The following is a 57,671-nucleotide window of genomic DNA, read 5'->3' as shown; positions in this document are numbered from 1 at the left end:
ATGGCCTCTTCCTCCCGCCCGGGGAGATGCCGGAACGCGCAGGCCATGTATTTGTTCCACTCGGCCTTGTCCCAGCCCTCTTTCCAGACCGCATCCAGCAGGCAGACAGCCACCGTCAGCGCGGTTTTGCGCTCGCCGGGCAAGACGTCTTTGCCCGGCTCGCCCAGAACGGCGTAGTTTTCCAGCGCCCGCGCCATTGCGCAGGCCCAGCGGCAGTCCCGCAGCTCTTCGGGCACCACGTCCAGTGCCCGGATACAACGGCTGTATTCAGTCTCGCGGTCCCAGCGGCCGATCTGCCGGTAGAAGGCCTCGGCGTTCTCCGGGGTGCAGGGGACCTCCTCCGCGGCATCGTCTTCCGCCTCCCCGGCCTCAAAGGCGTCCTGTTCCCGCTTGAGCCATACGTTGGCGGCGTCCCGGCGGAACACATGGAAGCCGGCCCAGGGCAGGTCGGTGCCGTCAAAGAATTCCTTCGCGGTGCGCAGGGCGGCGTCCAGGTCCCAGGCGATGAAGTCCACATAGCCGCAGTAAAGGCCGGTGGCGCCGCCGGTGAGGGTGAGCGCCTCCGGGCCGTCATCGTCGGTCAGCGCCTCTTCCAGCCGGTCGCGGAACCCGAAGATCTGCCGGCTGCGGTCCTTGCCGGTGAACCCTTCCAGCGGATAGCACAAAAAGCCCGCCGCCACGCCGTCGGCGTGCAGGTCGTCCATATAGCTGTCGTCCCCGTTCAGATAACCGTTCAGCACCGGCACGCAGCAGGTGGTGCCCGCCATCACGTCCATCCTCCAGCCTGCGTCCGGGTCCTTGTCGGCGGTCGCCGTATAGCCGGTGTAGTTTTCAAGGCAGAGTTCAGGGTCAGTGGAAAGGCCTGCCCCCAGCTCTTTCAGCCGGTCCGGCAGCTGGGAGAGAAGGATGGGTTCCTCCGCTTTGGGCGCTTTCAGCGCCTCGAACCTGTCGATGAGGCGGATGTGAGCCATCTCGCCCAGCGTCTGGTCGGTGAGGGTGGTGAGCATCCACCACGCCCGGCCCTCGTCCTCGTTTAGCAGAGGCAGCAGCTTTTCGCAGAAGACCGACAGGCCGAAGCTGCGCTCGTCCAGCTGTTCCGGCCAGACCTGCACGTCCTCCCCGGTGATCTCCCAGCCGTCGCCGGTGCGCAGGCCGATGCCCTGCACAGGCTGGCGGCCCACCAGGATGTTCCAGTGCTCCAGCACCGCCCCGGGCGCGTGCTTCTTAAAATAGACCAGCTCAAACAGCCGAACGACGTTGCCCTCGGGGGTGAGGATGAGCTCGTGCTTTTGGCCGTTGTAGCCCATCTCAAAGGAGATCTCTTCAAAAGCGATGTGAAGGATGCTTTCGCACTTCTCCACCAGTTCGTCGCCGCGGGTGTGGTCCTTGTCCTCGTCCATGATGCGGCGCAGGTCCGCCTCCTGCCGGGCAAAAGCCTTCCAGGCCGCGGCCGTGCGCTTTCGGAAGCTGCGCGGGAAATGGGGCAGGGAGACCTGCCGCAGGCATTCGTCGATGAACTCCTGGGTGGCCTCGTCGCCGGGGCGGGCCTTCAGCGCTTCGCGGAAACAGGGGAGGGCGCGGCCCTCCTGGTCCAGATAGAACCAGGCGTAACCCAGGCGGAAATTCCAGCAGTGGTCCCCCTCAAAGTACTCCTCATGGCGAAGCAGCAGTTCAACGGCCCGCCGCAGCATGGCGGCGCCTTCCGGCTGGTCCGGGTCCGCCAGATTGTTGTAGGCCCGGGCCAGTTCGCTGTCCATCTCCGGGGTGCGCTCTTCGTCGGGGATGGCTTCCAGCGCGTCCACGATGGCCTGGTATTTGCCGGCCTCGTTCCATCTGCTGCACTGTTCCAAAAGCTCCATGCTCTGTTCCTTCCTGCCGCGCGGCGGCACAGCCTCATTCAACCTCCCGCAGCCCCGTGTTCCCTCGCGGCGGCCGCGGCTTTTCTTCATTATAACGCGTTCACAGTCCCATAAATCGCCCTGCTGCGCGTCATGCGCGCGGCGTGGGCCGCTGGTTTCATAATTATATCATAAAACACAGTTTTTTTGCACGACGGGCGCGTATTTAACGCGGCGTTCACAAAGAAGAAGCGGCAAAGTGAAACAAATCCCACCGCCCGGAACGTAGTATAAACAGAAACGATGCGTCGAAAAGAGAGTGATGAAAATGAAAAAGAGAGGGTGGGCCGCGGCGGCCTGCGCGCTTTCGCTGCTTTTGACCTGCTGCGCCGCGCCGGCGCCCTCCGGGGCGGAGAGCGCGCCGGAGGCACAAGCGACGCCTGAGCCCCAGCGGCAGGCGTTCGACCTCCCCTTTGAGATGGTGTCCTCCCCGGACCTGACCAGCTACGGCAGCGGCACGGCGGAGGGCTTTTACTCGGTTTTTTCGAATGAGGACGGCTCCCGCAGCCTTCTTTATGTGGACTATGCCTCCGCCTCCCAGGTGTATCTCTGCGCCCAGCCCAACTGCGAGCACAACAGCGAAAGCTGCCCGGCATGGATCGCCCCCTTCAGCGGCACGGTGACTGTGGCGGCCGGCGAAAAGGAGCTGTTTCTGCTCTGCAACGGCTATGGCGGCGGGGTGCGCATCGAGCGCGCGGACCTGAACGGCGAAAACCGGCGGGAGCTGCTCTCACTGCCCGGCGGGATGATGGCGGAGAACGCTGTGGCTTCGAACGGCGGGTTTTTGGTGATCTCGGTGCAGGAGAACGTGCAGAACGATGATTCCGTTTTGCAGGAGCATCGCCTTTTGGCCGTGGATGTGAACAGCGGCGAGACCCGCTCCATCTTTTCCCTGCGGGAGCATCTGCCCGGGGAAGAACCGGAGGCCTGCTCAATGAAGTTCCTGGGCGTCACCCACGAGGGCTTTCTGGTGCAGGCCTCGGTCCAGGAAAAATACGACACCACCGGCACCGAAGAAGAAGTGTTTCAGAAGATGGACGACGCGTTCCGTACCGTCATCTGGCAGGTTCCCTTTGACGGCGCACCCCCGGCGGAACTGTTCACCTGGGGCGCGGAGGAAGGCAAGGGCATCGCCTGCGAAAACGCCTTTTTCTTTGTGGAGCTCCAGCAGGACGGCAGCTATGCGCTGAAAAAGCTGGACCGGGGCAAAGAGAGTACGCTGTGCCTCGACCTGCGCGCCCTTGCCCCCGAGCGGGACCCCGAGACTTTCCGGCTGGCGGACATGGTGCTGCGGGGCGGCGTGGAGAACAAGCTGCTGCTCAACCTGCTCACAGAGGCATACACGGCGGAAAACGGCAACATCGAGGCGGTCTACGGCGGCTTTGCGGTGGACATGGACACCGGCGAGACCGCACCGCTTTCCCTGACGAATCATTATTCCGCCACCACGGTGCCGGTGCAGGTGCTGGACGCCCACGGCCCGAAGCTGCTGGTCTTTGCGGAGATCTCCGAAACGGTGGACAAGGCGGCGAACGCGCTGGTCCACCGGCGCAGGATGGGCCTCATCGACCCGCAGGACTACCTGAACGGCCGGGTGGAGTATCAGATGATCGACAGCCTGCGGGATTTCTGAGGAAAGGAGGCGGCCTGCCGTGAAGCATAAACGGGTCTTGGCCGGCTCTGTCTGCCTTGCGGTGCTGCTGTGCGCCTGCGCCGGGCGGGAGAAAGCGCCCGCGCCGCCTGCGGGCAGCCCGGCCCCGGCGGCCACCGCCGCCCCGCTGGAACTTGTGCCGCTGCAAGACGCGGAGGGCACGGTCTACGGCGCCGCCGGGCCGGACGGGTATTACAGCGTGGTGAGCACCGCCCGGGCCGACGGTTCCCTCAACATCCGATACACCGACTATGCCTCCATGCAGACGGTGTATCTCTGCGCCCAGCCGAACTGCGCCCACGATTCCGAAAGCTGCACCAGCTATCAGCCCGGCGGCAGCGGGGTCTCCTTGATGATGGCGGGCGGGCAGCTCGTTCTTGTGTCGCCCGGCACGGGCCCCTGGGGCGAACAGCCATCGCCGCCCCGCGTTTGCGTCTGCGGCCCGGACGGTTCCCGGCGGCGGCAGGCGGCCTCTTTTGAGGCGAACCAGCAGCTGGACGGCCCTTATCTCACCGACGGCAAAAATCTTTACGCCGCTCTGCGGACCGTCCAGGCCCAAACGGCCACGGAGGAACTGGTCTGCATCGACCTTGGCTCCGGGGCGGTGTCCACCGTCCTCCCGCTGGATACCGCGCGGTCAGAGCGCGTGCGCAGTGCGGCGGGGGAGCACGTTCTGCTCATGTCTCTGGACGAGTATGACCAGAACAGCCTGGAAACCGGGCGCTCCTGTGCCTATGAGCGGGTGAACGTGAACACGCTGGAGCGGGAGACCGTGCTTGAATATTCCTCCGGCGAGGGCCGCGCGGTGGCGTTCGGCGACGCGCTCGTCTTTTATGACGCGGAGCAGAACAGTATCCTGAGCATCGACTGGCGCACCGGCCGGCGGCAGCTTCTGGCCCGGGAGGTGCTGCCTGCGGGCGCGGATATGCTGACGCTGAACCTCTGCTTTTATGACGAGGGCCGGGTCCTCTATTCCTTCGAGACGCCCGGCAGCGAAACGTACCCCGGCGGGCGGGTGTTCTTCGCCGCCGGCCTGGAGGAGACGCAAAAAACGGAATTCAGCCTTACCTATCCGGACATGGAGCGCCCGCTGCCCGTTAACCCCATTGCGAAGACGGGCGGCAGCTACTTCGTGATCGCGGGCGAGACCCTGCAGCCCCGGGAGGACCGGCGGGAGGACGGCACCCTCTTCACCGCGAACATCCCCGAGCCGGTGTATGGCAGGATACGCTGTGAGGATTTCTGGGCAGGGAGCGGCCCCATCGAAACAGCGCGGTGAACGGTCCCCGGCAAAATTTGCAGTTTGGATACAACTTGCAGATGACCCCGCGCCCCCGGCGGCGGTATCCTTGCGGCAAAGCCCGCTGATGCGGGCGGATTTCTGCGGGGCCCGTTTCCCGGGCCCGACGCGAAGGGAGCTGCTGCCATGAGAACGAACACCCCAGCAAAACGCCTTTTTGCCGCCGCCTTTGCCGCCTGCCTGCTGCTTGCGGGCTGCGCCGCATCGGGCTCCGAAGCCGAAGCCCCGGCCGCGGAAGGGGACGCCATCCGCTATTTGAGTTCCAACCTGCCTTACGGCTCGGGGAATGGAGCGGGGTATTACTACTTTGCCAAAGACGAAAACGGAAACAGCCTGCTGCGGGTCGTGGACTATGCCACGTTGCAGGACGTGCCCCTGTGCAGCCAGCCCAACTGCGCCCACGGCGGCGAGACCTGCCCCGCGTGGTTTGCCTGGGGCGGCACTGAACCGAGCGTCCTTGCCTCCGATGACGCGCTTTACATCCTGTTCCCCGGCGCCCCGTGGGACGGCTGGGCCTTCGAGACCTACGGCGAAAAAGCCCTGCCCCGCATCCTGAAGTGCAACACGGACGGCTCGGACCGGCAGGAGCTGGCCCGCTTCGGCGCGTCGGAGGCCTTCGCCTCCATGCCCGCCGCCGACGGGCAAAACCTTTACATCATCCTCACTGATTACAGTTCCGCCAGCGGACCGGTGGAAAAGATCGTGACCATCGGCCTTGCCTCCGGCGCGGTGAGCGCCGATGAGTCAGTGCAGCGGGCGGAACTGCGCATCGTGGGAGCATGGGGCCGAGAACTCATTTTGCAATCCGGTTTGGGCCGCAATTACTACGCCGCCTACAATGTGGACACAAAAGAACTCCGCGATCTGGCTTCCACCGACAGCACGGCCGTCGTGTTCGAGGGCTCGCTGTGCTTCTTGGACGAGGCCACCGGGGCCATCCGCACTGTCTCGGTGGAGGACGGCGGCGTGACCGAACTGGCCAGCGACCTGACGGAGCAAGCCTCGCCCCAATGGGCCATGCTGGCCGGCGTGACCGAACAGGGCTATGTGGTGCAGGCATCTGGAGAGGACGGATACCACAACTGGCTCGTCGACTTTGAGGGCAGGGCCGTCCGCCAGGAGCTGCAGGCGGAGAGCACCGAAGAAAGAGACCATATGCGGATGCTGGAGATCTTCGCCCGGCAGGGAGAGGCCTATCTTGTTTCGCCCAGCCGCTCCTTCCACACCGTGCTCACGCCCGGCCCGAACGGCGTCACCTACGGCGAGGACGTGGTGAACTACGCCTTTGCCCTCATCAGCGCGAAGGATTTCTGGTCGGGCACACCAAACTACCGCGCCGTGACCCGGGTGGGCTGAGCCCCGCCGCCCGGGAACAGTGCTTTCGGCAGGCAGCGAAAGCACTGCGGCGCATGGAGGGGCCGGACCTGGGAGGGATGCAGCATGAAAAAATTGCTTTCCATCTGTTTGTGCGCAGCGCTTCTGGCCGCCTGTGCCGCGGCCCCCGCATCGGGCACGTCCGCCCCGCCATCGCAAAGCCCTCAGCCGCCCGCCGCCCAAGAAGAGGCGGCGGGCGGCAGCCTGCGCTTTTCCAAAGGGGTGAGCATCCACGGCGATGAAAAGGGAACCTATTTTCCGCTGCTCACCGCGTGGGACAAGGCCGCCGTCTGCTATGCCGACTATGACACCCGTCAGGTGGTGGCCCTGTGCGCCGACCCCAACTGTGCCCACGACAGCGAGGCGTGCACCGCCTTTGTGGAGTGCCCGTCCAACAAGCCGGAAGTGGTGCCGGTGGGCGGGCAGCTGCTCTTTTTGTACCGCGGCAGCCCCGGCGTGGCCGACCATTACGGCAAGGCCGCCCTGCCCCGGCTGGAACTGCGCGGCCCCACCGGCCAGTTCATCCGCCAGCTGGCGGTGTTTGACGAGGGCTCCAGCTTTGCGGAAGAATACGCCGTGGATGACGAGGCGGTGTATCTGCTGCTGGAACAGGTGTCCGGCGAGCCCCTTTTTGTCACCAGGACCCTGGTGCGGGTGAGCCTTGCCGACGGCAGCCGCAGCGAGATCGCCTCCTTCACGCTGGAAAACTGGGTGAACTACTTTTTGGTGGGCGTCAGCGGCGGGCGGTTCGTCATGAAACGCATCACGGCGGACACCAGTGCGCCGGACCCCGTCAAGACCCAGCGGCACGAACTGTTCCTGGTGGACAGGCAGGGCCGCGTGGAGCCGCCCTTCAAAAGCTGGACGCAGGGCGCGGGCATGCAGTCCGGTGTGGACGGCCGGCTTTTCTATCTGGAACAGGGCACGCTGACCTGCCTTGGCCCGGAGCTGGAAAAGGCGCTCGTCGTCCAAAACGACGCCTTCCAGCCCGATATGGTGAGTTTTCTGGCCTGCCCGGAACCCTGGCTGCTGCTGAACTCCCTGGCGCACCGCAGCGCGGCCTACGACGCGCCCATCCATTACGCCGTGGACCTGGAAACAGGGGAGGTGCGGGAGCTGGCGGCCGTCACCGCTCTCGGGCAGGACAGCCAGTTCGTGTTCCTGGGTGCAAGCAGCGAAGCGCTGTTCGGCAGCTATTTCGACGAGCAGGGCACGCAGCAGTTCGCCTCCATCTCCCGGCAGGACCTGTGGGAGGGCAGCGCAAACTGGCAGGTGTTCACCCAGTCCGTGGGCTGAGCGCCCCGGCGGAATTTACAGTTTCGATACGCAAAGCATACACCCCCATGGTAGAGACCCCTCTCGGCTCCGTGCTATACTGAACCCGCAAAAGGGGAAAAGGAACGCTTTCCTGCGCCCGCGCCCCGAAAAAGGAGGTCTTTGCACCATGAAAAAACACATTCTGCCCCTGGGCCTTGCGGCCTGCCTGCTGCTGGCCGCCTGCGGCCAAACGGCGCCTTCCGCGCCGTCCGTGCCTGCCGCCTCAAGCGCCCAAAGCGCCTCGGCCGGTGTTGAGACACAGGCCGGGGAGCTGGAGTACCTCTCCGCCTCGCCGGACAACATCGGCTACGGCGCCGAGGGAGACCAGGGCTTTTATTACATCCAGGACAGCATCGACCGCGCCAACCTGCACTTCATCGACGCGGCAAGCGGCCAGGACATCGTGCTCTGCTCAAACCCCAGCTGCACCCACGATTCGGACGCCTGCCCGGCGTGTTTTACCGGCAGTCCTTATCTGGCCTTCACCGGCGGCAAGCTGTTTTTGCTGTTTGATGTCAGCGGTTCCGGCGAAGAGCCCGGCCACGTGGACGTGGTGGAGCCGGACGGTTCCGGCCGGCGCACGGTCTACACCTTCGCGCTGAACCAGTCCCTTGGCGGCAGCGTTGCCGGCGACGGCAAAAATCTCTACTTCCTGCTTGCCACCTATGAGGGCGATTCCCCCGCCATGTCGCTGGTCCGGCTGGATCTTGCCGAGGGCAGCCTGACCGAGCTGTGCAAGGTGGACAACAGCACCTTTTTGATGGGTGTGGCCTGCGGCAAGCTGATGCTCAAGACCATCGGCGGCGAGAGCGGCACCGGCGGCTCCCCGGACGATTTCTACACCCAGCGCCACACCCTGAAAGCGGTGGACCCCGCCACCGGCGAGGTGACCCCCGTGCTGGAGTGGACGCAGGATGAATACTGGGAGCTGGTGGCCGACGATTCCCTCTATCTGCTCAGCGCCCCGGAGGGCAAACTCCATCTGACGGTGCGGGACCTGGCCACGGGCAGCGACACCGACTATGACCTGCCGCTGGAAACAAAAGAGGACGGTTATGCCATGTCCCTCTCTGCGCGCAACGGGGTCTTCATGTTCAGCCTCTTCAACCCCGGCGAGAGCAGCGGCAGCGGCATTCAGCGCTGGGCCTGCACCCTGGAAACGGGCGAGACGCAGGAGCTGAAACTCTACGACCCGGTGCGCGGCTATCCCTTCCAGGTGATGGGCGAGGCGGGCGACAAGCTGGTGGTGCAGGTGCCCCGATACAGCGGAGACGATATTTACAGCTTCCAGCAATACGATTATGTGGTGTGCAGCTGGCAGGACTATCTGAACTCTCAGCTGCCCGAATAAGCGGCTTTTCAAAAACAAGGAGGTGCGCTGTGAAACACCGTGCATTTGCCGCCGCTCTTGCGGCCTGCCTGCTTCTGGCGGGCTGCGGCGGAGAGCATTCTTCCGCCCCGGCGGGCTCTGACGGGCCTGCCGCCCTGGAAACGGTGGACGACCGGCTGACCTATGTCTCCCGCAGCCCGATCAGCATCGGCTTCGGGGCCGAAGGGGACGCAGGCTTCTATTACACCGACATGTCCGAAGACTATTCCCATGGCAACATCCATTTTATCGACAAGGAAAGCCATCAGGACGTGATTTTGTGTTCCAACCCCGGCTGCGCCCACGACACCGACGCCTGCCCCGCATATCTGGGCAACAGGCGGCCTGAGCTTGCCTGGACGGGCGGCAAGGTGGTGCTGTTCTATCAGGGAATGGATACCGACGAGACCAAGGTGCTCCCTCACATCGACGTGATGAACCCCGACGGCTCGGACCGGCACAAGGTCTGCGACCTTGAAGCAAACCAGGAGTACAACGGCGGCGTTGCCGCCAGCGGCGACAGCCTCTATTTCCTTCTCAGCACCTATGAGGCCAACGGTTACAGCACGGAACTTGTGCGTCTGAATCTGACCAGCGGAAGCCTTGTCACCGTCTGCAAGGTGGAAAAAACCACATTCCTGATGGGTGTGGCCTGCGGTCAGCTGATCGTCAAACACTTCGGAATGCCGGAAGGGGAAAGCCAGCTTTCCGACATCAGCGAACAGCGCCACATCCTCACGGCCATCGACCCCACCACCGGCGCGAAAAGCACCGTGGCGGAATGGAAACAGGACGAAGGCTGGGAAGTGATCGCCGACGACAAGCTGTTTTTGTTCAGCATGCCAAACGATGTGCTCCACCTGACGGTGCGGGACCTCGCCACCGGCGAGGAGAACGAATACGACCTGGGCATCGAAGTGGAAGAACCGAAGAATATCGTGAATCAGACATACCATAACGGCACCCTGCTGTTTGACCTGCTCTCCGGTTATACGGAAGAGGATGAACTCATCAGCAAGTATCTGGCCTTCACCCCCGAGACCCAGGACCTGCGGGAGATAAAACTCTGCGACCCGGTGCGGGGCTACCCCATCCTCATCGAAGGAGAACTGGGGGACGGGGTCATTCTTCAGGTGCCCCAGTACAGCGGCACGGACATTTCCAGCTTTGAACGCGATCGGCTCGTGTATTGCAGTTGGGAGGATTATCTGAATTCCCGGCTGCCCGAATAAACAAAACACAGGAGGCCCGCCATGGAAACGAACGCCCCGGCTTTGCAGGTGAAGGAACTGAAAAAGAGCTATGCGCTGCCGGGGCGGTTCGGCCGCCCGGCGGGCAAAAAGCAGGCGCTGGCCGGGGTGAGCTTCACCCTCGGGCCCGGGCTTTACGGCCTGCTGGGCCCCAACGGGGCGGGCAAATCCACCCTCATCAACATCATCACCGGCGGCCTCGCGCAGGATGGCGGTTCGGTGCTCTGGTGCGGCAAAAGCGCCCGTGCGCTGGACGTCAGCTTCCGCCGCGCGCTGGGCTTCATGCCCCAGCAGCAGGGCCTTTACGACAGCTACACCGGCCGCCGCTTTCTGGCCTATCTCTGCGCTTTGAAAGAAATACCGGCCAAAGAGACGGCCGCCCAGGTGGAGCGGGTGGCGGAATGGGTGAACCTTTCAAACGAGCTGGATAAGCGCCTCGCCGCCTACTCCGGCGGCATGAAGCAGCGGCTCCTTTTGGCCAGCGCCCTGCTGGGCGAGCCGAAGCTGCTCATCCTGGACGAGCCCACCGCCGGCCTTGACCCCAAGGAGCGGGTGCGCCTGCGCCAGCTTTTGGCCAAACTTGCCCAGGACCGCATCATCCTGGTGGCCACCCATGTGGTCAGCGATGTGGAAACGGTGGCAAAGGAAATTCTTCTGCTGAAAGACGGCCGGCTGGTGGCCCAGGCCCCGGTGGCTTCGCTGGTGGAGCAATACGCCCCCGGCGGCAGCCTGGAGGACGTGTATCTCCATGTCTTTGGGGAGGAGGGCGGCGCATGAGGCTCCTTCTTGCGGAACTGCGCAAGGTCTGGGGCCGGCGGGTCACGGCCCTCTGCCTTGCGGTGCTGGCGGGTGCGAACCTGTTTTTGCTCTACACCGGCACCAAACCCGGCGCGAACGCCGTCCCCGCCTCGGCCTGGCGGGCCGTGGGGCGGGACCTGCGGGGCCTTTCCACCGCCCAGCAGCAGGCCCTCATCAACGAAAAGCTGGACACCGCCAAGGGCGTCTATCAGGTGGGGCAGCTGCTCTATGACTATGCCCTGAACGCCCAGTACGGCTATATGTCCGACCCGCACACCCAGTTCCCCGAACTCTTTGAACAATACGAGCAGATTTACCAGGACAAGAGTTACACCCTCTACACCGAGAACCTGAGCCAGGAGGTGAACTTTCTCACCTCCGTCAAGGCGGAGCTGGACACAGTGGCCGGCTACCCGCAGTTTCTGGAGGATGTACAGGCCAAGGCAAAGCAGCTTTCCGGCATCTCTATCTTTCAGAACTCCCAGAGCGGCTACGACCTGGAAAACATCGGCAAGACCGCCGCGGTCTACGCCGGCATGGGCGATGTTCAGATAAACTACGCGCCCCAAAAGGGCCTTTACACCGCCCTGGACTATCCCTTCACCGACCTCATCCTGCTGGCGGCCATGCTGCTGCTGGCAAGTCTTTTGGTGCGCGCCGAACGGGACAGTGGCATGCTGGCCTTCGTGCGCACCACCCCCGGCGGACGGTTGAAAACGGCGACGGCAAAGCTGGCGGCATTGGCGCTCAGCCTGCTGGCGGTACTGGTGCTGCTCTACGGGGTGAACCTGGCCTATTGCCAGCTCACCTTCGGCCTGGGTCCCCTTGACCGCAACATCCAAAGTGTGCCCGCCCTCATGCGCTGCACCATGCGCATCACCGTGGGGCAGTATCTGGGGCTGTTTTTGCTGGCCAAGTGGGCGGGGGCCTTTGTGATGGGCCTTTGGGTCATGCTGGCCGCGCTGGTCTGCCGCCGGGCGGCTACGGGCTGGTGCGCCGGGCTGGCGCTGCCCGCGGCCCAGTGGCTCATCCGCCAAGCTATACCCGCCACCAGCCGTCTGAACGTGGTGAAATACGCGAACCTGGCAAGCCTGTTGCGCACCAATGAACTTTTGGGCAATTACCGGAACCTTTATTGGTTCGACCATCCCGTCCCACTGCCGCTGGTGGAGTGGACCGCTGCGGCGCTGTGGTGCGCCGCGCTGCTGGCCGCTTTCTGCCTTGTGTTCTGCCGGGCGGCGCTGCTGCCCGCCCCCGCCTTCGCGGGCCTGCGGCTGGGCAGACCCCGCACCCGCCCCACCACCGTCTGGCGGCAGGAGGCGCGCAAGCTGGCCCTCGGCTGCGGCGCGCTGGCGGTGCTGGCCGTCTTTGCCGGGTATCAGGCATGGCAGACCGCCGAGGCCCAGAGTTTCATCGACGCGGATGAGATCTATTATCAGTACTACATGACCCACATCTCCGGCCCCTACGATCAGGAGGCCTACCAATGGCTGCAGGCGCAGAACGAAGAGTTCGAACCCATCCGGCGGCTGGAGCGGGCGCTGCAGGCAGGGGAGATAACGTCGGAAGAGTACCAGATGCAGATGGGCGCCTACTACGGCCTCAACCAGAAAAAACAGGTGTTCGACCGCATCGTTTACGGCAATCTGCCCTATCTCAAAGAGAACCCCGGCGCCCAGCTGGTGTATGAGAGCGGCTGGGAAGAACTGTTCTGCTTCACAGGCGACGACGACCTGCGGGACGCCCTCGTGGCCGGCCTTCTGGCCAGCGTCTGCTTTGCGGGTCTGTTCGCCTTCGAGCACCGTGGCGGCATGAAGCGGGTGGTGATGGCCACCCCTCTGGGCCGCCGCAAAACGGTGGACGCAAAGCTGCTGGCCTCCGGCTGTGCGGCGGCGCTGCTGTGGGCGCTGGTGGGCCTGCCGCGGCTCATCGTGGTCCTGCGGGACTACGGCCTGCCTGCCCCCTTCGCCCCGGCCATGAGCCTTTCCGATTATCTCCATCTGCCCGGCTGGCTGCCTCTTGCCGGGGTGCTGGCGCTGGCCGGGCTTGCCCGCCTTGCGGCGGTGCTGTGCATGGCGGCGGTCACCCTCTGGCTCTCGGAAGTTTTGGGCAGCGCCCTCAGCGCCATGTTCCTCTCGGCCCTTGTCTTCTGCCTGCCGCCCATGCTGGCTTTGAGCGGCCTGTGGCCTCTGCGCTGGGTGGGGGCGTACCCGCTGTTCCATCTGGCAGAACTGCTGCGCCGCCCCGGCGACGGCGCGGCGGGCCTCATCCTTCTCGGCCTGGCCGCGGCGGTCTGCTGGCTGTGTGTGGACCGGCTGCGGGCCCGGTGGGAATGAAAAACCACGAAACGCGCGCTTGCGGCGGCTGTCTGCGCGCGGCCCCGAAAAGACCTGAAAACCTTGTTTTGAAAAAGGAATACAGCTTACAATGAAAAAAAGAATGACGCCCGCGCTGGCGGGCCTTGCCCTTTCGCTCCTCCTCCTCTTTTCCGCCTGCGGCGGGCAGGATGCGCCCGCGCAGAGCGGCCTGCAGCCCGAGCCCCAAAGCCAGCCTCAGGCCTCTGCACCGGCGGCGTCGCCCATCCGCTTCCTCGGCAAGCGGGACGATGCGGCGGCAGGCGCCCAGGGCGTGTACTACCTGGGCAGCAGTTCGCCCAACGTGGTGCATTACTACGAAGAGGCCAGCGGCCAGTCGGTGCCGCTGTGCGCCCGGCCCGAGTGCCCCCACACCGACGACAGCTGCACCGCCTGGGCCCCGGGCATGCTCTATCTGCTGCTGGACGAGCAGAACCCGGCGCAGCCCCTTTATCTCTATTCCTCCACCGAGGACCCGTCGGGCAAGCAGTACCCCGTCGTGCGGCTCTACCGCATGAGCCCCAGCGGCGCGGACCGCACCCTCTGCATGGAGTACCAAAACGGTTTGGTGGACTTGCAGATGGCGGCCAGCGATGAATTCGTCTACTTCCTCAGTTCCGAGGTGGACCCCGCCACCCAAAGCAGCGTGAAGTGCCTGTATCAGGCGCGCCTTTCGGACGGAACGCTGGAAAAGCTGAAACAGTACGACCAGCCCACCATCCTGCTGGGGGCCTACGACCAAAAATTGGTGCTGGAGCACAACAACGACTCCTACCTCAGCGCGGTGGCGGATGTTTTTGAGGTGGACGTGACCACCGGCCAGGAGACTCAGCTGTTCCACTATGAGGCCAGCGGCGAGATGGCGGATGAATACAACCCCGCGCCCCACGCCGTCGCCTTCTCCCACCAGCAGTATCTCTATATCCTGGAGCCCGCGGGCGGGCGCACCGCACAGCTGAGCCGCCGCGACCTGCGCACCGGCGAGGAACAGACGGTGGCAGAAAGCGTGCCCTATTACGGCAGCCAAGTGGCGGAGGACGGCTGTTTTCTGGACGGCAAACTCCTGCTCACCTGCTCCGAAAACACGGGCGACGGAATGAAAGGCAGCACCTTCGCCATCGACCTGGAAAGCGGCAGCTGCCAGGAGGTCACCTTGTGCAACGGCTACGGCGTGCCCTACGAGGTGGCCGGCGAGACGGAGCAGCACTTCATCATTCCCCTGGGCGAGAGCCTGCGCACCGCCAAGGTGACAGGCCCCACCGGGGTGGAGGAGACCAGCTCCTACTACGCCACCGACTTCTACCTTTTGAAAAAGGCGGATTACTACGCCAGCGCCGACAATCGCACGCCCCTGCAGTGAAGCCGTTGCAACCGTGCGCCGCCCGTGATAAGATGAAGAAAAGAAAACGCAGAATCGTTTCGCCCAAAGGCGCCGCGTGTGCGGCGTCTTTGTGTGCTTTTTTGAAAGGAGGCACGCTCATGATCACGCAGAGACCCACCGAAGAGATGATCGCCCAATGGAAGGCGGTCTGGCGGGAGAACAAGGACCGGCTTTCCCCCAACCGAAAGACCGGCGCGCAGGTGCTGGAATACCTGCAAAAACACTATCCGCTCACCGAACTGTCCGACCCCGAAGCGTTAAAGGCCATCGCCTGCGACGTGACCATGAACGAGTATTGGGCCGAAAAGCTGCCCGCAGGCGCGGCCCCCGAGCCCCGGGCCTTTTATCTTGAAAACGAAGGGGCGGGCAGGCGGTTCTATCTGCCCGAAAACCGGGACGACCCCGAACTCTGGGGCGGCAGTGTGGAGCGTATCTTTGTGGGGGTAGACCTTGCCAGCGGCTTTTACATGGTGGAGGGCAGCACCCTGCTTTGGGATGAACTGCGCGCTTTTCAGGGCCTGGACGAAAAGGACCTGCAGAACTTCGTCATGGTGGTACAGTACCTCGAAGCGCAAGAGAGAATGAACAGGACGGGGGGCAGCCCTCTGACCTGAAAGCAAAAATGAGGAGGCGGGAGGATGCGGCCCCGGAAACTTCTCTGCCAAATGAGCCCGGCGGGCTATTGGCTCTCCCTTCGCAAGGAGTACCTGCTTCGGGACGCAAAGACCCTGTTCAGCGGCCAGCGGTACGCCCGGCGGCGGGACCCCGAGCCCCTGCCCTGCATCGTGAAAGGGCACACCTCGCCCTTGCTGCGGCGGCTGCACGGGGTGGATATGGAACTGCAAAAGGGCAAGGTGCAAAACCTTGCCCTGGCGGCAGCGCGGCTGAACGGCGTCATCATCCGGCCGGGGGAGACCTTCTCCTTCTGGGGCCTCATCGGCCATCCCACCCGCAAACAGGGCTACACCGACGGCCTTGTCATCGCGGGCACCCGGATGAAGCCGGGCCTTGCGGGCGGGCTCTGCCAGCTGGCGAACATGACCCACTGGCTGGTGCTCAACAGCCCCCTCACGGTCACCGAGCTGCACCATCACTCCGACGCGCTGTTCCCCGACGACCGGCGGACCGTGCCCTTCGGCACCGGCACCTCGGTGTTTTACAAAAACGTGGACTATCAGTTCAAAAACACCACTGACCGGCCGGTGCAGCTGCTCTTCTGGCTCACCGACACCGACCTGTGCGGCGAGTTGCGCACCACCGAGCCATTCCCGCACCGCTACCGCATCCTGGAGCGGGACAGCCACTTTCGCAAGGAGGCGGACGGGTGGTACCGGGTGAGCCGGGTCTACCGGCGGGTCATCGACCGCCAAACCGGGCAGCTTCTGGCCGAAGAGTTGGTGCTGGACAACCACTCCCGCGTGATGTACGACCCGGCCCTCATCCCGCCGGACCAGATCCGGCAGGACCTTTGAGGGGAGGGGAAAAACATGCTTTTGGACGCCATTGCCCGGCACGCTTCGCAAACGCCCGAACGCCCTGCCTATCAAAACCGCACCCAGACCCTCACCTACGGCCAGCTTTGGCGCGCCGCCCGCGCCCTGGCCGTCCGCCTGCGGGCGGGAACGGGGCCTGTTCTCGTCTGCGGCGAAAAAGAGGCGGGCATGCCCGTCTGCTTCCTCGGCTGCCTGATGGCGGGCAGGCCCTGGCTGCCCGTGGACCCGCAGCAGCCGGCGGAGCGTCTTTTGAAGATACGCCGCCTGTCCGGGGCCGCCGACGTTCTCTGCTGCGGCAGCCACCCGGCGGCAGCGGCGCTGGGGGCGGTGCAGGCCGAACCGCTGTTCGGTGCGGAGAAACTGCTGGACCCCGCGCAGTTCGCTGTAAATCCCGCCCGGGACGCCTACTGGATGTTCACCTCCGGCAGCACCGGCGCGCCCAAGGGGGTGCGCATCCCTCTCTCGGCGCTGGAAAACTTTGTGGAGTGGATGCTCGGTCTCCCGGCGGTGGCGGCGTGCGGGGCAGGGGTGAACGTCAATCAGGCGCGCTTTTCCTTCGACCTCTCGGTGGCGGATCTCTGGCCCACCTTCGCCGCGGGCGGCACGGTCCGGGCGCTGGAAGGGGCGGAACAGGGGGACCTGCCTGCCCTGTACGAAGCACTGGGGCGCAGCGGCGCGCGGCGGCTGGTCTGCACGCCCTCCTTCGCACGGCTGTGCCTGTGCGACGCGGCCTTCTGCAAAGACCTTCTGCCGCACCTTGAGACCGTTTTTTTCTGCGGCGAGACCCTTGCGCCCCGCACCGTCAGGACCCTGGAAAAGCGCTTTGAGGGCCTGCGCATCCTCAACGCCTACGGCCCCACCGAGGCGGCCTGCGCCGTCACGGCGGTGGAGGTGCAGGGCAGGGAAGGGACGCTGCCGGTAGGCCGGGTGGCCGATGCGGCCAGCCGCCTTTTGATTTTGGACGAACAGGGCAGGCCGCGGCCCGAGGGCCTGCCCGGCGAGATCGCCATTGCCGGGCCCAGCGTGGGCAGCGGCTACATCGGCGGCGAAGCGGGCGGCTTCGGCACGCTCGCCGGGCAAAAAGTTTACCGCACCGGGGACGAAGGCGTCATCCGGGACGGCCTTTTGTGGCACCTTGGCCGGCGGGACCGCCAGATCAAATACAAGGGCTACCGCATCGAGCCGGGGGAGGTGGAGGCCGCCATCCTCGCCTGGGACGAGGTGCGGGCGGCGGCGGTGCTGCCCCTTCGGTCGGGCGGCGAAGTGCGGGGCCTTGCCGCGGCGGTGGAGTGGGAAAAGAACCCCCCGGACCCCGCGGAATGTTCGGCCCGCCTGCGCCACACCCTGCCGGAGTATATGCTGCCCCGGCGCTGGCGCGCGGTGGAGCGCATGCCGGTGAACGAGCGGGGCAAATGCGATTTTGCCGCGCTGGAAAGGATGTTGGAAGATGAATGAAACGCAGTTTGAAAACCAGGTGCGCCGCCTGCTGGCCGAGGCCTGCGGCAGTGCCGCCGCGCTGCGGGAGGGCGTTGACCTGCTGGAGAGCGGCCTGCTGGACAGTCTGGCCTTCATCACCCTGCTGGACGGCCTGGAGGACATGGGCGTGGAGATTCAGCCCACCCAGGTGGAGCGGGAGTCCTTTCGCACGGCGGCCGGCATTGTGGAATTGTGCAAAACCTTTGCGCGAGAGGCGGGCGTTGTGGTATAATGAGCCGCGGGCGGCCGGGCTGCTCAAGAGAAGAAAAGAGGAGTGAGAGCCGTGAACGCCGCTTCGGGAACAAAAGTGAAAAACCTTGCCCTTGCGGGCCTGTGCACCGCCTTCATGGCGGTGGTGGCCCCCTTGAGCATCCCCATCGGGCCCATCAGCCTGACGCTGAGCGTGCTGGGGGTGTTTTTCGCCGGGGCGATGCTCACCCCCGGCTGGGCGGCGGCCTCCATCCTTGCCTATATCTGCATCGGCGCGGTGGGCCTGCCGGTGTTCGCCAACATGGCCGCCGGCGTGCAGGTGCTCACCGGCATGACCGCCGGTTTTCTCTGGGCCTACCCGCTGATGGCGGCGCTGCTGGCCGCCGTCTGCCGCCGCACACAGCGCATGGCCCTGCGCCTTGCGGGGGTGCTGACAGGCCAGCTGGTCTGCTACGCCCTGGGTACCCTCTGGTTCATGTTCGTCAGCGGCATGGGCCTCTGGGCCAGCCTGACGGTGTGCGTGCTGCCTTTCATCCTCCCGGACTTTTTGAAGGGCCTAGGCGCGCTGGCGCTGGCCGGCGCTATCCGCCGCAGGCTGAAACTGTGAAACAGGCATAAAGAGGGCCGCCCCCGCGGGGGCGGCCCTCTTTTGTTCAAAACATGTAAGGATAAAGCGGGCTGTGGAACTCGTCCACCCGCCAGCCGTTTTCGGTGTTCACAAGGCGGATGGTGAACTCCCGGGTGCTGTCGAAGCCGCCGTCCGCCCGCCGGGTGAGAAACTCGGTGTCCGTTTCCTCCGTGCCCTGCTCGATGTAGTGCCCGATGAGGGTGAAGGTCACTGCGTCGTCCCCGGCGCTTTCAAGGCGGTAGGCATCGGGGCATTCGGCGTAGTCGATGGCGCCGCCCATGCCGCCCGCCAGGGCCGCCAGCTTGCCGTCCACCGGGCGAAAGCGCTGGTCAAAATCCAGCTGTTCCAGACAGCTCTCGGTGAAGACGCCCAGCATCCGGGCGCGGAAGTCCTCGTAGTTTTCGTCCTCCCCGGTGATGAGCAGGTAGCTCTGGCCCCCCAGCTGCACTTCACCGCCCGCGGCGTTTCCCTCCCGGTTCATCAGGTTGGAGGGGTCCGCCAGCCAGGTCACCGTCTCCTGCGCACGGGCAAAGACGTTTTGCTGCTCTTCGCTCAAAAAGAAAAGGTCGGCTGCCGGCTCGGCAGGAACGGATGAAGCGCTTTCCGGCCGGCCCTGGATGGGGGCCACGTCCCCGTAGGCCTGGGACGAGGCGCCGCCCTCCATCTCCGGCAGCTCCACCGTTGCCAGCGAATAGAGAAAAAACGCCGCCGCGGCCAGCACCGCAACCGTCAGAACGAGAAGAAATCTTTTCATCGTGCCATCGCTCCCTTTCAAAGGGCGGCGCTCTGCGCCCCTGCCCCAGGCAAGTATACCATGGGCGGGGCCCCCTTTCACTCATGGGGCGGCAAACAAGTTGTATAAAAACTGTAAACAGGGCGGGCCTTACGGGCCCGCCCTGCATCGCTTTTGATTCAAATGCCGCTGTCGCCGTAGTTCGCCAGCACCCGGGCGCTGGGGTCGTCCACTTTGCAGCCCTCCCAGTCGGGGTTGGGCATCCAGAACCCGGGGATCATCCGCGCCCTGCCGGGATAAAACCGCTCGAACAGTTCCCGATAGAGCAGGCTCTCCTTGGTGAAGGGCGGGCAGTAGTCGTATTTTGCCCGACGCGCCCGGAACTCCTCGTCGGTGTAAAGCGCCTCGGCGTATTCTTTCAGATCGTCCACCATGCTGTGGCCCACCGCGTCGCTGAAGGCGGCTTTCTCTCGCCAGAGGATGTGCTCCGGCAGAAGGCCCTCGCCCTCAAAGGCCTTACGCAGGAGGTACTTGCCCTTGCCGTAGGTGTTCAGCTTGCGGGCCGGGTCGATGGACATCACATAGCGCACGAAGTCCAGATCGCCAAAGGGCACCCGTGCCTCCAGGCTGTTGGCGGCAAGGCAGCGGTCCGCCCGCAGCACGTCGTAGCAGAAAAGCTCCCGGATGCGCTTGGCCGCCTCCTTCTGGAACTCGGCGGCGCTGGGGGCAAAGTCGGTGTATTTGTAGCCGAACAGTTCGTCGGAAATTTCGCCCGTCAAAAGCACCTTGATGTCGGTGCTTTCATGGATGGTCTTGCAGACGAGGTACATGCCCACGCTGGCGCGGATGGTGGTGATGTCCCAGGTGGCCAGCGCCTGCACCACCTGGGGCAGGGCCTCCAGCACCTGCTCTTTTGTCATGATGACCTCGGTGTGGTCCGCGCCGATGAAATCCGCCACGTCCCGGGCGTACTTCAAATCGATGGCGTCGCCCTCCATGCCGATGGCGAAGGTGCGGATGGGCTTCTGCAGCTTTTTGACCGCGATGGCGCACACCAGGCTGGAATCCAGCCCGCCGGAGAGCAGAAAGCCCAGGGGCGCGTCGGCGTCCAGCCGCTTTTCCACCCCGGCCACCAGCTTCTCGCGAATGTTGCGGCACACCTCTTCCAGCGGCGCGTGGACGTAGCCGTGCACGGCGGCAATGTCCTCATACTGCACAAAACGGCCGTCCTTGTAATAGTGGCCGGGCGGGAAGGGGCGCACCGCATCCACCCAGCCCTCCAGTTCGGCGGCCTCGCTGGCAAAGGCGATGGTCCCGCCGCCCACGGGATAGCCGTAGAACAGCGGCCGGATGCCGATGGGGTCCCGGGCAGCGATGAGGCTGCCGCTGGCCCCGTCGTAGAGCACGCAGGCGAACTCCGCGTCCAGATGGGCAAACATCTCACAGCCGTATTCCCGCCACAGGGGCAGCAGCACCTCGCAGTCGGACCCGCTCTTGAAGGTGTAGCCGCGCTGTGCCAGTTCTTCTTTCAGACGGCGGAACCCGTACACCTCGCCGTTGCACACCACCCAGCTGCCCTCCTGCTCAAAGGGCTGCATCCCCTCGGGCGAAAGCCCCATGATGGCAAGGCGGGCAAAGCCCAGATACCCGAAGGGCGTCTCCACCACTTTATAGTCGTCCGGCCCGCGCCGCCGGCTGCGCAAAAGATATTCCTGCAAGCGATTGGGGCCGATGTCGTGGCCCGCGTAGCACAGGATGGTACACATTCCTTTCTCCCCCTCGTTCCAAAATTCGCGCCGCCCTCACAGATTGCTGTAACCCATCAGGGAGGCGTCCGCCGCCCGGGCCGCGCCCATGCCCTCGGCGATGGCCCACACCACCAGCGAGGGCCCGCGGCGGATATCCCCCGCGGCAAACACCCGGGGCATGCTTGTGGCATAGCCTTCGCCTTCCGCGGCCACAACGCCGCGCCCGGTGAGCGCCGCGCCGAAGCCGGCGGGCAGATATTCCTCACAGCCAACAAAGCCCGCGGCGATGAGCACCAGCTCGGCAGGCAGCACCTCTTCGCTGCCCGCAATCGGCACCATCATCGTGCGGCCGTTTTCGCCCGGGCGCGCCTCCAGCTTCTGCACCACCGCGCCGCACACCCGGCCGCGCTTGTCGGCCTTGAAGGCGGACACGGTGGTCTGATAGCGCCGGGGGTCGGCCCCGAACAGGGCGATGGCCTCCTGCTGGCCGTAGTCGGTCTTGCGCACCTTCGGCCACTGGGGCCAGGGATTGTCCGCCGTGCGCGCAAGGGGCGGCTCGGGCATCATTTCCAGCTGGGTCACGCTCTTCGCGCCCAGGCGCAGGGCGGTGGCCACGCAGTCGTTGCCGGTGTCGCCGCCGCCCACCACCAGCACGTTTTTGCCCTCGGCCAGTTTGTGGGGCGGCTTTTGAAAATCCGAGTCCAGCAGCGCCTTGGTCACCTGGCCGAGAAAATCCACCGCGAAGAGGATGCCCTTTGCCTCCCGGCCGGGCACCGCCAGGTCCCGGGGCCTGCCCGCGCCGCCCGCCAGCACCACCCGGTCAAACTTTGCCAGCAGTTCTTCGCCGGTCACGTCCCGGCCCACGTCGGTGCTGCAGACGAAGGCCACGCCCGCCTCTTCCATCAGGCGGATGCGCCGGTCCAGCACGGCCTTGTCCAGCTTCATGTTGGGGATGCCATAGCGCAGAAGGCCGCCGGGGCGGTCCGCCTTTTCGAACACCGTGACGCTGTGGCCGCGGCGGTTCAGCTGCCATGCGGCGGCAAGGCCCGCGGGCCCGCTGCCCACCACCGCCACCGTTTTGCCGGTGCGCACGGCGGGGGGCGCGGCGTTCACAAGCCCGTGGGAAAAGGCGTACTCCGCCACCTGAAGCTCGTTTTCGTGGGTGCACACCGCCCCTTCCTGCCGCGCGCAGGTGCAGGCCGCCTCACACAGGGCGGGGCACACCCGGCCGGTGAACTCCGGCAGGCAGTTGGTGCGCTCCAGCCGCCGCCAGGCCTGCTCCCAGTTGCCGTGAAAAACAAGGTCGTTCATCTCGGGGATGAGGTTGTGCAGCGGGCAGCCGGCGGTCATGCCCGCCAGGGTCACGCCCGCCTGGCAGAAGGGCACGCCGCAGTCCATGCAGCGGGCCGCCTGCTGTGCCTGGGCGGCGGGGGAGAGGGGGCGGTGAAACTCCCGAAAATTGCCCAGCCGCTCCAGCGGCGGCACAACGGGCCCCTCCTGCCGCGGATATTCCAAAAAACCGGTGGTTTTGCCCATGACCGATCCTCCTTTTATTTCTCGGCCAGACTGGCGTAGAACGCCTCGATCTGGGCCTGCTCGGGGGTCACGCCCTGCTCCTCGAACTGGGAGGCGAGCTGGACCAGCCGCTTGTAGTCGTTGGGAATGATCTTTTTGAACCGGGGCAGATACTCGCTGAAGGCGGCCAGGATGCGCCGGCCCTTGGGCGAGCCGGTGTGCTGCACATGGGCGTCGATGAGGCGGTAAAGCTCCTCCCGGTCGAACTTGCTCTCCACCTTTTCCATGCTCACCATGGCCTTGTTCAGGTTGCGGTAGAGGGTACTCTCCTCGTCCAGCACATAGGCCACGCCGCCGCTCATGCCGGCGGCGAAGTTCTTGCCGACGGGGCCCAGCACCACCACCCGGCCGCCGGTCATATACTCGCAGCCGTGTTCGCCCACGCCCTCCACCACGGCCGCCGCGCCGGAGTTGCGCACGCAAAAGCGCTCGCCCGCCATGCCGTTGATGTAGGCCTGGCCGGAGGTGGCGCCATAGAGCGCCACATTGCCCACGATGACGTTCTCCTCGGCGGCGTAGCGGGCTTTTTCATCCGGCCGCAGCACCAGCTTGCCGCCGGAAAGCCCTTTGCCGAAGTAGTCGTTGCCCTCGCCGGTGAGGGCCAGGGTGAGGCCCTTGGGCAAAAACGCCCCAAAGCTCTGGCCGCCCGCGCCGGCGCAGTCCAGGATGAGGGCGTCCTCCGCCCAGCCATCGGGGCTGTGGCGGGTGATCTCGGCTCCCAGCAGCGCGCCGAAGGCCCGGTCGGTGTTCTTCACCTCCACGCTCATGCGGCAGGGCACGCCTTCCGCCAGGGCGCGGCGCACCGGCTCCTTTGCCATGAGGGCCCGGTCCAGCGTCTTTTCAAGGCCGAAGTCATAGACCTCGGCGGGGTCGAACACGGCGCGGCCGCTCTCTGCGCCGCCCTGTGCCAGCACCCGGCTCAGGTCCACGTTTGCCCCGCGGCCTGCCCCGTGCGTCTGGCGCAGCAGATCGGTGCGGCCCACCATCTCGTTCACGGTGCGCACGCCCAGCCTTGCCATATACTCCCGCAGCTGCCGGGCGATGAAGCGCATGAAGTTCTCCACGTATTCCGGCTTGCCGCAAAAGCGTTTTCGCAGTTCGGGGTTCTGGGTGGCGATGCCCATGGGGCAGGTGTCCAGATTGAACACCCGCATCATGGTGCAGCCCAGGGTCACCAACGGGGCGGTGGCAAAGCCGAATTCCTCCGCGCCCAGCAGCGCCGCGATGGCCACGTCCCGCCCGGTCATCAGCTTGCCGTCGGTCTCCAGCCGCACCCGGCCCCGCAGCCCCGAGCGCAGCAGGGTCTGGTGGGTCTCGGCAAGGCCCAGCTCCCAGGGCAGGCCCGCGTTGTGGATGGAACTGATGGGCGCCGCGCCGGTGCCGCCGTCGCAGCCGGAGATGAGGATGACCTGGGCCCCGGCCTTGGCCACGCCGGCGGCCACGGTGCCCACGCCCGCCTCGCTCACCAGCTTCACCGAGATGCAGGCCCGGTCGTTGGCGCTCTTCAGGTCATAGATGAGCTGGGCCAGGTCCTCGATGGAGTAGATGTCGTGGTGGGGCGGGGGACTGATGAGGCTCACGCCCGGGGTGGAGTGACGGGTCTTTGCCACCCAGGGGTAGACCTTGGCGGCGGGCAGATGCCCGCCCTCGCCGGGCTTTGCGCCCTGGGCCATCTTGATTTGAATTTCCTTTGCGCTCACAAGATAGCGGCTGGTCACGCCGAAGCGCCCGCTGGCCACCTGCTTGATGGCGCTGGAGCGGTCGTCGGCAGTGCCGGCGCTGGCAAGGCGCTCGTCGCTCTCGCCGCCCTCGCCGCTGTTGGACTTGCCCCCCAGCCGGTTCATGGCCAGCGCCAGAGCCTCGTGGGCCTCCTGGGAGATGGAGCCGTAGGACATGGCCCCGGTCTTGAAGCGGCGCAGGATGGCCTCCTCGCTCTCCACTTCCTCCAAAGGCACCCCTTCGGCGGGCCAGTTGAAGTCCAGCAGGCTGCGCACAAGGCCGCTGCGCTCGGCATCCGCGGCTTCGGTGTAGCGCTGGAACAGCGCATAGTCGCCGGTGCGGGCGGCCTGCTGCAAAAGGTGGATGACCTGGGGGGAATAGCGGTGCACCTCGCCCTGGCTGCGCAGCTTGTGCCGCCCCAGGGAGGGCAGGCTCAGGTCGGTGGCAAGGCCCAGCGGGTCGAACGCCCGGGAGTGCTGGGCGTCGGTCTGGGCGGCGATGTCTGCCAGGGTGATGCCGCCGATGCGGCTCACGGTGCCGGTGAAATAGGCGTCGATGACCTCCTGGCTGATGCCCATGGCCTCAAAGATCTGGCTGCCCTGATAGCTTTGCAGGGTGGAAATGCCCATCTTGGAGGCAATTTTCACGATGCCCTGCAGCACCGCGTTGTCGTAGTCGGCCACGGCGGCGTAGTAGTCCTTGTTCAAAAGGCCGTCCTGCACCAGCTGGGCCAGCGAGGCGTGGGCCAGATAGGGGTTCACCGCGCAGGCGCCGTAGCCCAGCAGGGTGGCGAAGTGGTGCACCTCACGGGGCTCACCAGATTCCAGAATGAGGGACAGCGCCGTGCACTTCTTGGTCTTGACCAGATGCTTGTGCACAGCGGACACCGCCAGCAGCGAGGGGATGGCCACATGGTTCTCGTCCACGCCCCGGTCGGTGAGGATGAGGATGTTGGCTCCCTCCCGGTAGGCCTTGTCCACCGCCACGAACAGGTGCTCCAGCACCCGGTCCATGGGGGTGGATTTGTAGAACAGGATGGGCACCACCGCCACCTTGAAGCCGGGGCGGTCCATGGCCTTTATCTTCAAAAGGTCCAGGTCGCTGAGGATGGGGTTCTCGATCTTCAGCACGTGGCAGTTGTCGGCGCTCTCCTGCAAAAGATTGCCGTTCTTGCCCGCGTACACCGCGGTGGAGGTGACGATTTTTTCCCGCAGCGCGTCGATGGGGGGATTGGTCACCTGGGCGAACATCTGCCGGAAATAGTTGAACAGCGGCTGATACTGCCCCGAGAGCACCGCCAGCGGCGTGTCCGCGCCCATGGCGCCGATGGGCTCGGTGCCGTTCAGGGCCATGGAGCACACCGAATCCCGGTATTCCTCCCAGGTGTAGCCGAAGGCCTTTTGCAGCCGGGCGCATTCCTCGCCGCTGAGGGCGGGCACCTTCTGATTGGGCACGTGCAGGTCGCTCAGGTGCAGAAGGTTCGAGTCCAGCCACTCGCCGTAGGGCTCTCTTCCGGCGTAGCGCTCCTTCACCTCGTCGTCGCTGAGCACCGCGCCTTTGGCAAGGTCCACCAGCAGCATCTTGCCCGGATGCAGCCGCTCCTTTTTGAGAATGTGCTCCTCGTCCAGCTCCAGCACGCCCACCTCGGAGGAAAGGATGAGCCGCCCGTCGTCGGTGATGACATAGCGGCTGGGGCGCAGGCCGTTGCGGTCCAGCACCGCGCCCATCACGTCGCCGTCGCTGAACAGGATGGAGGCCGGGCCGTCCCAGGGCTCCATCATGGTGGCGTAGTACTGGTAAAAATCCCGCCGCCGCTGGCTGATGGTGTCGTTGTGGCTCCAGGGCTCGGGGATGGCCACCATCACCGCCAGCGGCAGGTCCATGCCGCTCATCACCAGGAATTCCAGGGTATTGTCCAGCATGGCGGAGTCGGAGCCGGTGGTGTCCACCACCGGCAGCACCCGGGTGATGTCGTCGGCGCTGAAGGCGGGGGCGCTCATGGTCTCCTCCCGGGCCAGCATCTTGTCGGCGTTGCCCCGGATGGTGTTGATCTCGCCGTTGTGCACGATGAAGCGGTTGGGGTGGGCCCGCTCCCAGCTGGGGTCGGTGTTGGTGGAAAAGCGGGAGTGCACGATGGCGATGGCGGACGCATAGTCCTCGTCCCGCAGATCGTCAAAGAAGGTGCGCAGCTGCCCCACCAGGAACATGCCTTTGTAGACGATGGTCCGGCTGGAAAGGCTCACCACATAGCTGCCCTCGTTGCTCTGCTCAAAGACCCGCCGCACGATGTAGAGCCTGCGGTCAAAGGCAAGGCCCGCGGGCACGTCCTCCGGCTTTTTCACAAAGCCCTGGCAGATCACCGGCATGCAGTCCCGCGCCCGGTGGCCCAGCACCGAGGGCCGCACCGGTACCATCCGCCAGCCCAGAAATTCCAGGCCTTCTTTTTCCACGATGACCTCGAACATCTTCTGAGCCTGACGGCGGGCCAGCTCGTTCTGGGGCAGAAAGAACATGCCCACGCCGTATTCCCGCTCGCCGCCGATGGAGATGCCCAGCCCGGCGCACACCTTGCAGAAGAATTTGTGGGGCACCTGGGTGAGGATGCCCACGCCGTCGCCGGTCTTGCCCTCGGCGTCCTTGCCCGCGCGGTGCTCCAGATGTTCCACGATGGTCAGCGCGTCGGCCACCGTCTGGTGGCTCTTGCGGCCGTGAATGTCCACAACGGCGCCGATGCCGCAGTTGTCGTGCTCGAATTGCGGGCAGTAAAGGCCCTGGCTGCCGGGTGTTTTCATGGCGGTACCTCCCGATTTGCGAAATAAAAAAAGACAAAGGCGTCAAAACCCCCTTTTGCAGGGAGCTTTGACGCCTTTGTCGTGTTTTATGATACGCCCGGGGCCCCGGGTTTGTAAAGCGGTTTTGCAAGAATCGGCGTTTTGTGAAAAATTCCGGGCGCAAAAGCCGGGCTGTTTTAGCGATTTGCCGCACTAAAGCGGTAAAAAATACATTAAAGCCGGGCTAAAGGCGGCACGGCGGGCAGGGGTGAAGGCTCTGCGGGCGGCAAAAAAAGGTGTTGACAAGGCGGAAAAAACGAGTACAATTGCAGCCATGGAAAGCAACGGCGCTTTCGGATGAGGCTTCATCCGGGAGCGCCGCTTTTTTTGTGCCGCCAAGGCGCAAAAGGGGAAAGGAGAGCTGTTATATGACGAAGAATGTGCCTGAACTGTACGGCAGTCTGGTGTTTGGCGACCGCGTCATGCGGGAAAAGCTGCCCAAGGACGTTTACAAAGCCCTGCGCAGGACCATCGACGAGAATCTGCCGCTGGAGCGCAGCGTGGCCAACGCGGTGGCGGTGGCCATGAAGGAGTGGGCCGTGGAGCACGGCGCCACCCATTTCACCCACTGGTTCCAGCCCATGACCGGCTTCACCGCCGAAAAGCATGACAGCTTCATCTCCCCGGTGGGGAACGGCGAGGTCATCATGGATTTTTCCGGCAAGGAGCTCATCAAGGGCGAGCCGGATGCGTCCAGCTTCCCCTCCGGCGGCCTGCGCGCCACCTTCGAGGCCCGGGGCTACACCGCCTGGGACCCCACAAGCCCCGCCTTCATCAAGGACGGCACCCTTTACATCCCCACCGCCTTCTGCTCTTACAGCGGCGAGGCGCTGGACAAAAAGACCCCCCTCCTGCGCTCGATGGAGACCTTGAGCCATGAGGCGGTGCGCATCCTGCACCTGCTGGGGGACGAGGCGGTGACCAGCGTGTCCACCACCATCGGCCCGGAGCAGGAGTATTTCCTGGTGGACAAGGCCCTCTTTGAAAAGCGCAAAGACCTTGTGTTCACGGGCCGCACCCTGCTGGGCGCGTCCGCGCCGAAGGGGCAGGAGATGGAGGACCACTACTTCGGCGCGCTGCGCCCCCGCGTGGCGGCCTTCATGCACGACCTGGACGAGGAATTGTGGAAGCTGGGGGTGCCCGCCAAGACCAAGCACAACGAGGTGGCCCCCGCCCAGCACGAGCTGGCCCCGGTGTACGACACCGCCAACATCGCCGTGGACCACAACCAGCTGACCATGGAGATGATGAAGCTGGTGGCCGACCGTCACGGCCTGGCCTGCCTGCTCCACGAAAAGCCGTTCGAGGGCATCAACGGCTCCGGCAAGCACAACAACTGGTCCCTCATCACCAACACCGGCGCGAACCTGCTCTATCCCGGCCGCACCCCCGCCGAGAACACCAAGTTCCTGGTGTTCCTGATGGCGGTCATCAAGGCGGTGGACGAGTACGCCGACCTTCTGCGGGTGTCGGTGGCCACCGCCGGCAACGACCACCGCCTGGGCGCCAACGAAGCGCCGCCGGCCATCGTGTCGGTGTTCCTGGGCGACGAGCTCACCGCCGTGCTGAAATCCATCGAGAACGATGAGTATTTCGGCAAGCAGGAGAAGGTGGCCATGCAGATGGGCACGTCGGTCATCCCCCAGTTCTTCAAGGACACCACCGACCGCAACCGCACCAGCCCCTTCGCCTTCACCGGCAACAAGTTCGAGTTCCGCATGCCCGGCTCGTCTTTGTCGGTGTCCGGCCCCAACGTGGTGCTGAACACCGCCGTGGCCCAGGCCCTGCGGGAGTTCTACGACGAGCTGAAGGACGCCGCCCCCGACGGGATGGACGCCGCCGTGCACGAGCTGGTCAAGCGCGCCATCAAAAAGCACAAGAAGGTCATCTTCAACGGCAACGGCTACACCGACGAGTGGGTGGCCGAGGCGGAAAGAAGAGGGCTTTACAACCTGCGCTCCACCCCGGAGGCTCTGCCCTGCATGGTGGCGGAAAAGAACATCCGCCTGTTCACCGCCCACCACATCTTCACCGAGGGCGAGGTGCGCTCCCGCTACGCCATCCTGCTGGAGAACTACTGCAAGACCCTGCACGTGGAGGCAAAGACCATGGGCATGATGGTGCGCGGCCAGTTCCTGCCCGCAGTGCTGGATTCCATGGACCACCTTGCCGCCTCCATCAACGGCTGCAAGGCGGCGGCTCCCGCCGCCTCCTGCGCGGCGCTGCAAACCCGGCTGGAACAGCTGGCCGCATGCTACGGCAAGATCGACGCCGCCCAGAGCAAGCTGGAAGAGGCGCTGACCAAAGCCGAGGCCCTGGGCGACGGGCAGGAGGCCGCCTGGTTCTATCACGATGAGGTGCTGCCCGCTATGGACGATGTGCGCAGCCTGGCGGACGCCGCCGAAGTCTATCTGCCCGCCGGTGCGCTGCCCTATCCCGATTACAGCGAACTGCTGTTCTCCGTGTGATTTCCCGTTGACAAACCCCCGCGCCGGGCTTATAATGACTCTTCGTTAGGACAAGGGCGTCCATCGCTCCGTCGTTTTCGGCGGGGTGATGGACGCCCTCTCTTTTTTTGCAAAAGCGCAGGGAGCAGAGGTGGAATTTTCTATGGCAAAGCATATTTTCGTCACCGGCGGCGTGGTGTCCGGCCTGGGCAAGGGCATCAGCGCGGCCAGCCTGGGCCGGCTGCTGAAACAGCGGGGCCTCAAGGTGGCCGCCCAGAAGCTGGACCCCTACATCAACGTTGACCCCGGCGCCATGAGCCCGTATCAGCACGGTGAGGTGTTCGTCACCGAGGACGGCGTGGAGACCGACCTGGACCTGGGCCACTATGAGCGGTTCATCGATGAGGACCTGAACAAGCTGTCCAATCTCACCAGCGGCCGGGTCTACTGGAACGTGCTGCACAAGGAGCGGGCGGGGGAGTATCTGGGCCGCACGGTGCAGACCATCCCCCACATCACCGGGGAGATCAAGCAGTTCGTCTACGGCCTGGGCGACTACACCGGCGCGGATGTGGTCATCACCGAGATCGGCGGCACCATCGGCGACATCGAGAGCCAGCCCTTTTTGGAGGCTCTGCGCCAGATCAGCCGGGAAAAAGGGCGGGAGAACTGCATGTTCCTCCATGTGGTGTTGGTGCCCTGGCTCAAGTGTTCCGGCGAGCACAAGACAAAGCCCGCCCAGCACTCGGTGCGGGAGCTGCAGAGCATGGGCATCATGCCGGACGTCATCATCGCCCGGTGCGACGAGCCGCTGGAAGAGGGCATCCTGCAAAAGCTGGCCGCCTTCTGCAATGTGGAGCCGGACTGCGTCATCGAAAACCGCACCCTTGGCAGCCTCTACGAGGTGCCGCTGATGCTCCACGCCGCCGGGCTGGACGATCTTGTCTGCAAGCGGCTGGGATTTGAGACCAGGGAGCCCGACCTCGCCGAGTGGTCGGCCCTCTGCCGGCGCATCGGCAGCCTGGAAAGAAAGGTGAACATCGCCATCGTGGGCAAGTATGTGGAATTGCACGACGCATACCTCTCGGTGGTGGAAGCGCTGAACCATGCGGGCTATGCCAACAACGCCGCCGTGACGCTGGACTGGGTGGACTCGGAATCCCTCACTCCCGAGACGGTGGACGCGCGCTTGGCAAAGGCGGACGGCGTGCTGGTGCCCGGCGGTTTTGGCAAGCGGGGCATCGAGGGCATGGTGCTGGCGGCGGACTGGGCCCGCCGGAACAAGGTGCCCTATTTCGGCATCTGCCTCGGCATGCAGATCGCGGTCATCGACGCCGCCCGTGCCCTGGCGAACCTGCCCGGGGCCAACTCCCGCGAATTCGACCCCGAAGGCGACGCCTGCGTTATCGACCTCATGCCCGACCAGCAGGGCAATCTGCCCAAGGGCGGCACCATGCGGCTGGGGGCCTACCCCTGCGCGGTGCAGCCCGGCACCCTGCTTCACCGCATCTACGGCCAGAGCATGATCAGCGAGCGCCACCGCCACCGCTACGAGGTGAGCAATGACTTCCGCGCCGCTTTGAGCGAGGCGGGCGTGGTGTTCAGCGGCCTCTCGCCCGACGGGCGGCTGGTGGAGGCCATGGAACTGCCCGGCCACCCCTTCTTCGTGGGCGTGCAGTACCACCCGGAGTTCAAGAGCCGGCCCGACAAGCCCCAGCCCATCTTCCGCGGCTTCATTGCCGCAGCCCTGGGCCATCAGAACGCATAAAAATGAGCGCCCCGGAGTTTTCCGGGGCGCTTGCTTTTTCTGTGAAGGGATTCAGCTTTGCAGCCAGGCGCGCAGGCGCTCCATGGCGGCGCGGGCGTTCTCTTCGCCCGAGAAGGCCGAAAGGCGGAAGTAGCCTTCGCCGTTTTCGCCAAAGCCGCTGCCCGGCGTGCCGATGATGCCGGCGTTTTCCAAAAGGGCGTCGAAGAACTGCCAGGAGTCCATCCCCTTGGGGCACTCCATCCAGATGTAGGGGGAGTTCTTGCCGCCGCAGTACCAGATGCCCAGCTCGTCCAGAGCGTCCGCCACGATGGCGGCGGCCCGCAGATAGGCGGCGATGTCCTCGCGGCAGGCGGCCATGCCCTCGGGGGTGAACACCGCCTCGGCGGCCCGCTGGATGGGGTAGGCCACGCCGTTCATCTTGGTGCACTGGCGGCGCAGCCACAGATCGTGCAGGTTCTGCCCCTCCCGCACAAGGCCGTGGGGCACCACGGTGTAGCCGCAGCGCATGCCGGTGAAGCCGGCGGTCTTGCTCAGACTGCAAACCTCGATGGCGCACTCCTTCGCGCCCTCCACTTCATAGATGCTGTGGGGCAGGTCGTCCTGGATGAAGCATTCATAGGCCGCGTCGTAGAGGATGACCGCGTCATTGGCCAGGGCCCAGTCCACCCAGACCTTCAGCTGCGCTTTGGTGTAGGCCGCGCCGGTGGGGTTTGCCGGGCTGCACAGATAGACAAGGTCCGCGTGCAGGGTTTCGTCGGGCAGGGGAGCGAAGCCGTTGGCGCGGGTGGCGGCCAGATAGGTCACCCTGCGCCCGGCCATCAGGTTGGAATCCCGGTAGACGGGATACACCGGGTCGGGCAGAAGCACGACGCAGTCCCCGGAGAACAGGTCCGGCAGGTTGCCCAGGTCGCTCTTGGCTCCGTCGCTGATGAAAACATCCTCTTTTTCAAGGTGAACGCCAAAGCCCGCGTAGTGGCCCAGCACCGCCTGGCGCAAAAAGTCATAGCCCTGCTCGGGGCCGTAGCCGTGAAAGCTTTCGGCGTGGGCCTGCTCCTCGGCGGCCTTTTTCAGCGCCTCGATGACCGGGCGGCGCAAAGGCCGGGTCACGTCGCCGATGCCCATGGGGATGAGCTCTTTCTCCGGGTGTGCGGCGCGGAAGGCCGCCACACGGCGGGCCACCTCGCTGAACAGGTAGCTTTTGGGAATGGTATCAAAAGAATGGTTGATGATCTGAGCCATGGCTTGTGTCCTTTCTGCCCCGCGGGCCGGAAAATAAACAAACGGCGACCAGGCCGGCCCGCAAAACGGGCGGCATGAACGCCGTTGTTCGCCTTTAAGGATAGCATTCCCCGCGCCCCTTGTCAACAAAACATCTTGACGCGGCCGGCCGGGACGGGTATAATACTATTGATCGAAACAGCAAAGGCGCTGCGTTCTCCCCCCAAGGGCAACGCAGCGCTTTTTGCAATTTTTACCGTTGCAAAGGAGGGGCGCCTTTATGACCCACACCCTTGACCAGCTTCTCCGCTTTGTGGAGGAAAACGACATCAAGTTCATCCGTCTGGCCTTCTGCGACATGTTCGGCGTGCAGAAAAACATCGCCATCATGTCCAGCCAGCTGCGCCACGCGGCGGAGCAGGGGGTGTCCTTCGATGCGTCCGCCATCCCCGGCTTTGCCAACGTGGCCGAATCGGACCTGTTCCTTCAGCCGGACCTGGACACCTTCGCCCTGCTGCCCTGGCGGCCCAGCGAGGGCTGCGTGGGGCGGCTGTTCTGCGACGTGCGCTACCCCGACGGCCGCCCCTTCGAGGGGGACGGCCGTGCCCTGCTGCGCCGCACCGAGCAGGCGGCGGCAAAGGAGGGCTACCACTTCCTGGTGGGGCCGGAGTGCGAGTTCTACCTCTTTGAGACCGACGAGCACGGCCAGCCCACCCGCATCCCCTTTGACCAGGGCGGCTACTTCGACCTCGCCCCCATCGACCGGGGCGAGAACGTGCGCCGCAGCATCTGCCTCACGCTGGAGGAGATGGGCATCCAGCCCGAGCGCAGCCACCACGAGCAGGGCCCCGGCCAGAACGAGATCGACTTCCGCTGCGCCTCGCCCCTGCAGGCGGCGGACGATTTGATGACGGTGCACACGGTGGTCAAAGCCATCGCGGGGCAGCACGGCCTGTTCGCTTCCTTCCTGCCCAAGCCTCTGCCCGGCAAAAGCGGCAACGGGCTGCACCTGAATTTCTCGGTCATCAAGGACGGACGCAACCTCTTTGAAAACTTCAAGGACCGGCCGGACCCGGTGGCGGCGGCTTTCATGGCGGGCATCCTGCGCCGCGTGCCGGAGCTGACGGTGTTCGCCAACCCCCTGCCGGGCTCCTACCAGCGGCTGGGCTGCTGCGAAGCGCCGGGCACGGTGAGCTGGTCCTGCCAGAACCGCTCTTCGCTGGTGCGGGTGCCGGCGGCCACCGGCGCGGACTGCCGCATGGAACTGCGCAGCCCGGACCCGGCCTGCAATCCCTATTACGTCACCGCCCTTCTGCTGGAAGCCGGCATGGAGGGCATCCGGGACGGCCTGCCTCTGCCTGCCGCCGCCGACCGGGACCTCTTCGCAGCCGGCGGCGCGGGCCCGGTGGCGGCCACGCTGCCCGCAAGCCTCGCTCAGGCGGTGAAGGCGGCGGAAGAGAGCCGTTTTTTGCAGCAGACCCTCCCGGCCCGCCTGCTGGACTCCTACCTCGCCCAGAAGCGGCGGGTGGCCGCGGCCAGCGCCGGGGCGGAGGACCCCCACGAGTACGAGATGCAGCAGTATTTTGACCGCATCTGACAAAACTTCCCCCAAAAAAGGCAGGTGAAAGGCATGGCAGGCGTGTGGATCGTCGGGGAAAAACAGACCCATGAAGCGCTGAAAAGCGTGTTCGCGGCGGGCGGGCCTGCCGTGTGCTGCACCAGCGCGGGGGAGGCCCGCCGGGGCTTCACCGCGGGCGGCGGCAGCCTGATGGTCATCAACGCCCCGCTGCCGGACGAGTTCGGCCGTGAGCTGGCCATCCAGGCGGTGGAAAGCGGCCTGGACGTCATCTTCCTCTGCGCCGCGCCCCAGGCGGACAAGGTCGCCGTGGGGCTGGAAAAATACGGGGTGCTGGTGCTGCCAAAGCCCCTCTCCCGCCAGCAGGCGGCCTTCGCGGTGCGCCTTCTGCGCGCCGGCCACCAGCGGATGCAGAAAATTATCGACCAGAACCGCCGCCTCACAAAACGGCTGGACGAGGCGCGGGTGATATGCCAGGCCAAATGCCTGCTGGCCCTCCACGCGGGCCTCACCGAAGAGGAGGCCCACCGCCTCATCGAAAAGCGGGCAATGGACGCCCGCATCTCCAGCCGGGAGGCGGCGCAGGCCATCATCCGCACCTACGGCGAATAATAGAAAACCGACACAGGGCAGGGCAAAGGCGCCCGCCGGGCAAGGGAGTGTTCTCTCTTGCCGTCATGGCGCCTTTGCCCTGCCTTTTTGTTATGAAAAAAGAAAGAAGGGACCTTCATCATGGAAAAACTTCCCCGTTATATCCCCATCGACTATTCAAAATACGCCCCGGACATCCCGCCCGAAAAGCGGGAGACCTTCTTCGGCCTGCCCCAGAATGTGCAGTACTGCAAAGAGTGCGTGATGACCAACCAGAAGCCCAACAGCTGCTATGAGTTCGAGCACACCATCCACTCGAAGAAAAAGACCATGGTCATCCAGGAGGACGGCGTGTGCGACGCCTGCCACGCCTGCCACAACAAGGAGGGCAAGATCGACTGGGCCGACCGGGAGCGCCAGCTGCGGGAACTGTGCGACCGCTACCGCAAGACCGACGGCAGCTACGACTGCCTTGTGCCGGGCAGCGGCGGCAAGGACAGCTTCTACGCCGCCCACCTGCTGAAATACAAATACGGTATGCACCCCCTCACCGTCACCTGGGCGCCCCACATCTACACCCCCTGGGGCTGGCAGAACTTTGAGGCGTGGATCCACGCCGGGTTCGACAACTACCTGTGCACCCCCAACGGCCTGACCCACCGCCTGCTCACCCGCCTCGCCACCGAGAACCTGTTCCATCCCTTCCAGCCCTTCATCCTGGGCCAGAAGCAGCTGGCCCCCAAAATGGCCGCCAAGTTCGGCATCCCGCTGGTGTTCTACGGCGAGAACGAGGCCGAGTTCGGCAACCCCATCGCCGACAACGACAGCGCCCTGCGGGACGAGCACTTCTTTGCCACCAACGATTTTGACCACATCTATCTGGGCGGCGTGTCCCTGCGCCAGCTGGAAGAGGACTTCAAGGTGGACAAGGCGGACCTGGCCATCTACCTGCCCAGCGACACCTCGGACGTTGAAAAAAACCACATCCAGGTGCACTACATGGGCTATTACGAAAAATGGCATCCCCAGGGGGCTTATTATTACAGCGTGGAGCACGGCGGCTTTGTGCCCAGCCCCGAGCGCACGGCGGGCACCTACTCCAAGTACAACTCCATCGACGACAAGGTGGACGACTTCTTCTACTACACCACCTACATCAAATACGGCATCGGCCGCTGCACCTACGACGCGGCCCAGGAGATCCGCAACCACGAGATCACCCGGGAGGAGGGCGTGGCCCTCTGCAAAAAGTTCGACGGTGAGTTCCCCATGCGCTTCGCCCAGGACTTCTTCCAGTACATCTCCATCGACAAAAAGCACTTCGGCGCCGCCGCCGACTGCTTCGAGCAGCCGGAGATGGACCTGGACTACTTCATGCATCTGGCCGACCGTTTCCGCTCGCCCCACCTGTGGCAGTACGAGAACGGCCGCTGGAGCCTGCGGCACACGCCCTTTGAAGGCGAGAGCCTTTGCGGGTACGGCGCACCGGAAAAGGAGGGGTGAGGATGAGCCGGAAAATACGCCTCATCGCGCGCCTGGATGTGAAGGATGACTTTCTGGTGAAGGGCATCCAGTACGAGGGCCTGCGCAAGCTGGGCGACCCCCACGACTTCGCCCGCCGCTATTATGAGCAGGGCATCGACGAGATACTGTATCTGGACACGGTGGCCAGCCTCTATGAGCGCAACAATCTGGGCAATATCCTGGAGCGCACCACTGCCGACGTGTTCATCCCCATCACGGCGGGCGGCGGTTTGCGCAGCGTGCAGGATGTGGGCGCGGTGCTGAAAAGCGGGGCGGACAAGGCCGCGGTGAACACCGCCGCCCTGCGCCGCCCGGCCCTCATCACCGAGATCGCCCGCGCCTTTGGCAGCCAGTGCATGGTGCTCAGCATCCAGGCAAAGCGCCGGGACCCCGCCCGCCCCGCCGCCGGCTGGGAGGCCTACTACGACAACGGCCGGGAGCACTCCGGCAAAGACGTGCTGGAATGGGCCAAAGAGGCCGTTTCCCTCGGCGCGGGGGAGATACTGCTCTCCAGCGTGGACAAGGAGGGCTTTCAAAAGGGGATGGACCAGGAGCTGATCGCCGCGGTGGCGGACCTGGTGGATGTGCCGGTCATCGCCGCCGGGGGCGCGGCCTGCGCCGAAGACGTGGCTGCCGCCGCAAAGGGCGGCGCGGACGCGGTGGCGGTGGGCAGCATCCTGCACTACGGCAAGACCGACGTGCCCGCGCTGAAAGAAGAAGTGCGGGCCCTGGGCGTGGAGGTGAGACGATGAGACCGGTGGTAACAGTGGTGGATTACGGGCGCAGCAATCTTCTGAGCGTGCGCCGTGCGCTGGAGCACTGCGGCGCGGATGTACGCTTTGCCGCCGAGCCGGGGGACGTCTTGCGCGCCGGGGCGCTGGTGCTGCCCGGTGTGGGCGCTTTTGCCGACGGCATGACGCAGCTGCACCGCCAGCATCTGGTGGAGCCGCTTCTGCAAAAGACAGGGGAGGGCACGCCTCTCCTGGGCATCTGCCTCGGCATGCAGATGCTGCTGGATTCCAGCACCGAGGGGGGCTTGAACCAAGGCCTGGGCCTTGTGGAGGGCACGGTGGAGCCGCTGGCGGAAAAAACGGCGGAGGGAGCGCCCCTCAAGGTGCCCCACATCGGGTGGAGCGCCCTGACCCTCGCCCCCGGTGCGGAGCGGGGCCTTTTCAAAAACACCCGGAATGGCGACGAAGTCTATTTCGTTCACAGCTTTCAGGCGCTGCCACGCCGCCGTGAGGACTGCGCCGCCACGGTGGAGTACGGCGGCCGCGCTGTCTGCGCCGCGGTGCGGCGGGGGAATGTGACCGGCTTTCAGTTCCATCCGGAAAAAAGCGGCCCGGCAGGCCTTGCCATGCTGCGTGCCTTTGTGGAGGGGTTGGGCTGACCCGCAGCATTGACGAAGGGGCGGGCCGGGCGTTATAATCAAAGAAAACGAATGCAAAGGAACGTGAACGGAAATGAGCCCCATCAAAGCCGTCAAAGCGGCATACTTCAGCCCCTCCGGCGGCACGAAACGCGCCGCGATGCTGCTGTGCGAGCAATTTGGCCTGCCGGCGGAACCCATCGACTGCACCTGCCAGCCTGCAAAGCTGCCGGCAGTCATCCCGGTGGCAAAGGACGAACTGCTGGTGCTGGCCCTGCCGGTGTACGGCGGCTTCGGCCCCCGGGTGGAGGGCCTTTTCAGCCAGCTCCGGGGTCAGGGCGGCCCCTGCGTCATTCTGGCGGCCTATGGCAACCGGGACTATGAGAACGCCTTGGCGGCCGCTGCGCGGCAGATGGCGGAACAGGGATTTGTCTGCGTGGGCGGCATCGCCCCCATCACGCCCCATGTTTCCGCCCCGTCCCTGGGCGCGGGCCGGCCCGACGAAGAGGACATGCCCGTTTTTGCCGCCTTTGCCCGAAAAGTGCTGGCTGCCTGTGAGAACGAACCTCTGCGCCCCGCCGCTCTGCCCGGCGACGCGGACGCGCCCCGCAAGCCCCTGCGGCCCACCGGGCGCAGCCGCGACAAGGAGCGCTGCAACCACTGCGGCCGCTGCGTGCGGGTGTGCCCTGCCGGGGCGCTGAACGAGCTGCTGGAAGTGGACAGCGAAAAGTGCATCAACTGCATGGCCTGCCGCTTTGCCTGCCCCACCTATGCCTGGCAGTTCGACACCACCGCCGTGCGCGCCTGGCTGGAAGAGAATTTCTCCGCCCGCCGCGCGGTGGAGTGGTTCGCGGAATGACGTTTGAGCTTTGCCCTGCTTGGGAGAGTGAAAAATGAAAGGGAGGCTTTTATGCCTGATAAAATACCCAGCTCGGAACAAATGACGGCTTTGGTAGGCCCCTCTTTATTTGAAGTGTGGAAGCAGCTGTGTGCCCTGATCGATGAGAAATATGACATGGAGCATTTGTGGGGGGATGGCGGCAAAGCGTGGGCCTATGAATACAAATACCGCCGTGGCGGCAAGACTCTGTGCGCTTTGTATGCAAGAGAAAACTGCGTGGGATTTATGGTCGTTCTGGGAAAACAGGAGCGTTTGAAGTTTGAAAACGACCGGGCAAGTTATTCCCAAGAAGTACAGAATGTCTACGATGAGGCCCAGACCTATCACGATGGAAAATGGCTGATGTTTGAGCCGAGGGATGCTTCTCTGTTCGATGATTTTGTTAGAATTTTGAGCATAAAGAGAAGACCGAACAAAGCGGCAAGAAAGAAACAATGAAAAAAGGCCCGGAGAGCGTTCTCCGGGCCTTTCTTGTTCAATAGGTGTGGTCGCACACTTCGTTGATCTTCTCCCGCAGGGCCACAAAATCCCCAAAGGCCATCGGCTTTTGGCTGGGATTGCGCAGCAGGGCGGCGGGATGCAGGGTGGCCATGAACCACACGCCGTTCTTTTCCTCGAACCGGCCGTGCTCCTTGGTCACCGAGATGTCCGGCCGGATGAGCCGCTGGGCGGCGATGCGCCCCAGGCACACCACGATCTTCGGCCGGATGATGCGGAACTGCTCCCGCAGCCAGGGCAGGCAGGCGTCCCACTCTTCGGGCAGAGGGTCGCGGTTCTCTGGCGGGCGGCACTTGACGATGTTGGCGATGAAAACATTCTTGTCCCGCGCCAGGTCCACCGCGGTGAGATACTGGTCCAGCAGCTTGCCGCTGCGGCCCACAAAGGGCAGGCCCTGCTCGTCCTCGTTTTTGCCGGGGCCTTCACCGATGAGCATCACTTCCGCCGTTTTGGGGCCGGTGCCGAACACCACGTTGGTGCGGGTCTCACACAGGCCGCACTTGCGGCAGGCCAGACACTCCTGTTTGAGCTGTTCAAATTCCATCGGTGGCGATTCCTTTCCGGCCGTGTGCAAAAAAATGCGCCGGCCTTGCACATTTGCGTTTATTATATCATAAAAAGCAGGGTTTTGTCTTGAACTTTTTACCCCGTGTGCTAAAATAGATACGGCAAATGGAAACACTGCGCCCGTCAAGCGGCGGCGCGGTGCAGGATAAAGGGAGGAAATATCACAATGAAATTTTTGGTTGAGACCTCGGCCCGTCATGTGCACGTCTGCAAGGAGACCCTGGAGACCCTGTTCGGCGCGGGCTATGAGCTGACCGTCAAGAAGCCCCTGAGCCAGCCCGGCCAGTACGCTTCCAACGAGCGCGTCACCGTGGTCGGCCCCAAGCGTGAGCTGGCCAACGTGTCCATCCTCGGGCCCTGCCGCGGCGCCGACCAGGTGGAGCTGTCCGCCACCGACGCCCGCTCCATCGGCATCTCCGCCCCCGTGCGCGAGTCCGGCGACATTGCCGGTTCCGCCGGCTGCAAGCTGGTGGGCCCCTGCGGCGAGGTGGAGCTGAAAGAAGGCGTCATCGTGGCCAAGCGCCACATCCACGTCACCCCTGAGGACGCCGAAAAGCTGGGCGTGGCCGACAAGGAGATCGTCAAGGTGGCCTGCGGCAGCGAGGGCCGCAAGCTGGTGTTTGACGACGTGGTCATCCGTGTGAGCGAGAAGTTCGCCACCGCCATGCACATCGACACCGACGAGTCCAACGCCTGCGGCGGCGCCAGCGAGGGCGAGATCGTCAAATAAGATTTTTCAGAGCCGAAAAGCGGCCCGCCCGAAACGGCGGGCCGTTTTTGCTTTGGACGGTTGCATTTGCCGAAAGTTTTGTGTATAATATATCTGTTCGGACAGAGCCAAAACCGTGCGCTGTTCGGCATACGGATGCGGGCCCTGCGCGACGAGGCGCCATGAACCATGTCAGGCGGGGAACCGAGCAGCATTAAGTGGTCTGCCGCGTGCGCCGCAGTCAGTCCGCATCCGTATGCCGAGCGGCGCAAAGGCGGGGGAAATTTCCTCTGCGGGCCTGTCCGTTTTTTGTAGTATTTCCCAAAAGGAGGTGCCGGCGTGTACCGGGCATTGTACCGCAAGTGGCGGCCCAGCCGCTTTGAGGACGTGGTGGGCCAGCAGAACATCGTGGCCGCGCTGCAAAACCAGATCGCCGCCCACCGGGTGGGTCACGCCTACCTGTTCACCGGCACCCGCGGCACCGGCAAGACCACCTGCGCCAAGATCTTCGCCAAGGCCATCAACTGCCCTCACAACGAGAGCGGCGACCCCTGCGGCGAGTGCGAGGTGTGCCGCGGCATCGACGACGGCTCCATCCTGGACGTGGTGGAGATCGACGCCGCCTCCAACAACGGCGTGGACAACATCCGCGACCTGCGGGACGAAACAGCCTATACCCCCAGCGTCTGCACCTATAAGGTTTACATCATCGACGAGGTGCACATGCTCTCCACCCCGGCGTTCAACGCGCTGCTGAAGATCATGGAGGAACCTCCCTCCCATGTGGTGTTCATCCTGGCCACCACCGAGATCCACAAGGTGCCCGCCACCATCCTCTCCCGCTGCCAGCGCTATGATTTCGGGCGCATCCGCCCCGAGGACATCGCGGGCCGCATCCGCCATGTGGCGGAGGAAGAGGGCCTGGAACTGGACGACGCGGCGGCACAGCTCATCGCCCGTCTGGCGGACGGCGCGCTGCGTGACGCTCTCTCCATTCTGGACACCTGTGCCGGTGTGGGCGGCGCCATCGACGAGGCGCTGGTGCGCCGGATGGCCGGCGTCACCGACCGAAGCTATCTCTTTGCCATCAGCGACGCGCTGGCCGCGGGCGAGCCTGCGGCGGCGCTGGAGCAGGTGGCCCAGCTGCGCCAGCGTTCGGTGGACATGAAGCGCCTGTGCGAAGAACTCATCGCCCACTACCGCAACCTCATGCTGGCCGCCCTGCCCGGTGGCAAGAACCTGCTGGCGGGCGTGCCTCCCGAGGAGGAAGCCCTCTATCTGGAAAAAGGCGCGTCCGCGCCCCAGGCCGGCAGCGTGCGGGCCATCCGCCAATTGGGCGACGCCATGGAAAAGATGAGCCGCGGCACCGACCCGCGCATCGAGTTGGAACTGGCGCTCTTCGCCATCTCCCAGCCCGCGGCCCAGCCGGTGAGCGCCCCGGTGCAGGCGGCGCCCCAGCAGGCCCGGCAGCCCGCGCCCTTCGCGGCGTCCCCTGCCGCGCCCAACTCCGCATGGCAGCCCGCCGCCCCGGCGCAGCCTGCCGCGCAGGCCCAGACCCCGGTCCAAACCCCGGCCCAGCCTGAAGCTCCGGCCCAGACCGCTGTCGCGGCGCAGGCGGAGCCGGCCCCCGAGCCGCTGCCCTGGGAAGGCCAGCCGATGGAGCCGCAGCCGGTGCCCCAGCCCAAACCCCGCCCGGCGCGCCCCGCGGCGGCAAAGCCCGCTGTTTCCGGCCCGCCCCAGCCCTTCGAGCCCTGGCCTCAGGTGCTGGAGGTGCTCAAAAAGCGGGACCACATGCTGCCCGCCTACCTCAAGGGCTCCAAAGCCTATTACGACGGGCGGCGGGTGCTCATCGACGGCGGCGACATCTTCCGGGAGTTCATCCGCCAGAACAAGGACTCCCAGGCCCTGCTCAAGGCCATCATCCAGGAGGTGAGCGGCCTTGCCTGCGGCATCGGGCCCTACACGCCCCCCAAGGATCAGGCCACCGACCACCCCACGGTGGAGCAGGCACTGAAAGATCTTGAAAACCACGGTGTAGATGTGGTATACAAGGACAAAGAATAAGAATAGAACAAGATAAAGGAGAAGATCCCCATGAAAGCAAGACTGCCCCAGGGCTACGGCAAACCCGACGTGAACGCGCTGATGCGCCAGGCTCAGAAGATGCAGGAGGACATGAAGACCAAGCAGGAAGAGCTGGAGAACACCGAATACACCGCCAGCGTTTCCGACGGCATGGTGGAGGTCACCATGACCGGCAAGCACCAGGTCACCGCCATCCACATCAAGCCCGAGCTGGCCGACCCCGACGACATCGAGATGCTGGAGGATATGGTGGCCGCCGCGGTGAACGAGGCCGTGCGCAAGGTGGACGAGGACGCCGAGGCCGCCATGCAGAAGATCACCGGCGGGGCGAACTTCCCCGGCCTGTAAGGGGGAGCGGACATGGGTTACAACGCGGCCCCGCTGGAAAAGCTGGTGGAGCAGTTCTCCAAGTTCCCGGGCGTGGGGCGCAAGGGCGCCACGCGCATGGCCTATCAGGTGCTCAGCATGCCCGCCGCCGAGGCGATGGAGCTGGCCCGGGCCATCGAGGAAGCCCACACGAAGCTGCACCGCTGCCGCATCTGCCAGGACTACACCGAGAACGAGGTGTGCCGCATCTGCTCTTCCCCCAAGCGTGACGCCAGCGTCATCTGCGTGGTGGAGAGCCCCCGGGACGTCACCGCCTTTGAGCGCACGCGGGAGTACAACGGCCTTTACCACGTGCTCCACGGCCTCATCAGCCCGATGGACGGCATCGGCGCGGACCAGCTGTGCGTCAAGGAGCTGCTGGCCCGCCTCACCGACGGCACCGTGAAGGAGGTCATCATGGCCACCAACCCCACGGTGGAGGGCGAAGCCACCGCCATGTATCTGGCAAAACTCATCAAACCGCTGGGCATCAAAACCACCCGGCTGGCCTACGGCCTGCCCGTGGGGTCCAGCCTGGAATATGCCGACGAGACCACCCTCTACAAGGCCCTCAGCGGCAGGGGAGAGCTGTAAAAAAAGCCTCCCGCCCCGGTGTTCGAACCAAGGCAAAGGAGAAACCGCAAATGCCCGAACAAGTGAAAACCAAAACCATTGCCCTGAACCGGCAGGCCCGGCACGAGTACTTCGTGGTGGAAAGCCTGGAGACCGGCATCGAACTGGTGGGCACCGAAGTGAAGAGCCTGCGCATGGGCCAGGTGAACCTGAAGGACTCCTGGTGCGACGTGGAGGACGGCCAGCTCTATGTGCGGGGCATGCACATCAGCCCCTATGAGAAGGGCAACATCTTCAACCGTGACCCCCTGCGGGCCCGCAGGCTGCTGGCCCACAAGAATGAAATACGCAAGCTGGCCCAGGAAGTGAAGCTTCAGGGCTACACGCTGGTGCCGCTGGCGCTCTATTTCAAACACGGCAGGGTGAAGCTGGAGCTGGGCCTGTGCAAGGGCAAAAAGCTCTATGACAAGCGGGAGACCGCCGCGAAGCGGGCCGCCCAGCGGGACATCGACCGCGCCATGAAAGAGCGCGGCCGCTGAAAAACAAAACAGAAAAAGGCCTCCGGGTGCATCACCCGGAGGCCTTTTTTGACGTTTGTCAGGACAGTTCGAACTGCCCGGTGTAAAGCTGATAGTAGCGGCCCTTCTGTGCCAGCAGGTCGTCGTGGTCGCCCCGCTCGATGATGCGCCCGTGCTCCAGCACCATGATGGCGTTGGAGTTGCGCACGGTGGAAAGCCGGTGAGCAATGACGAAGACGGTGCGGCCCGCCATCAGTTTGTCCATGCCCTTTTCGATGAGCTTTTCGGTGCGGGTGTCGATGGAGGAGGTGGCCTCGTCCAGGATCAGCACCGGCGGGTCCGCAACGGCGGCCCGGGCAATGGCCAGCAGCTGGCGCTGGCCCTGGCTCAGGTTGGCGCCGTCAGCGGTGAGCACCGTGTCATAGCCTTGGGGCAGGTGACGGATGAAGAAGTCGGCATTGGCCAGTTTTGCCGCCGCCACGATCTCCTCGTCGGTGGCGTCCAGCCGTCCGTAGCGGATGTTCTCCTTCACCGTGCCGGTGAAGAGGTGGGTGTCCTGCAGCACCATGCCCAAGCTGCGGCGCAGGTCGTCCTTCTTTATCTTGGTGATGTTGATGCCGTCGTAGCGGATCTTGCCGTCCGGCACCTCGTAGAAGCGGTTGATGAGGTTGGTGATGGTGGTCTTGCCCGCGCCGGTGGAGCCCACGAAGGCGATCTTCTGGCCGGGCCGGGCGTAAAGGCTCAGGTCGTGGAGCACGATCTTCTCCGGGTCATAGCCGAAGTCCACATGCTCAAAGGTCACGTCGCCCCGCACCGGCACATACTCCAGCCGTCCGTCGTGGTGGGGCCATTTCCAGGCCCACTGGCCGGTGCGCTTTTCGCTCTCGGTGATGGTGCCGTCCTCGCCGATGACCGCGTTCACCAGGGTCACATAGCCCTCGTCCAGTTCCGGCGTCTCGTCGATGGCGGCGAAGATGCGCTCCGCGCCCGCCAGCGCCGCCAGAATGGCGTTGAACTGCATGCTGATCTGGGTCACAGGCTGGCTGAAGGAGCGGGTGTACTGCAAAAAGCTGCCGATGGTGCCCAGGTCCATCCGCCCGGCAATGGCCAGCGCCGCGCCCACGGCGGCGGTGAGGGCATAGTTCACATAGGAGAGGTTGCCCATCAGGGGCATGATGATGTTGGCGTAGGTGTTGGCCTGGGTGGCGGCCTGACGCAGGTCCTCGTTCAGCTGGGCAAAGTGCTCGTTCACCGCGTCCTCGTGGCAGAACACCTTGACCACCTTCTGGCCCTCGATCATCTCTTCGATGTAGCCGTTGGCCGCGCCCAGCGCCCGCTGCTGGGCCATGAAGCCGCTGGCCGAGCGCTTGCCCACTACCGCGATCATCTTGATCATCACAATGAGCATCAGCACGATGAGCAGGGTCAGCAGGGGACTGAGCACCAGCATCATGATGAAGGTGGAGACCAGCGTCACGGCGCTTGTCACCAGCTGGATGAGGCCCTGGGCCAGCGCCTGGCGCAGGGTGTCCACGTCGTTGGTGAACAGGCTCATGATGTCGCCGTGGGTGCGGCTGTCAAAGTAGCGGATGGGCAGGTCCTGCAGCTTGTTGAACAGGTCCCGCCGGATGCCGTTCAGCGCCCGGTTGGAGACGCGGGTCATCACCATCTGCTGGATGAAGGTGCACAGCGCGCCGACGAGATACACCGCCGCGGTGAGCGCCAGCATGCCGATGAGGGGCGCGAGGGTGGTGGAATTGAGGGGCTGGCCGATGAGCGGCAGAATGCCCTCGTTGATGATGGGCTTGAGCATATAGGTGCCGAACACGCCCGCGCCCGCGCTGACGGCGATGCACAGCAGCACGCACAGCATCAGCCACTTCTGGCGCAGCATGTAGCCCAGCACCCGCGCAAAGGTGCGCCGCGCGTTTTTGGGCCGCTCAAAGCCGCCCCGGCGTCCGCCGCCGGGCCCGCCCGGAATACGTCCTGCCATTTATTCCACCCCCTTCTGCTGCGAGGTGTAGACCTCGCGGTAAATTTCGCTGCGTTCCATCAGTTCGTCGTGGGTGCCCATGTCGGCGATCTTGCCGTCGTTCAGCACCACGATCTTGTCAGCGTCGCACACGCTGGCCACACGCTGGGCAATGATGATCTTGGTGGAGTCCTTCAGGTGGGTGCGCAGCGCCTCGCGGATGGCCGCGTCGGTGGCGGTGTCCACCGCGCTGGTGGAGTCGTCCAAAATCAGAATTTTCGGTTTCGCCAGCAGCGCCCGGGCGATGCACAGACGCTGCTTCTGCCCGCCGGACACGTTCACGCCGCCCTGCCCCAGGTCGGTGTCGTACCCCTTGGGGAAGGAGGTGATGAAGTCGTGGGCGCTGGCCGCCTTGCAGGCTTCCACCAGCTCCTCGTCGGTGTCGTTCGCGTCGCCCCAGCGCAGGTTCTCCCGGATGGTGCCGCTGAACAGCACGTTCTTCTGCAGCACCATGGCCACGCCGTGGCGCAGCACGTCCAGGTTGTAGTCCTTCACCGGGTGGCCGCCCACGGAGAGCTGGCCGCCGGTGATGTCGTAAAGGCGGGGGATAAGCTGCACCAGCGAGGTCTTGGCGCTGCCGGTGCCGCCCAGGATGCCCACCGTCTCGCCCGAGCGGATGGACAGGCAGATGTCGCTGAGCACGTCCTCGCCGGCGGTCTTGGCATACTTGAAGTTCACATGGTCGAACTCCACGCTGCCGTCCTCCAGCTGGGGTCCTTCGCCCTCGGGTGCGCCCACGATCTCAGGCTGTTCGTCCAGAACCTCCACGATGCGCTGGATGGAAGCCCGGCTGATGACCAGCTGGGTGAAGGCCATGCCGATCATCATCAGGCTCATCAGAATTTGAGTGACATAGCTGATGAAGCTCATCAGTTCGCCGCTGAGCATCACGCCGCCGATGATGAGCTGGCCGCCGAACCAGAGGATGGCGATGATGCAGCTGTACACCGTGACCTGCATGATGGGCATCAGGGTGATGACGATGCTCTCCGCCTTGATGGACTGGTCCATCAGGCCGTCGTTGGCTTCCCTGAACTTCTGCTTTTCGTACTCCGAGCGAACGAAGGCCTTCACCACCCGGATGGCGATGAGGTTCTCCTGCACGCTGGCGTTCAGCCGGTCATAGCTGGCCAGCATGGCGATGAACTTGGGATAGGCCAGCCGGACGACGCACACAAGGGCGCAGGCCAGCACGGGAATGGCCACGAGGAACACCGTCACCAGCTCGCTGTTGATGGAAAAGGCCATGAAGGTGGCGCTGATGAGCATCACCGGCGCGCGCACCAGCATGCGGATGCACATCTGGTAGGCGTTCTGGGTGTTGGTCACGTCGGTGGTCAGACGGGTCACAAGGCTGGCAGTGCTGAATTTGTCCACATTGGAAAAGCTGAAATTCTGCACGTTGCGGAAAGCCGCCAGCCGCAGCTCGCTGCCGAAGCCCATGGCGGCCACGGCGGAAAAACGGCTGCTGGCCCCGCCCATGACCATGCCCGCCAGGGCCATCAGGATCATCAGCAGCCCCAGCTTTGCCACATAGGCAAGGTCGCGGTTCGCGATGCCCACATCCACGATGCGGCTCATCAGCAGCGGGATGGTGATCTCCAGCAGCACTTCGGCGGTCACGCACAAAGGCGCAAGGATGGACTCCTTCTTATAGGGGCCCGCATACTTCAAAAGGGTCTTTATCAAGGGTGTTCTCTCTCCTCTCCGTCCGATTTTGCGGGGCGGTCTGCCGCCTCTGCAAGGCTGAGGGCCGTTCTGCCCCGGTACTCGTCGCCCGCCAGATTCTCCTCCAGCCGGGCCAGCAGGCTCACCAGGGTGTCCACTTCGCTGCCGGTGAAATCCCGCAGCATCCGCTCCACCACCTGGTCATAGCAGGCCCGGCCCCGGGCTACCGTGCTGCGGCCCCGCTCGGTCAGTTCAATGTGATTGCGGCGCATGTCCGCCTCGTCCGCCCGCTTTTCCAGCATGCCGGCCTTTTGCAGCCGCTTGATGGAGGTGGCGATGGACGGGCTGGATACCCCCAGATGCTCGGCGATGTCCGTCTGGGTGCAGCCGGGGTTGCGCTCCACATGCAGCAGAACGGGTATCTGCGAACCCCACACCCCCGTGTCGCTCAGCAGGTTGTGCACCCGCAGCCGGTGCAGCAGGGAAATGCGGTTGATGTGCCGCAGCACCTCGATCTGTTTTGGTCCCATCTCTTCACCTCCCCGCGGCTCGGCAAATTAATTAATCGGATAACTGTTAATTGAGCAAGTATTAGTGTATCATGGGATGCTCAAAAGTCAAGACAAAGAAAAGAAACAACAAAAATTTTATGTTTGATTTGTGCAGGATATACAAAAGCGCCCTTCCCCCAATGAGAGGGAAGGGCGCTTTGCGTTAAGGGTCAGACGTTGAACCGGTCGTAGGAGGCGCAGCAGTCCAGGCACAGGTGCTTGCCGTTTGCCACCCGCACCCAGTTAGCGCCGGTCACTTCGCCGCAGTTCTCGCACACGTAGGAGTCGAAAAGCTTGGCCCGCTCGGGTACCGCCAGCGTGGCGGCCTTCACGTCAAACAGTTCCTTGGGCTCGTGAGCCTGGTAGTAAGCGAAGGACTGCTCCCGGGTCATGCCCGCCGGGGCGGGGCGCAGCACCAGCCGCACCGAACGGCCGTTCTTGCGGTTGTAGAAGGAGAAGGCCTGCTTGCCCCGCATGTGGAACAAAAGGTTGCCCTTGCCCACCGTGCAGCTGAGGATGGCCTGGATGGCGTCCACGCCGCAGGCGTCGTTCTCGGTGATGCACACGATCTCCTCGTCCTTGGAGCACACGCCGTCCACCATTTCGATGCCCAGCAGTTCGATGACGTAAAGCGCCGCCTTGTAGCCGATGGTCAGCCCGCCGCACACATGGCCGTGAAAGTCCGCGGCCTTCTGCCAAAGCTGTTTGTTTTCGTCCATTGGTTTTCCCTCCCGTTTTTATTCGTTCACCAGCACGATGTGCCGTCCGTTCACCACCACGGGCTCGGCGTCCACACCGTAAACTTCCCGCAGAGCGGTCTTGTCCAGCACTTCCAGCCCGCCGCAGCGGTAGACCTGCCCATCCCGCATCAGCAAAAAGCGGTCGCAGAAGCGCAGCGCCAGCGTCAGGTCGTGAATGACCACCACGGCGGTCAATCCTTCGGTGCGGCACAGCTCGCCCACGATCTTCAGCACCTGATACTGGTTGCGGATGTCCAGCGCGCTGGTGGGCTCGTCCAGCAGCAGAAGGCGGGGCTGCTGGGCCAGCGCCCGGGCCAGCATCACCTTCTGCCGCTCGCCGCCGGAAAGCTGATTCAAAAACCGCCCCCGCATGTCCATCAGGCCCAGCCGCGCCATGGCGGCGTGGACGATGTCGTGGTCCTCGCGGGAAAAACTCCATCCCATGTAGGGTCGCCGCCCCAGCATCACCATGTCGTGCACCGTCATCTGGGTGGAGGCCACCGTCTGGGCCACAAAGGCCACACGCTGGGCCACCTGCCGGTGGGGCATGGTCAGCAGGTCCTCACCGTCCAGCAGAAGGCTGCCGGCGTCCGGCTTCAGAATGCCGTTCATGCACTTGAGCAAGGTGCTTTTGCCCGCGCCGTTGTTGCCCAGAATGGCGAGAAAATGTCCGTCTTCCGCCTGAAAGTCCACGTTCTGCAGAACGACGGGGCAGTTTTTGTAATGAAAACAGATGCCTTTCGCTTCGATCATGGCTGCCGCCCTCCCCGGAACAAAAGATAGAGAAACAGCGGCCCGCCCAAAAAGGAGGTGATGGCGCCGATGGGCAGGATGACCGGGGCGATGGCGGTGCGGGCGAACAGATCGCCCAGCAGCAGCAGCGAAGCCCCCGCCAGCAGCGAGCCGGGGATGAGGTAAACGTGGTTGTTGCCCACCACGAGGCGCACCGCGTGGGGAGCCACCAGCCCGATGAAGCTGATGAGGCCGATCTGCGAAACGATGACCGAGCTGGTCAGGCAGCACAGCAGCATGCTCACCAGAGTGAGGCCTCGCACATTGATGCCCAGGCTCACCGCCATCTCCGCGCCGCCCAGCAGGGCGTTGTAGTCCCACCGGTGGAACACGCAGTAGAGGATGAGCGCCAGCACCACCAGACTTGTCAGCCGCAGGTCGCTCATGTCGGTGCTGCCCAGGTCGCCGAAGGTCCAGAACATCAGGGTGGCCAGTTCCACTTCGCTGGCAAAATACTGGATGAGGGTGGTGGCGCCGGTGAGCATGGAACTGATGGCCACGCCCGCCAGCACGATGCCCTCGGGGCTGATCTGCCGAAAGCGGGAAAGCCCCAGGATGAGCGCCGCCACCGCCAGCGAGCCGGCGAAGGAGCACAGGGTGACGCCCATGCCGCTTTTGCCCGCAAGGCCCAGCACCACGATGGCGAAGGCCGCGCCGAAGGTGGCCCCCTGGGAAACGCCCAGGGTGGAGGCGGAGGCCAGCGGGTTGTTCAAAATGGCCTGCAGGATGCACCCGGCCAGACCCAGCCCCGCGCCGCCCAGAATGGCGGTGCAGATGCGGGGCAGGCGGTTGGCCTGTACCACCAGATTTATTTTTTCGTCCTGCGCAAGGCCGAACACGCCCCGCACCAGTTCCGCCAGGGGCGTGTTGTAGGACCCGGCCCGCAGCGAGAGCAGCGCCGCGGCCACCAGCACAACGGCCAGCAGCGCCAGAAAGCACAGGCTTTTTACCTGGTTGCGGTGATATGCGGCGTCCCGAACGTCATTCGCCGAGGACAATGGGGCGGAATTCATAGCCGGCCTCCTTCAGGTCGTTGTAGGGGTTTTCACCCAGCAGGGTGGTGAAAATTTCGCCCGCCTTCTCCACCGGGTCCACGTCCGCGAACTGCTTGGGGTAGATGACGCTGCCCGCGTAGTAGGCGTCCGCCAGGGCAGTGTCCAGGTTGGAGGCGTAGGAGCGGAAGGAGATCTGAGAATAGACCTTGCCGTTCTTCACGGCGGAAAGGGCGTTGTAGAAATCGGGGTTCTTGGCGTAGTCCTCATTGATGAGGTCCATGCCGTTGAAGTCCAGGAAGATGACGTCCGGGTCCCAGGCCAGCACCTGCTCCGGGTCGATGTCAAAAGCGCCGGACTGGCCGGTGGTGTCCGCCAGATTGTTGGCGTTCAAAAGCTCAAAGGGGCCGTAGTGGGCCTCGGTGCCCTCAAAGCCGTGCGCTCCCTTGAAGGAGACGCCCGCCACATACACCGAGGGCCGCTCGCTTTCGGGAACAGAAGCGGTGCGGGCGGCCAAGTCCTCCTTCACGCCGTCCAGATAGGTGGTCAGCTCCTCGGCCCGCTCTTCCAGCCCGAACAGTTCGCCCAGCACCCGCAGCGTCTCATAGGCTTTTTCATCCAGCGTGGTGTCGCTGCCGGGCACCACCACCACCGGGATGCCGGTGCGCGCCGCCAGTTCGTCCGCGTCCGCCGAGGCGTACTCGCTCATCACGATGACCTGCGGGTCCACGGTGATGATCTCCTCCGCGTTGGGCGAGCCGTTGGTGCCGATGACCGGCAGGTCCTTGAACCGTTCGCCGTTCACATAGCTGTAAAGACGGGTCAGATCGGGCTGGTTTTCATAGTCTTCCACGCCCACCACCCGGTCGGCCGCGCCCATGTAGCAGGTGTAGCGCAGTGCGCCCACGCCGACGCAGACGACGCTCTCCACCGTTTCGGGGACCTCCACCTGCCGCCAGGCGCCGTCGGTGATGAGCCGGGTGCCGCCCGCCTGAGACGGGGCGGAGGAGGTGGGGCGGGCGGAAGCGGGCGCGTCAGCGCAGGCCGCGAGGGAGAGGCTCAAAGCAAGAGCCAGCGCAAGGGCGGAACATTTTTTCAGCAGTTTCAAAGCAGTATCCCTTTCTTGCCGCAAACGGGCAGACAAAATAAAAAGGCGTATGCCTCCCCGCAGGGGAAGTCATACGCCTTCATCAGCATATGAAAATCGGACAAAATATGATCGCCTGGGAACAGAGCGCTTCTGCGCCGGGCCGCCGGCTTCCTGCCGGGGCCAAAAATCGTCTTTATAAGTTTACTATATTCAGGGCGGCGTGTCAATCCTTTCCATCGGCGCGGCCGGGCAGGCGGCGGTTGGCGATCTCAAAGTTCAGCCAGTTGCCGTGATGATAGTACCAGAAAAAGGTCAGCGAGCTCAGCGCCCAGGTGAGGGGATAGACCCAGTAGACCATCTGGATGCTGTGGGTCAGCGGCACGGTGACGGTGAGGAAGGTCACACGGATGACGCACCAGCAGACCATCATGGTGAACATGGGCACGATGGCCTTGCCCGCGCCCCGCAGCACCGCCGCGATGGAGTGGGAATAGGCCAGCAGGCAGTAGAACAAAGCGGCGGTGCGGGCCTTGTCGGTGCCGAACTTCACCACCTCCGGGGTCGCGTCAAAAGCGGCGATGAGCTGGGGCGCGAACAGGAAGATGACCATGCCGATGCCCTCCGCCAGCAGCACGGCGGCAAGCACCCCGAAGCGCACGCCCTTGCGGGTGCGTTCATACTCGCGGCCGCCCAGGTTCTGGCCCACAAAGGTGGTCAGGGCCATGGTGAAGCTGTTGATGGGCAGAAACCCGAAACCCTCCACCTTGGCGTAAGCGCCATAGCCCGCCATGGCCATCTCGCCGAAGGAGTTCACGTTGGACTGCACCAGCACGTTGGCGAAGGCGATGATGGAGTTCTGCACGCCGGAGGGCAGGCCCAGACGAATGATCTCTCGCAGGAGGAAGGGGTCAAACCCCAGCTTGCGCAGCGAAAGGCGGTAGCACTCTTTGCTGCGCATCAGGTGCGCAAGACACAAAAATGCGCTCACTGCCTGGGAAATGACGGTGGCAAAGGCCGCACCGCCCACACCGGTGTGCACGAACTCGATGAACACCACGTCCAGCACCAGGTTGACCACCGAGGAGACCATCAGATAGTAGAGGGGATGGCGGCTGTCGCCAACCGCCTGCAGGATGCCCACGAAAATGTTGTACATCACAAAGAACAGCGACCCTGCAAAGTAGATGCGCAGGTAGGTGATGGACTGAGGCAGCACGCTCTCGGGCGTGTCCATCCAGATGAGGATCTGAGGGCTGAGCAGCACGCCCAGCGCGGTCATGGCAACGCCCGCCACAAGACCGAAGGCCACCGTGGTGTGCACTGCCCGCTGCACGCCCTCGTTGTCCTCGGCGCCGAACAATCGGGCGACCACCACGCCCGCGCCGCCGGCGATGCCGCTCAAAAACCCAATCAGCATGAAGATGAGGCTGCCGGAGCTGCTCACCGCCGCCAGGGCGCTGCTGCCGAGAAAATTGCCCACGATGAGCGAGTCCACCGTGTTGTAAAGCTGCTGGAACAGGTTGCCCAAAAACAGCGGCAGCGCAAAAAAGGTCAGCCGCTTCCAGATGGTGCCGCTGGTCATCGGCTCCACGGCTTTTGTCATTCCATCCACCTTCTGTTTTACAAAATCAACTCTTTCTATTATAGAAGGATTAAACACCGGGCGCAAGAGGGGGCGGGAATACAAAAACTCCCCCGCGCGGGAGGCGGGGGAGAAGAAAATTCAGCCAACAGAGAGCTCGATGCCATCGGCCAGAGCACTCAGCTGCTGTGCGCTCAAAGCGCCGTCGGCAAAGGCAAACTCCACAAAATAGGGCAGCACCTGCCAGTCGTAGGCCAGCACACAGTCGCGGCTGCTCCAGGGGTCGGTGACCGCCGCGCCGGTGGTGCCCAGTTCCTGCCAGACATACCGGGCGGTGGCCACAGCGCCGGTGTCAGAGCTTTGCACCACATGATAATCCTCAAAGCCCGCGTGGTTGGAGAGGGCCATGTTGGCAAATATCTGCATGGGCACACTGTCGGCGGCAGTGTCCACCGTTGCAAGTGTGGGCTCGTCCGTAACCCCAAGACCGCACAGATGGATCGCGCCCACCTGCTGGCCGTTTTGCAGCAGGTCGAGAACGGGGATGCCTGCCTCATCGATGGTCGTGTCGCCCTGCACAGTAAAACCAGCGGGCAGGACCATGGAAACCAGAGCCTTGCTTCCGTCGCTGAAGGTATAAAGCGCCTTCGTCGCGCCGCCTTCCTCGTATACCGTTGCCATCGGCTCGGAATAGCCTGCCGGCTCATCAAAGGTGAAGGGAGCGTTCAGTTCCAGGCTTCCCCGGGCGTAGATGCTTTGCGTGTTTTCGCCTTCGTCGGTCATGAAAAAGATGTTCAGAGAAACGCTGGTCAGCTTTTCCATATCGCCGGTGAATTTTCCAACCACATTGCCGCCGCCGTATTTCATGTCATCGGGGGTCAGGTCAAAAGAATCTGTGGAAAAAGTGCCCACGCCTTCGGAATAGACGGCGTTCAGGGTAAGGTAAAGTCCGGTCTTGCCATCCTCAGAAACAGGGACGGGGCCCGGCATCTCGATGGAATAGTTGCCTCGGGACGTCATCGTAAAACTGGCCAGCGTATCGGCGATGAACTTGTCGGCAACCTCCGGGGTCAGCGCCGGGGCGCTCTGGGCATAGATAAGCGCGTCAGCGAGCCGGAGGAGCGAAATGAACTGCTCTTCCTGGCTGCCGTCAGGATAATCGGCATAAAGGAACATGCCCAATTCCGTGTACGCAGTGTCATAGGGGATGGAGTATCGCTCGCCCGGCGTCCAGTTTGCATCCTCCAAAAAGTGCAGGCTCTGGCTGAACCCGTCGTCATACTCCGCCCGCCCGGAGATCTGTATCGTCAGCTGCGCGCCTTCCGGCACTTCTTCGGGAAGAGTGAAGAAAAGCTGATCGTCTTTCAGTTCCAGAGTATCAGTCAGCGCGTCGGCATACTCCTCCAGAGGGCTCAGCCCGGAGACGGCCTCTTCGGTGTCGCTCGCCTGCCACTGATTATAAAGGTAGGCGCAGAACTCCTCGTCCGTCACCTGCCACAGCCGCCCATCATATTCCGTGCGCACCTGGCTGCCGTCGTCCCTGTAGCCGTTGAAGGTAAGGGTGGTGCCGTCCTCCAGTTCCGCCACCAGGGCGTACAGCGGGGTGAAGCCCTCCTCATTGGTGCGGGAAAGCCCGCGCAACCCTTCCAGGCGGCTGGTAAGCTCGTCCAGCTGGCTGGCATTCAGCTCCCGTTCGCTGGGTTCGGCATAGTCCCAAACGGTGGCGGAAGCAATGGCGTTTTCGGAAAAATCATAGCGGGGAGTGAGCGGGTCGGTGAGAAAGACCACCGCCACCACGGCGCAGAGCACCAGCGCCCCCGCCACGGCCCAGAAGGCCGGCTTTTTATAGTGGAGCGCCGCCTTCACACGGGCTTTGACGCCCACTTCGCCGAAGGCCAGCGGGCATGCGCCCAGCGCCCGGCGGCCGGTGCTGCATTCCAGCAGAGCCTGGGAGTAGTCCGCCCGCTGGCCGGGGCCCATGCCCCGCACCACCCGCTCGTCGCAGGCCAGCTCGATGTCCCGGCAGAGCAGGATGTAGGCCGCCCACAAAAGGGGATTGAACCAATAGACCGTCAGCAGCACAAATCCCAGGGGCTTCCACCAGTGGTCCCGGCGGGCGATGTGCGCCTCTTCATGGGCGATGACCGGGTCGCGGGCCTCCGCGGGCAGGGCCGTGGGAAGATAGATGCGGGGGCGGACCAGCCCGAACACAAAAGGGGTGGGCACCTGCCCGCTTTCAAAAATGTTGTCCCGCACAGGCACGGCCTCGGCCACCCGGCGGCGCAGCCGCAGCCAGCTGACAAGGGTGTATAAGCAGAGGGCCAGAACGCCCGCCGCCCATACCAGCGCCAGCAGGGGAATGAGCACCTGCAAGGGGTTCGCGCTGGCGGCGGGCGCGGGGGCAAAGGTCTCGGCCACGATGGGGTTCACCACCCGGTCCACCGCGGCCACACCGCTGTTCAGCGCCGGGGCGGGGGAGAGCATGATATTCTCCGGAACTGTTTCGCCGCTGGGCAGAAGGCTCAGCGCGCTTTCCAGCGTGAAGGGGCACACAAGGCGGAACCCCACCAGCCCCCACAGCAGAACGCTGGCCCACTTGGGCCCCCTGCGCAGCAAAAGCCGCAGCACCAGCACCGCCAGCACCAGCCAGGAAGCGGCGATGCTGCGGTTCACAAGTTCAATGAACACATCCGCCATCCATTCAGCCATCGTGCTCAGCCTCCTCCCTGAACCGGTCGATCATTGCCTGCACCTCGTCCACTTCCTTTGCCGAAAGCTTGCGGTGCTTTGTGAAGGCCGCCACAAAAGCGGGCAGCGAGCCCTCAAAGGTCTTTTCCACCAGCTCGTCGATCTCTGCGGCCTGCACCTGATCCTTGCTCACCAGTGAGGTCACGATGGTGTTTTCGTTTTTCAAAACGCCCCGCTCGCTCAGCCGCTTGATGACGGTGTAGGTGGTGGTGGGCTTCCATCCAAGCTGCTCGCGGCACAGCTGCACCAGTTCGCTGCTCTTGATGGGCTCGTGCTCCCACAAAATGAGGCACAAGCGGTATTCACTTTCAAAAACCTTTGGCACTTCCATTGACTCCGCCTCCTTCTCTAATGCGTTAGAGCTTGTCTTTAGTCTAACATGTTAGAGCGCATATGTCAACCCTGTTGCGCGGGATGGATTGACGTATCCTGCTGCCGCGTGGCATAATAAGCAAAAATGCGGAAGGAAAAGCACTATGACCAAAATACTGTTTGTTTGCCACGGCAGTATCTTGAAAAGTCCTGAAAAAGCCTGTAAAATCAGTGGTTCTTTGGAGCAGAAGGGCGCTTACTACACCACTGCTACACCATTTTTGAAAGAACCTTGATGTGACAAGTTTCGATATATAAGAACGCAAGCGGCGATATTCCAGAATAGGAGTATCGCCGCTTGCTACATGTAGGTAAGTATGTTCCTTGAGCAAATGCTCATGTGCCATAAAGTAACACAAAAAGCAACAGACAGCCGCCACAATTCCGTAAAGATTGATACTTGACAGTCTCCCGAAAGCTCGCTACAATAATAGACGTAAAATTTGAGTGGACTTTTCCGGATTCGGTCATCTTTTTGCCACACAACTGTCTTATGATAGTTGTGTGGCTTTTTTGTTGCCTGCATCTCGGAAATGTTGACAGAATGGAGGATGATTTTTTATGGAAAACAACTTCTTATCTCTGATCAAGACGCGCCGTAGTGTACGGGCTTACAAACCGCAACCTGTCCCTTCCGAGGCGTTGGACGCTGTACTGGAAGCCGGGACTTATGCACCTACCGGCGGAGGACGTCAATCCCCTACCATCATTGCAATCACAGACCCCAAATACCGGCAGGAAATCGCCAGGTTAAACGCAGAAGTGATGGGGAACAATACAGACCCTTATTATGGCGCGCCTGTCGTGATTTTGGTTCTGGCAGATGGCTCCGCAAACACCTTCGTAGAGGATGGAAGCTGCGTCCTTGAAAATATGATGCTCGCCGCCCATGCTCTTGGGCTGGGAACCGTATGGGTACATCGGGAACGTGAGATTTTCGACAGTGAAAGCGGTAAGGCTCTCCTGCGGGAGTGGAAGCTGCCGGAAACCTTGCGTGGCGTCGGAGCGATTGCATTGGGTTATCCAGCTAAGGAAGCCGGTCAGCCCGCAGCACGCAAACAAAACTATATTGTTCGGATTTAATAACCTGCTGTCCGGCGCAATTTTTTTGCGCCGGACACTTTGTGGAGAGACCTGCTAACAAAAGTCAAGTAGAAATTTCAGATTTGAGGGAGCGGCAAAAAGACAACACAAAATCAAGCCGCTGAGCATCTCAAAATCGAAACGGCGGCCAACCAGATGGTATGACACGAAAATTAGTTGTGCTCCAGAGAATCCAAGTAGGCTTT

The 57,671-nt window shown here is 63.9% G+C and carries 46 protein-coding genes, 1 other RNA gene and 1 pseudogene (1 of these 48 running past the window's edge); 31 read left to right on the top strand and 17 right to left on the bottom strand.

Features of this window, described 5'->3' with window-relative positions:
* Positions 1-1,886: pseudogene (locus tag ACMI1Q_RS02620) on the bottom strand (DUF4253 domain-containing protein) (its annotated part extends 886 nt beyond the left edge of the window); the annotation flags it as partial.
* A gap of 280 nt (positions 1,887-2,166) precedes the next feature.
* Here ACMI1Q_RS02620 and ACMI1Q_RS02615 point away from each other — a divergent pair.
* The 14 genes from ACMI1Q_RS02615 (at position 2,167) to ACMI1Q_RS02550 (ending at position 18,478) form a co-directional block, all read left to right on the top strand.
* Positions 2,167-3,531 carry a hypothetical protein gene (locus ACMI1Q_RS02615; protein WP_419502712.1) on the top strand — a complete coding sequence of 455 codons (1,365 nt, stop codon included), beginning with the start codon at positions 2,167-2,169 and terminating at the stop codon, positions 3,529-3,531.
* A gap of 19 nt (positions 3,532-3,550) precedes the next feature.
* Positions 3,551-4,828 carry a hypothetical protein gene (locus tag ACMI1Q_RS02610; RefSeq protein ID WP_419502711.1) on the top strand — a complete coding sequence of 426 codons (1,278 nt, stop codon included), beginning with the start codon at positions 3,551-3,553 and terminating at the stop codon, positions 4,826-4,828.
* Between the two features lie 147 nt (positions 4,829-4,975).
* Positions 4,976-6,205 carry a hypothetical protein gene (locus tag ACMI1Q_RS02605; protein WP_419502710.1) on the top strand — a complete coding sequence of 410 codons (1,230 nt, stop codon included), beginning with the start codon at positions 4,976-4,978 and terminating at the stop codon, positions 6,203-6,205.
* Positions 6,206-6,289: 84 nt separating this feature from the next.
* Positions 6,290-7,519 carry a hypothetical protein gene (locus ACMI1Q_RS02600; RefSeq protein WP_419502709.1) on the top strand — a complete coding sequence of 410 codons (1,230 nt, stop codon included), beginning with the start codon at positions 6,290-6,292 and terminating at the stop codon, positions 7,517-7,519.
* A gap of 148 nt (positions 7,520-7,667) precedes the next feature.
* Entirely contained in the window at positions 7,668-8,891 is a 1,224-nt protein-coding gene (locus ACMI1Q_RS02595) for a hypothetical protein (RefSeq protein WP_419502708.1), read from the top strand.
* Between the two features lie 29 nt (positions 8,892-8,920).
* Complete coding sequence (locus tag ACMI1Q_RS02590) at positions 8,921-10,141, top strand: hypothetical protein (protein WP_419502707.1); 1,221 nt, start codon at positions 8,921-8,923, stop codon at positions 10,139-10,141.
* A gap of 21 nt (positions 10,142-10,162) precedes the next feature.
* Positions 10,163-10,936 (top strand): ATP-binding cassette domain-containing protein, encoded by a 774-nt coding sequence (locus ACMI1Q_RS02585; protein WP_419502706.1) that lies wholly within the window; start codon positions 10,163-10,165, stop codon positions 10,934-10,936.
* Positions 10,933-13,293 (top strand): hypothetical protein, encoded by a 2,361-nt coding sequence (locus ACMI1Q_RS02580; protein ID WP_419502705.1) that lies wholly within the window; start codon positions 10,933-10,935, stop codon positions 13,291-13,293. Before ACMI1Q_RS02585 ends, ACMI1Q_RS02580 begins: the two co-directional genes overlap by 4 nt.
* A gap of 91 nt (positions 13,294-13,384) precedes the next feature.
* A complete protein-coding gene (locus ACMI1Q_RS02575; RefSeq protein ID WP_419502704.1) occupies positions 13,385-14,671 on the top strand; it encodes a hypothetical protein in 1,287 nt (428 codons plus the stop codon).
* 119 nt (positions 14,672-14,790) lie between these two features.
* The gene (locus tag ACMI1Q_RS02570; protein WP_419502703.1) at positions 14,791-15,306 is read left to right on the top strand and encodes a hypothetical protein; all 516 of its coding nucleotides are present in this window, start codon (positions 14,791-14,793) and stop codon (positions 15,304-15,306) included.
* Positions 15,307-15,330: 24 nt separating this feature from the next.
* Positions 15,331-16,164, top strand: a complete 834-nt coding sequence (locus tag ACMI1Q_RS02565) for a VanW family protein (protein ID WP_419502702.1) — start codon at positions 15,331-15,333, stop codon at positions 16,162-16,164.
* A 15-nt stretch (positions 16,165-16,179) separates the two neighbouring features.
* Positions 16,180-17,640, top strand: a complete 1,461-nt coding sequence (locus ACMI1Q_RS02560) for an AMP-binding protein (RefSeq protein ID WP_419502701.1) — start codon at positions 16,180-16,182, stop codon at positions 17,638-17,640.
* Positions 17,633-17,893 (top strand): phosphopantetheine-binding protein, encoded by a 261-nt coding sequence (locus tag ACMI1Q_RS02555; protein WP_419502700.1) that lies wholly within the window; start codon positions 17,633-17,635, stop codon positions 17,891-17,893. The genes ACMI1Q_RS02560 and ACMI1Q_RS02555 overlap by 8 nt, the downstream gene beginning before the upstream one ends.
* A gap of 75 nt (positions 17,894-17,968) precedes the next feature.
* Positions 17,969-18,478: a biotin transporter BioY gene (locus ACMI1Q_RS02550; RefSeq protein ID WP_419502699.1), complete on the top strand. Its 510-nt coding sequence runs from the start codon at positions 17,969-17,971 to the stop codon at positions 18,476-18,478.
* A gap of 46 nt (positions 18,479-18,524) precedes the next feature.
* Here ACMI1Q_RS02550 and ACMI1Q_RS02545 read toward each other — a convergent pair whose 3' ends face one another.
* From ACMI1Q_RS02545 to gltB, 4 genes are all read right to left on the bottom strand, one after another.
* A complete protein-coding gene (locus ACMI1Q_RS02545) occupies positions 18,525-19,253 on the bottom strand; it encodes a hypothetical protein (RefSeq protein WP_419502698.1) in 729 nt (242 codons plus the stop codon).
* 158 nt (positions 19,254-19,411) lie between these two features.
* A complete protein-coding gene (gene asnB / locus ACMI1Q_RS02540; protein ID WP_419502697.1) occupies positions 19,412-20,998 on the bottom strand; it encodes an asparagine synthase B in 1,587 nt (528 codons plus the stop codon).
* Positions 20,999-21,034: 36 nt separating this feature from the next.
* Positions 21,035-22,516 (bottom strand): glutamate synthase subunit beta, encoded by a 1,482-nt coding sequence (locus ACMI1Q_RS02535; protein ID WP_419502696.1) that lies wholly within the window; start codon positions 22,514-22,516, stop codon positions 21,035-21,037.
* A gap of 14 nt (positions 22,517-22,530) precedes the next feature.
* Complete coding sequence (gene gltB, locus ACMI1Q_RS02530) at positions 22,531-27,066, bottom strand: glutamate synthase large subunit (protein ID WP_419502695.1); 4,536 nt, start codon at positions 27,064-27,066, stop codon at positions 22,531-22,533.
* A gap of 407 nt (positions 27,067-27,473) precedes the next feature.
* Here gltB and ACMI1Q_RS02525 point away from each other — a divergent pair, with 407 nt between their 5' ends.
* Positions 27,474-29,573, top strand: coding sequence for a glutamine synthetase III (locus ACMI1Q_RS02525; protein ID WP_419502694.1), 2,100 nt, complete (start codon positions 27,474-27,476; stop codon positions 29,571-29,573).
* Between the two features lie 142 nt (positions 29,574-29,715).
* Positions 29,716-31,320 (top strand): CTP synthase, encoded by a 1,605-nt coding sequence (locus ACMI1Q_RS02520; protein ID WP_419502693.1) that lies wholly within the window; start codon positions 29,716-29,718, stop codon positions 31,318-31,320.
* A 51-nt stretch (positions 31,321-31,371) separates the two neighbouring features.
* Here ACMI1Q_RS02520 and ACMI1Q_RS02515 read toward each other — a convergent pair whose 3' ends face one another.
* Complete coding sequence (locus ACMI1Q_RS02515; protein ID WP_419502692.1) at positions 31,372-32,559, bottom strand: LL-diaminopimelate aminotransferase; 1,188 nt, start codon at positions 32,557-32,559, stop codon at positions 31,372-31,374.
* A gap of 259 nt (positions 32,560-32,818) precedes the next feature.
* Between ACMI1Q_RS02515 and ACMI1Q_RS02510 the strand changes: the two genes are divergently transcribed.
* From ACMI1Q_RS02510 to ACMI1Q_RS02480, 7 genes are all read left to right on the top strand, one after another.
* Positions 32,819-34,135: a glutamine synthetase family protein gene (locus tag ACMI1Q_RS02510; protein ID WP_394980632.1), complete on the top strand. Its 1,317-nt coding sequence runs from the start codon at positions 32,819-32,821 to the stop codon at positions 34,133-34,135.
* Between the two features lie 33 nt (positions 34,136-34,168).
* On the top strand, positions 34,169-34,726 hold the full coding sequence (locus tag ACMI1Q_RS02505; protein ID WP_419502691.1) for an ANTAR domain-containing response regulator: 558 nt from the start codon (positions 34,169-34,171) through the stop codon (positions 34,724-34,726).
* Between the two features lie 120 nt (positions 34,727-34,846).
* On the top strand, positions 34,847-36,208 hold the full coding sequence (locus ACMI1Q_RS02500) for an N-acetyl sugar amidotransferase (RefSeq protein WP_419502690.1): 1,362 nt from the start codon (positions 34,847-34,849) through the stop codon (positions 36,206-36,208).
* Between the two features lie 2 nt (positions 36,209-36,210).
* Entirely contained in the window at positions 36,211-36,981 is a 771-nt protein-coding gene (gene hisF / locus ACMI1Q_RS02495; protein ID WP_330057369.1) for an imidazole glycerol phosphate synthase subunit HisF, read from the top strand.
* Positions 36,978-37,619 (top strand): imidazole glycerol phosphate synthase subunit HisH, encoded by a 642-nt coding sequence (gene hisH, locus ACMI1Q_RS02490; RefSeq protein WP_419502689.1) that lies wholly within the window; start codon positions 36,978-36,980, stop codon positions 37,617-37,619. The genes hisF and hisH overlap by 4 nt, the downstream gene beginning before the upstream one ends.
* A gap of 73 nt (positions 37,620-37,692) precedes the next feature.
* Positions 37,693-38,457 (top strand): 4Fe-4S binding protein, encoded by a 765-nt coding sequence (locus ACMI1Q_RS02485; protein WP_419502688.1) that lies wholly within the window; start codon positions 37,693-37,695, stop codon positions 38,455-38,457.
* 51 nt (positions 38,458-38,508) lie between these two features.
* Positions 38,509-38,937, top strand: coding sequence for a DUF3788 domain-containing protein (locus ACMI1Q_RS02480; RefSeq protein ID WP_419502755.1), 429 nt, complete (start codon positions 38,509-38,511; stop codon positions 38,935-38,937).
* A gap of 37 nt (positions 38,938-38,974) precedes the next feature.
* Here ACMI1Q_RS02480 and ACMI1Q_RS02475 read toward each other — a convergent pair whose 3' ends face one another.
* Positions 38,975-39,541 (bottom strand): uracil-DNA glycosylase, encoded by a 567-nt coding sequence (locus tag ACMI1Q_RS02475; protein WP_330057364.1) that lies wholly within the window; start codon positions 39,539-39,541, stop codon positions 38,975-38,977.
* A 189-nt stretch (positions 39,542-39,730) separates the two neighbouring features.
* On the opposite strand from ACMI1Q_RS02475, the gene ACMI1Q_RS02470 reads away from it, so the two are divergent.
* The 6 genes from ACMI1Q_RS02470 to smpB all read left to right on the top strand — a co-directional run bounded on the left by ACMI1Q_RS02470 (position 39,731) and on the right by smpB (position 43,836).
* Positions 39,731-40,294, top strand: coding sequence for a phosphate propanoyltransferase (locus tag ACMI1Q_RS02470; protein ID WP_330057362.1), 564 nt, complete (start codon positions 39,731-39,733; stop codon positions 40,292-40,294).
* Positions 40,295-40,429: 135 nt separating this feature from the next.
* An RNA gene (gene ffs, locus ACMI1Q_RS02465) (signal recognition particle sRNA small type) lies at positions 40,430-40,528 on the top strand.
* 84 nt (positions 40,529-40,612) lie between these two features.
* A complete protein-coding gene (dnaX, locus tag ACMI1Q_RS02460; RefSeq protein WP_419502687.1) occupies positions 40,613-42,337 on the top strand; it encodes a DNA polymerase III subunit gamma/tau in 1,725 nt (574 codons plus the stop codon).
* 30 nt (positions 42,338-42,367) lie between these two features.
* Positions 42,368-42,706 carry a YbaB/EbfC family nucleoid-associated protein gene (locus ACMI1Q_RS02455; RefSeq protein WP_330057358.1) on the top strand — a complete coding sequence of 113 codons (339 nt, stop codon included), beginning with the start codon at positions 42,368-42,370 and terminating at the stop codon, positions 42,704-42,706.
* A 12-nt stretch (positions 42,707-42,718) separates the two neighbouring features.
* Positions 42,719-43,318, top strand: coding sequence for a recombination mediator RecR (recR, locus tag ACMI1Q_RS02450; protein ID WP_394980646.1), 600 nt, complete (start codon positions 42,719-42,721; stop codon positions 43,316-43,318).
* Between the two features lie 50 nt (positions 43,319-43,368).
* Entirely contained in the window at positions 43,369-43,836 is a 468-nt protein-coding gene (smpB, locus tag ACMI1Q_RS02445; RefSeq protein ID WP_330057354.1) for an SsrA-binding protein SmpB, read from the top strand.
* Between the two features lie 58 nt (positions 43,837-43,894).
* On the opposite strand, the gene ACMI1Q_RS02440 is transcribed toward smpB, so the two are convergent.
* The 10 genes from ACMI1Q_RS02440 to ACMI1Q_RS02395 all read right to left on the bottom strand — a co-directional run bounded on the left by ACMI1Q_RS02440 (position 43,895) and on the right by ACMI1Q_RS02395 (position 56,341).
* Positions 43,895-45,808, bottom strand: coding sequence for an ABC transporter ATP-binding protein (locus ACMI1Q_RS02440; RefSeq protein ID WP_419502686.1), 1,914 nt, complete (start codon positions 45,806-45,808; stop codon positions 43,895-43,897).
* Positions 45,809-47,536, bottom strand: a complete 1,728-nt coding sequence (locus ACMI1Q_RS02435) for an ABC transporter ATP-binding protein (protein ID WP_419502685.1) — start codon at positions 47,534-47,536, stop codon at positions 45,809-45,811.
* Entirely contained in the window at positions 47,533-48,045 is a 513-nt protein-coding gene (locus tag ACMI1Q_RS02430; protein ID WP_330058778.1) for a MarR family winged helix-turn-helix transcriptional regulator, read from the bottom strand. Before ACMI1Q_RS02430 ends, ACMI1Q_RS02435 begins: the two co-directional genes overlap by 4 nt.
* 191 nt (positions 48,046-48,236) lie before the next feature.
* Entirely contained in the window at positions 48,237-48,785 is a 549-nt protein-coding gene (locus ACMI1Q_RS02425) for an FmdE family protein (protein WP_419502684.1), read from the bottom strand.
* A gap of 18 nt (positions 48,786-48,803) precedes the next feature.
* Positions 48,804-49,559, bottom strand: coding sequence for an ABC transporter ATP-binding protein (locus ACMI1Q_RS02420; protein ID WP_394980654.1), 756 nt, complete (start codon positions 49,557-49,559; stop codon positions 48,804-48,806).
* Positions 49,556-50,611: a FecCD family ABC transporter permease gene (locus tag ACMI1Q_RS02415; RefSeq protein ID WP_419502683.1), complete on the bottom strand. Its 1,056-nt coding sequence runs from the start codon at positions 50,609-50,611 to the stop codon at positions 49,556-49,558. Before ACMI1Q_RS02415 ends, ACMI1Q_RS02420 begins: the two co-directional genes overlap by 4 nt.
* The gene (locus tag ACMI1Q_RS02410) at positions 50,580-51,698 is read right to left on the bottom strand and encodes an iron ABC transporter substrate-binding protein (RefSeq protein WP_419502682.1); all 1,119 of its coding nucleotides are present in this window, start codon (positions 51,696-51,698) and stop codon (positions 50,580-50,582) included. The genes ACMI1Q_RS02415 and ACMI1Q_RS02410 overlap by 32 nt, the downstream gene beginning before the upstream one ends.
* A gap of 205 nt (positions 51,699-51,903) precedes the next feature.
* Positions 51,904-53,283, bottom strand: a complete 1,380-nt coding sequence (locus tag ACMI1Q_RS02405; protein WP_419502681.1) for an MATE family efflux transporter — start codon at positions 53,281-53,283, stop codon at positions 51,904-51,906.
* Positions 53,284-53,403: 120 nt separating this feature from the next.
* On the bottom strand, positions 53,404-55,971 hold the full coding sequence (locus tag ACMI1Q_RS02400) for a M56 family metallopeptidase (RefSeq protein WP_419502680.1): 2,568 nt from the start codon (positions 55,969-55,971) through the stop codon (positions 53,404-53,406).
* Positions 55,964-56,341, bottom strand: coding sequence for a BlaI/MecI/CopY family transcriptional regulator (locus ACMI1Q_RS02395; RefSeq protein WP_177521377.1), 378 nt, complete (start codon positions 56,339-56,341; stop codon positions 55,964-55,966). Before ACMI1Q_RS02395 ends, ACMI1Q_RS02400 begins: the two co-directional genes overlap by 8 nt.
* Positions 56,342-56,486: 145 nt before the next feature.
* Here ACMI1Q_RS02395 and ACMI1Q_RS02390 point away from each other — a divergent pair, with 145 nt between their 5' ends.
* Positions 56,487-56,618 (top strand): hypothetical protein, encoded by a 132-nt coding sequence (locus tag ACMI1Q_RS02390; protein ID WP_419502679.1) that lies wholly within the window; start codon positions 56,487-56,489, stop codon positions 56,616-56,618.
* A gap of 325 nt (positions 56,619-56,943) precedes the next feature.
* A complete protein-coding gene (locus ACMI1Q_RS02385) occupies positions 56,944-57,465 on the top strand; it encodes a nitroreductase (protein WP_205151839.1) in 522 nt (173 codons plus the stop codon).
* Positions 57,466-57,671: the final 206 nt, after the last annotated feature.

The sequence above is a fragment of the Candidatus Allofournierella excrementavium genome (assembly GCF_048526665.1).
GTDB lineage: Bacteria > Bacillota > Clostridia > Oscillospirales > Ruminococcaceae > Allofournierella_A > Allofournierella_A excrementavium.
Note: the sequence above shows the minus strand (reverse complement) of the source record. Positions and strands in the feature narration are given on the sequence as shown.

Excerpts from the sequence above, each read along its gene's own strand:
- ACMI1Q_RS02615 (WP_419502712.1), top strand. The coding sequence starts at position 2,167 with ATGAAAAAGAGAGGGTGGGCCGCGGCGGCCTGCGCGCTTTCGCTGCTT.
- ACMI1Q_RS02605 (WP_419502710.1), top strand. The coding sequence starts at position 4,976 with ATGAGAACGAACACCCCAGCAAAACGCCTTTTTGCCGCCGCCTTTGCC.
- ACMI1Q_RS02600 (WP_419502709.1), top strand. The coding sequence starts at position 6,290 with ATGAAAAAATTGCTTTCCATCTGTTTGTGCGCAGCGCTTCTGGCCGCC.
- ACMI1Q_RS02595 (WP_419502708.1), top strand. The coding sequence starts at position 7,668 with ATGAAAAAACACATTCTGCCCCTGGGCCTTGCGGCCTGCCTGCTGCTG.
- ACMI1Q_RS02585 (WP_419502706.1), top strand. The coding sequence starts at position 10,163 with ATGGAAACGAACGCCCCGGCTTTGCAGGTGAAGGAACTGAAAAAGAGC.
- ACMI1Q_RS02580 (WP_419502705.1), top strand. The coding sequence starts at position 10,933 with ATGAGGCTCCTTCTTGCGGAACTGCGCAAGGTCTGGGGCCGGCGGGTC.
- ACMI1Q_RS02575 (WP_419502704.1), top strand. The coding sequence starts at position 13,385 with ATGAAAAAAAGAATGACGCCCGCGCTGGCGGGCCTTGCCCTTTCGCTC.
- ACMI1Q_RS02570 (WP_419502703.1), top strand. The coding sequence starts at position 14,791 with ATGATCACGCAGAGACCCACCGAAGAGATGATCGCCCAATGGAAGGCG.
- ACMI1Q_RS02565 (WP_419502702.1), top strand. The coding sequence starts at position 15,331 with ATGCGGCCCCGGAAACTTCTCTGCCAAATGAGCCCGGCGGGCTATTGG.
- ACMI1Q_RS02560 (WP_419502701.1), top strand. The coding sequence starts at position 16,180 with ATGCTTTTGGACGCCATTGCCCGGCACGCTTCGCAAACGCCCGAACGC.
- ACMI1Q_RS02555 (WP_419502700.1), top strand. The coding sequence starts at position 17,633 with ATGAATGAAACGCAGTTTGAAAACCAGGTGCGCCGCCTGCTGGCCGAG.
- ACMI1Q_RS02545 (WP_419502698.1), bottom strand. The coding sequence starts at position 19,253 with ATGAAAAGATTTCTTCTCGTTCTGACGGTTGCGGTGCTGGCCGCGGCG.
- asnB (WP_419502697.1), bottom strand. The coding sequence starts at position 20,998 with ATGTGTACCATCCTGTGCTACGCGGGCCACGACATCGGCCCCAATCGC.
- ACMI1Q_RS02535 (WP_419502696.1), bottom strand. The coding sequence starts at position 22,516 with ATGGGCAAAACCACCGGTTTTTTGGAATATCCGCGGCAGGAGGGGCCC.
- gltB (WP_419502695.1), bottom strand. The coding sequence starts at position 27,066 with ATGAAAACACCCGGCAGCCAGGGCCTTTACTGCCCGCAATTCGAGCAC.
- ACMI1Q_RS02525 (WP_419502694.1), top strand. The coding sequence starts at position 27,474 with ATGACGAAGAATGTGCCTGAACTGTACGGCAGTCTGGTGTTTGGCGAC.
- ACMI1Q_RS02520 (WP_419502693.1), top strand. The coding sequence starts at position 29,716 with ATGGCAAAGCATATTTTCGTCACCGGCGGCGTGGTGTCCGGCCTGGGC.
- ACMI1Q_RS02515 (WP_419502692.1), bottom strand. The coding sequence starts at position 32,559 with ATGGCTCAGATCATCAACCATTCTTTTGATACCATTCCCAAAAGCTAC.
- ACMI1Q_RS02510 (WP_394980632.1), top strand. The coding sequence starts at position 32,819 with ATGACCCACACCCTTGACCAGCTTCTCCGCTTTGTGGAGGAAAACGAC.
- ACMI1Q_RS02505 (WP_419502691.1), top strand. The coding sequence starts at position 34,169 with ATGGCAGGCGTGTGGATCGTCGGGGAAAAACAGACCCATGAAGCGCTG.
- ACMI1Q_RS02500 (WP_419502690.1), top strand. The coding sequence starts at position 34,847 with ATGGAAAAACTTCCCCGTTATATCCCCATCGACTATTCAAAATACGCC.
- hisF (WP_330057369.1), top strand. The coding sequence starts at position 36,211 with ATGAGCCGGAAAATACGCCTCATCGCGCGCCTGGATGTGAAGGATGAC.
- hisH (WP_419502689.1), top strand. The coding sequence starts at position 36,978 with ATGAGACCGGTGGTAACAGTGGTGGATTACGGGCGCAGCAATCTTCTG.
- ACMI1Q_RS02485 (WP_419502688.1), top strand. The coding sequence starts at position 37,693 with ATGAGCCCCATCAAAGCCGTCAAAGCGGCATACTTCAGCCCCTCCGGC.
- ACMI1Q_RS02480 (WP_419502755.1), top strand. The coding sequence starts at position 38,509 with ATGCCTGATAAAATACCCAGCTCGGAACAAATGACGGCTTTGGTAGGC.
- ACMI1Q_RS02475 (WP_330057364.1), bottom strand. The coding sequence starts at position 39,541 with ATGGAATTTGAACAGCTCAAACAGGAGTGTCTGGCCTGCCGCAAGTGC.
- ACMI1Q_RS02470 (WP_330057362.1), top strand. The coding sequence starts at position 39,731 with ATGAAATTTTTGGTTGAGACCTCGGCCCGTCATGTGCACGTCTGCAAG.
- ACMI1Q_RS02455 (WP_330057358.1), top strand. The coding sequence starts at position 42,368 with ATGAAAGCAAGACTGCCCCAGGGCTACGGCAAACCCGACGTGAACGCG.
- recR (WP_394980646.1), top strand. The coding sequence starts at position 42,719 with ATGGGTTACAACGCGGCCCCGCTGGAAAAGCTGGTGGAGCAGTTCTCC.
- smpB (WP_330057354.1), top strand. The coding sequence starts at position 43,369 with ATGCCCGAACAAGTGAAAACCAAAACCATTGCCCTGAACCGGCAGGCC.
- ACMI1Q_RS02440 (WP_419502686.1), bottom strand. The coding sequence starts at position 45,808 with ATGGCAGGACGTATTCCGGGCGGGCCCGGCGGCGGACGCCGGGGCGGC.
- ACMI1Q_RS02430 (WP_330058778.1), bottom strand. The coding sequence starts at position 48,045 with ATGGGACCAAAACAGATCGAGGTGCTGCGGCACATCAACCGCATTTCC.
- ACMI1Q_RS02425 (WP_419502684.1), bottom strand. The coding sequence starts at position 48,785 with ATGGACGAAAACAAACAGCTTTGGCAGAAGGCCGCGGACTTTCACGGC.
- ACMI1Q_RS02420 (WP_394980654.1), bottom strand. The coding sequence starts at position 49,559 with ATGATCGAAGCGAAAGGCATCTGTTTTCATTACAAAAACTGCCCCGTC.
- ACMI1Q_RS02415 (WP_419502683.1), bottom strand. The coding sequence starts at position 50,611 with ATGAATTCCGCCCCATTGTCCTCGGCGAATGACGTTCGGGACGCCGCA.
- ACMI1Q_RS02405 (WP_419502681.1), bottom strand. The coding sequence starts at position 53,283 with ATGACAAAAGCCGTGGAGCCGATGACCAGCGGCACCATCTGGAAGCGG.
- ACMI1Q_RS02400 (WP_419502680.1), bottom strand. The coding sequence starts at position 55,971 with ATGGCTGAATGGATGGCGGATGTGTTCATTGAACTTGTGAACCGCAGC.
- ACMI1Q_RS02395 (WP_177521377.1), bottom strand. The coding sequence starts at position 56,341 with ATGGAAGTGCCAAAGGTTTTTGAAAGTGAATACCGCTTGTGCCTCATT.
- ACMI1Q_RS02390 (WP_419502679.1), top strand. The coding sequence starts at position 56,487 with ATGACCAAAATACTGTTTGTTTGCCACGGCAGTATCTTGAAAAGTCCT.
- ACMI1Q_RS02385 (WP_205151839.1), top strand. The coding sequence starts at position 56,944 with ATGGAAAACAACTTCTTATCTCTGATCAAGACGCGCCGTAGTGTACGG.